Genomic DNA, 57,671 nt, shown 5'->3' on the forward strand with positions numbered 1-57,671 from the left:
CCCCCAGTAGGATGCCAACAACTGACGACTGGCATCAACTGCGGTAACGGGTAAATCCAGCCAAAGCTCACCCACTTTCACGAGAGTTTTGTCATAGCCCAGTTTTAAAGTAACTCCGTGCTTTAAAAAGTCAGCTGCCTGAGACTGGGTTTGCTGGTTAAAGGGCAACACGGTATCGGCAACATGTTTGTCATTACTTAAGCGTACGGCATATTGCACTGAAGCATCCAAGCCAACAGTGATGGGTTTATCTGCAATCTGTAGTGGAGTATCCCGCATTTTAGAATGATAGAATAACGAAGCCGCCTGAGACCAACTGCCAGAATCCTTGAAATTAGGGTTTTCATAGTCACGGCCAAAATAGGCATTTTTCAGTGTGAGAAGCCATTCGTCCTCTGTAGGCTGGATTGCTTGATTGGCAGCAAAAGTAGCCATAGGACTTGATGTAGCAATCACCAATAATGAAGAGATTGCTAATTCCTTTAATTGAAATGGGTAAAATAAACGCATACAGCTTCCTTGCTCTCTGTGAGTTCAAGCACAGAAAGTTCTTTTTGATTGTGAAAATTGTGTGAAATAAACTTGAGTATCTTTACTTCAAGATAATTCTGGAATGATCGACTGCTCTTGCTTCAAACCCTGAATCAACAGTAATGCTACAGCTGCCAAAATGGCGGGAATCGCCAGTAAACTCATGACTTCCAAACTGGATAGATCTAGAGACATTAGCCATCCTCCTAGGACTGAGCCAATAGCAGCCCCTAAACGTCCAACGGCATTCGACCAGCTTATGCCTGTTGCACGGCAATGCGTCGGATAAAAACCAGAAGTAAATGCATTGAGTCCCACTTGAGTTCCACAAATACCACCCACACAAAACATACTTAAGGTCAGTAGAATGATATTGGCTTGTTGAATTACCCACCCCAAACCAACAAGACACAATGCTCCTAGCAAATAGGCAGCACTCAGAATTTTGATCGCATCCCGTTTATCCATAAGTAACCCAAGAACAACTGCACTGATTGTTCCACCTATTTGGAAAACTGTAGTCAGCCAAGATGCTTTCGATAAATTGAAACTGCTATTGGTGAGTAATATCGGCATCCAGCTCGAAATCATATAAATGATGAGCAGGCTCATAAAACAAGCAATCCAAATTAAAAAAGTCCCAAGTGCATAACCCTTGCTAAATAGGTTTCTCCAGCTAGATTCTTCTGATTCATGAGCAAATGGAATAAGTGTTGGAATAGTGGTTTGTACTGGCGCAATTTTACGAGCAATTCTTTCCGTTTTTTCAACCGCTTGCTTTTTTACAATCAAGAAACGAATTGATTCAGGTAGAAAATACATCAAGACTGGGACTAAGAGTAATGCTGCGATTCCACCGATCAGCAACATTCCATGCCAACCGATATAAGGGAGTAATTGTGCAGAAAGAATACCGACTAAAGCAGAACCAATCGTAAATCCGCAAAACATCATGGTCACTAACTGAGAACGACGGGCTGTAGGTGCGTATTCAGCAGTTAATGCGATAGCATTTGGCATTACCCCACCTAACCCCAACCCAGTGATAAATCGCAAAACGGTCAGGGTAGGTAAATTTGGAGAAAAAGCTGCAAATACTGTGGCTAAACCAAAAATAATCACTGAACTAATCAGAATCGGCTTACGACCCAGTTTGTCAGCCAATGGCCCAAAAATCATTGCGCCAGCCATTAAACCAAATAAACCAGAACCAAATAATGGTGCAAGCTCCGTTGCTTTCAATCCCCATTCATCTTTTAGCGCTGGGGCGATAAAGCCAATCGCAACAGTGTCAAATCCATCTATTGCAACCATAACAAAACATAACCACATAATTTTTTTTTGTAGCAATGATAGGGGTTGAGCATCTATAAAACTCTGGATATCAACTTTCCTATTATTTTGAGACATAAAACATCCTCACACCCCATAATAAAAGGGTGTTTTGCAATCCTTAGCAAAAGAGCACTAACTATTTTTATTACGTCCAAGTACTCTACATTTAAATCAAACCTTTGATTTATTTAACTTAACAGTGATCCCTGTTAAACCTGCGAAGTCAGCGTGCATTAATCATCTTTGATCTATTGCACCCATTCTCTCAGGCGTTCCTTTGAAAATTAAATCTCCTGCTCTCGATACATATAAAGTTGATAAATTTGGATCATTTCAGATACAGACCAAATGAGATGATTAACATTAAACAGTGCCAGATGACTAATAAAAGTTTTATGAATCAAAGCATTCACACTATCTACATCAATCAGCACCAAACCTGTATAAATCTTACCTGAATAAAATTTGTCATTTTGATCATAAATGCGAACACTGTGTTCGTCTGTTCAGCTTTCTCAATGTGGTCATTGATTATCCATGTCCAGAACGTAATATTTTCGTTCGTCTAGCTAGTTATTTCGGTGCTGGTCTCGTAGTACAAGATACGGATGCGATTGCGCTATTAAAACTTTTGTCAGCTTTCATCTGATTCAGTTGTCTTTGTAATTTCAAATTTTAGCAACTTATAAATTGCTTTATTTAAAATAAGCAACTAATATGTTTCTTATTCAAAAGCAAAAGTCACGATTATGAATGAATCTTTGCGACAACAAATCAAAAATAGACGGACACAACTGGGCTTTAAACAGCTTGATATGCAGGCGCGTACAGGCATGTCACGTCAGCAATACCAAAAACTGGAAAGCCAAGGAAATCCACGTTTGGACACACTTGAAATTGTTGCTGCTGGGTTAAATGCCCAGTTAATGCTGATTCCCGATGATAAAGTTCATTTAATCAATCAGATATTAAAAGATGAAGTTCAAATCAGCATTGAAGATCAGGATGATTTGATGACTAATCCTTGGAAAAATATTCTCGGAGATACAGAATAATGAGCACTGTTGCAGTTCTGAAATTAACCCTACACGACACCTTGATTGGATATTTGGCAGGATTTCAGAATGGAAAAAACATTCTCATTTTTAGCGATGCATTTCGACGCGACCCACAGCGCCCTACGCTTAGTTTACTGACTTCACCTCTGTATCCTCAATCCAGTAAAATTTTAGAAAAAACCTTTGTCACACATCAGCGTTTACACCCTTTACTCTCTAATTTATTACCTGAAGGCGCATTGCGAGAGCTAATTGCCAACAGTCTCAAAGTCCATATCGACAATGAATTTCAACTCTTAGCTGCCTTGGGTCATGACTTGCCTGGCGCATTAGTTGCAGTGCCAATGACGCTTGAAGAAATTCCAGAGGATATAAAATATAAGCTACAGATCTCTGATATTGATCAGGTCACACATCAAGATATTCATCTTGCCAATAAATTTTCACTGGCAGGCGTCCAAATGAAATTCTCAATGAAAGCACAAGATGGACGCTTTACCTTGGCACAAGGGACAGATTCAACACTGGGTGACTGGATTATTAAAACACCTTCTACACGTCATGCCTTTGTTCCCCTCAACGAATATTCGATCATGACGCTGGCTAAAATGGTCGGGATTGATATTCCAGAAATTCAACTGGTCGATATGGCTGACTTGCATGACCTTCCACCGTTGAACCTACCACAAGAACAGTATGCTTTTGCGATTCAGCGATTTGACCGACATAACTACAATCACACAACTGAATTAATTCATATTGAAGACTTTGCTCAAATTTTTGGCGCATATCCACATCAAAAATACAACACCACCAATTATGAGCAGATTGGTCAAATCATTTACCAATATTCAAGCAATAAAATTATTGATATTCAGCAATTTGCAAGCCGTCTTTTAGTTAATATCTTGCTGGCAAATGGTGATGCACATTTAAAAAACTGGAGCATGATTTACACAGATCAACGAACACCACGCTTTGCACCTGCCTACGATATTTTAATGACCAGTGTTTACATTGAAAATGAACGACATTTTGCATTAAACCTTGCCAAAAATAAGGACTGGTATTTGGCAGAAATGAAACATTTCAAACAATGGGCGGAAAAAGTCGGTGTACCGTGGCGAGTGATCGACAAACAGTTACAGGACATTTTGAAGAGAGCGCGAGCTTTATGGCCAGCAGCACTTTTAGAATTGCCAATGGCTGAAACGCATAAAGCACAGCTTAAACAGCATTGGGGATTATTGCATTCCGATTTTAGGATTGTGTGATTCTAGGCATTATTTCCGAGTATTTCTCAAAATGGATGTCCCTTTGAAAAAATTAAAGGATTTTCAAATACAATGCGTTTGATCAGAGTTTAGTGAGCTAATACTCTGAGATGATTTACAGGCTTATTAAATCTTATATTCCAGATTCTTTTTCCTGACTTTTTAGCCAAATAAAGTGCTTTATCTGCCTTTAAAATATACGATCCATATAGATATCAAAGTCACGAAACTTCCTTTCATGGTTTGGTGAAAAAAGTCGTTTAGATAAAACAGTAGAATATTAAATTACTTAACATTCAATACAGTAAGCATTATGTTTAATATACAATCAAAATCTAAAGATGAACTACCCATCTTCTAGCTAGAGTCATTAATGTACTCTCAAAAAAAAAATTTTGATGAATTTTCTTAGAAGTTTTAAATAGCCCAAGAATTCTTAGGCTATTTAAATTCGATTGATTTTATTTTAACTCTTGCACCAATGCAGGATAAATCAAGCCATCGACATTCTGTTCAGTTTTATAAATGCCATTTTCCACGTTGAATTTATTGACATGATATGACGAACCGTAAATTGAGTCGAAGCCATCCCCTTTGGTAAAGACTTTTTTGTTATCGGCAATACTCAGCAAATGAGTACCGCTCACCATCTGCTCATATTGTTTCGGATCGACCCCTGAGCGATTCGCCATGATTTTCACGGCATCGGCATGGGTTGCAGGGTCATTGATATATTTCACCGTTTTATCCCACACTTGCAGAATTTTTTTCCATTCTTCTTTGTGTGCAGACAAATGGCTCATGTTGACCGCCAAAGTATCGTAGATCAGACCCGGTTTATCTTTAGAGGTATAGATAATTTTTGAGCCAGCAACCGCTTTCAATGCCTGACTGGCAACAGGTTGCCAAACGGCAATCGCTGACACTTCAGGGCTGGTAAAGACTTGTGGCAACTGGTTGGTTGCTGAGTTGACCAGTTTCACATCATTGGTCGACATTTTCTGGTCAGACAGTGCGGTTGCCAAAAGCAGATGATCCACCAAGCCTTTTTCCAGACCCACCGATTTTCCTTTTAAGTCCTGAATCGAGTTAATCCCTTCTTTGGCAATAATCACATCATTGCCCGCAGAATAATCTGTGGCCAAGATCATCATGCCTTGTGTACCACCTGAAGCGGTCAACAGGTCATCACCGTTGGTGACTAACACGGCATCGAGTTGATTGGCAGAAAATGCAGACAATGAAGCTGAATAATCGAACCATTTAAAATCAACATTGACGCCTGCGTCCTTTAACCAACCTTTTTCAATCGCGACTTGCCAAGCCACCCAACCTGGCCAGTCGCTATAGCCAATCGTAATGGGTTGACTGTTTGTGGTTGCCGCCGATGAACTTTCTTTGGCCTCTGGTACTTTAGCTTTATTGTCACAACCTGCAAGCAGGATCGCAGACAATACCGATACAGATAAAAATGCTTTATTGATCATACAGAAACTCCCCCGATTTCCTTCGCTTGAGATGTCGATGTGTTTTGTTGCAATGATTGGATATACGGTCTCCAGCCACCAAAATGACTGATGTCTGTTGCTTCACTGATGGCATAATTTTCACAAATAAAACCTTTGACCCACGTCCCATCATCCAGTTGCAGATTGCCAATGCCGAGTGGGGCAGGCACTTCTGCTACAATTTCACCAAATCTGGCCATTGGAATTTCCCAGACTTCGATATCAATGGCACGGCCTGTTGGGTCAAACTGCATGGCAGGCTTCGGTGGTGTGGTATTTTTTAATGCGAAAAGTTTATAGCTGGCTGCAGTTTTGGCTTTTTTAAACAGTGTTCCTTGACGTGTGGTGAGCTGAAAATTCAGTGGCATTCCTGAGAGATGCGCGCCCACAACCGCAAGTTTCACCGCATGTTGTGACTCAATTTCTATGGTTTTTGTATAGGTCTGAGTCGATTTACCCAAGGTCAGTGCTGTTTCGGCTTGCCAGATTTGAGCAAAGTTTGCCAACGCCTGATCGTGCCAAGCCGCTGCAATAAAAGTCACACCACTCGGTAAACCATCGGTACGGATTGCATTCGGCAAAGCCAACGCTGATAAATCTGCGAAATTGACGAAATTGGTGTACGCGCCCATGTGTGAATTTTTCACGATTGGATCGGCTTCAACCTCGGCAATGGTATAAATGGTTGGTGCTGTCGGCACCATCAAGGCATCATAAGGTTGTAAAGCAAGATTGATTTTTCGCGCCAGCACGGCACGGTTGTATTCGGCTTGCAGCGCATCGGTCGCTGTAAATTTGTCAGCCTGAGCAATAATTTGGGCAATTACAGGATGTGCCTGTTCACGACTTACGATCTTTTCAACTGCAACTGTGCGTTCAGCGACCCAAGCATCGTTATATAAAGCTTGAGCAAGCTCGTTAAAGATCGTGAAATCAATCGCTTCAACGCCATAACCCAGTTTTTTGACACGTTCAACCGCAGTAGCAAAGGCTTTTTCGGTTTCAGTATCGCCATAAAATTCAAGCTGAGCAGGAATCGCGATTTTCCCTTTAGAAAAACGGGTTTGGACATTGGCAGGATGTGCGCGCGAATATTCATCGCTTTCATCATAGCCCTGCATCACGCTCGCCACCGACCATGCATCATCCGCTGTTAAAGCAAAAATCGAAATCACATCAATGGTACGGCAAGCAGGAATCAACCCTGTAGTTGAAAACCAGCCTTTGGTCGGTTTCAATCCGACAATATTGTTATGCCCTGCGGGTACACGCCCCGAACCTGCGGTGTCAGTCCCCAAACTAAATGGCACCAGACCATTCGCCACCGCAACCGAAGATCCCGAACTTGAACCACCACTGATATATTCAGGGTTAAAACTATTTTTCACTGCACCAAACGGAGAACGCACACCGACCAGACCCGTTGCAAACTGATCAAGGTTGGTTTTGCCTACCACCACTGCCCCTGCACTTTTGAGTTTGGCAATCACGGTGGCATCGGTTGTTGCCAAGTAAGCAGCGTCTTGACACGCTGCCGTAGTATGAAATCCTGCAACATCAATATTGTCTTTGACCGCAAACGGCACGCCATATAAAGGCAAGTCAGTCGCATCTTTCTGTTTTAAAATCTCGATTTGGGCTTGGATTTGCTCAGCAGATGCAATTTCAATCCAAGCATGATTGTCATTGTTGAAAGTTTTGACATAGTCAATTAAACCTTCAAGATGCATGTGCTGATTGGCATAAGCCGTTTTCCAGTCCTGAATTGTCCATAAATCTTGCACAACTTTACTCCTGATTGGGTTTAATCGTTTTGTGGAATCGGTGGCATGACCGCATCCATCAGTTCGAGATGTCCTTTAATCACCCCTTTGAGGGCAGTGAATTGCTGGCTAATGTGTCTGAGTTCTGAGCTTGCCCCTTGCATCAGCATGACTTGCAGAATTTTTTGCTGATCGAGCTGAATGTGTAGTGAGCTAATCACCTGAGTCAAAAACTGTTGTTGTAAATCAATCAGTTGATTGCGAAGCGTCATTTGGCTCGCGTCATATAAAATGGTCAGCGTACCCACCATGACTTCATTGGCTTGTGCCTGTTCTGCAATCAGGTGTTTGTTGATCATGTCGACAATGGCTTGCGAGCGACTTTCATAATGTTGATCGACAATTTTCTGATCGAGTGCATTTAATGTTGTTTCGGGCACAGTAATGCTGATCCGTGCCAGTTTTGGTTTAGACACGCTGTGATCCTTTTAGGTTGCTGATGTTTTGGTTTTGTTTGAAATAGATGCCTGCGCGGGCGCAGAGTAAATCAAGCAAAAATGTTTTGAGTCGGTGTTGCTTTGGGGCTTGTGATTTTGCGTGGTTCATCTCGCAACTCCTGTTCAGTATTACCAAATCTATTTTTTGTATTACTGATATTAAGAATGCAGAAAATGTGCCAATTTTTGAGGTGGGTTTTATCGGTTTTAGGTCGGTTTTTCGGGTGTTTTTTGTGCAAAAAAAGAGGGCTTGCTCAAATTCAGGGCAAAGCTAAATTGTGATTCATTCATCTTGAAATTTAAGATCAGTTAGCGAGCAATTTTTTGGCTATCTCAATCAATTTCACCTTTAAATTGTTTTGTAATATCATTAGTTTAATTATTAAATCCTTATTTATACTCTGATATGAACAACAAATTATATTATTGGGCTGAAAATGTAGACAGCTATACCTCTGACAATGAAAAAGACTATGACAAAGTTATTGAAATAAAACGCTTAAATTTCTTTATTGGTAAAAATAATGCGGGGAAAAGTCGTTTTTTACGGTCACTATTTACTTCTGAGAAAAGTGTTAAAGATCATAATTTCTATGATGTAACATCACAAATAAATGAACTAAAAAAATTAGTAGAAAATTCTAGTCAACATATCATTTTTAATAATGCATTTAATTCACAGTATCGAAATCACTTAATGCAAAAAATTAATTCACTTATAGAGATACCAAAATTTCCAAGAAATCAATATAAAAATACATTTGTAGATATTTTCAATGAAATCAAGAAATATAAATTTAGAAACTCAGAAGAGCTATCTAAATTACTTATTGATATAGAAAATGATATTCTTAATTATTTATCGAAAACTCTAAATGCTTTAACTGAAACAAATAAAAAATATATTCCAGTCCTGCGAGGCATGCGACCTGTTTCTAATATCGAAAATGAACAACCCTATATAGAACGTACCAAAAAAGATTATTTTAAAGGTCAAAAACAATTTGATGCTTCTAACATTGTTACAGGCGAAAGTCTTTATAACGAATTAAAAATCCATTTACTTGGTGAGCCTGAACAACGGGACTTGATCAGAAACTATGAAGAAAAATTAAGTCAGTATTTCTTTGATAATGAAACAGTAACTTTAATTCCTAAATTTGGAAAAGATGCAAAGGGCGATGAAATCGACGTAGTTCATATCAAAATTGGCAGTGATGCTCAGTTTCCAATTTATAATCTTGGTGATGGCCTTCAACAGGCAATTATCTTAACCTATGAAGCCTTTATCAAAAGAAAAGATAAGGATGGGAAAAATCAAATCCTTGCATTTTTTATTGAAGAACCTGAACTGCATATGCATGCAGGTATGGTTCGTCAGCTTATGAATTTCTATTTAAATGAAACCACGCATTATTACTTCTTTACCACGCATTCAAACCACCTTTTAGACATGGCAGATGAATCAGACCAAGTAATCATCCAGAAATTTGTCAAAGAACCAAAAACAGATGATTCAAGTCAATTTGATTTTAAAATTTACCGTTGTGACCGAGATCGGGACTTACTTGCTTCGTTAGGTGTAAAACCTTCTTCTGTTTATTTAGCCAATTGCACTATTTGGGTAGAAGGGATTACTGACAGACTCTATATCACGAAGTATATGGAGAAATATTTGAGCGAATTAGAAAAAACCAACGTAGCGTTATATAAAAAATATCGCCGCTTTATGCCAAATTATCACTACACTTTTGTGGAGTATGCAGGAAGTAATTTAGTGCATTGGTCTTTTAGTGATGATTATGCAGATCATTTAGATGATAAAGGTTTAAGTGCAAAAGCTGTTGCAAGTGAAATGCTGTTAATTGCTGATGGAGATATTCAAGGTAAAGCTGATCGTGTCAAAGTCTTACAAGACGAATTAAAATCTGGAAACTATTTCATTCTAAAATGTAAAGAAACTGAAAATACACTGCCTAAAGATTCAATTATTCGTGTCGCAAAATCTAGATTTTCTCGCATGAAGCCTGAAACTAAAAAAAGCTATGACATTGTTCTCATCGACCAAATTACAGATGAAAATTATTTTGATCATGCAGATGATGGAATTGGAAAATTGCTTGATATTCAAATCAAAAAGCCAAAGTCTACATCTACTAAAACTGCTTTTGCTGATGGTACTGGTGTTGGGACAATTAAATACAAATTAGATTTTTGCCGTGAAATTATTAGAGATTTTGATGAAAACCAAGATTGGCAACTCACTCCTAAAGCGACTGAGCTTTGCAAACGAATTTTCAGCCATATCGAAAAATGTAATCTTTAAATAATTAAAAATTGCCCGAACTCCAATTTTAAAAAGAGTTCGGGCCAATCATTTAAGCCACAGGCGCTAACGTAAACAAAACCTGCCCCGTTTTCACGGTTTGCCCTTTTTCAATGGTAATCGCCTCAACCTTCATCCGTTCAGGCGCAACAATTGGAATCTCAATCTTCATAGCTTCAATCACGGCAAGGGTCGCGCCCTCCTCCACAATATCACCCAATGCACATTCAATTTTCCAGATTGACCCCGGCATATGCGACTCAACCGAACATCCCCCTTCAGGAATCGTCACGGCTTCACCATCATCCACCGCATCGAGACTTTCAGACACGTATTCTTGCAATCCTGCTTCATGCCAACGACGACGTTCAGCTTCGAAGTTGGCTTGCTGCATGTCTTTAAACGCATGAATCGTTTCAGCATTTTTTTCTAAGAAGTCATTGTATTCTTTCAGATTTAAAACACCATCTTCAATCCGAAGTTTTAAACGACCTGCCTTAAAGTCTTCGCGCATGTGCAACAGTTCAGCTTCAGACACTTCATAAAACTTCACTTGGTCAAAGAAGCGCAGTAACCACGGTCTACCGTCTTCAAAGTCAACATTTTTACGGTAGCGACTCCACATTTGTGTCGTCCGTCCCACAAACTGATAGCCCCCCGGCCCTTCCATGCCGTACACACACATATATGCGCCACCAATACCCACCGCATTTTCAGGAGTCCAAGTCCGTGCAGGGTTATATTTGGTGGTGACTAGACGCTGACGCGGATCGAGTGGTGTTGCAACAGGTGCGCCCAAATACACATCGCCCAAGCCCATCACCAGATAATTGGCGCTATACACCACATCTTTAACCGCCTGTTTCGATGCCAAACCGTTGATACGACGAATAAACTCGACATTGTCAGGGCACCAAGGCGCATCTGGACGCACAATTTGCGTATAACGCTCAGTCGCCAGTTTGGTTTGTGAATCTTCCCAAGCCAAAGGCAAATACACGGTGCGCGATGGCACTTGCATATTGTGAATATCAGGCAATTCATTTTCGGCTTGTTGCAGTTTATGCAGCAGTTCAATCTGATCAAGCGCAATCGAATCAAAATGAATCTGTAATGAACGAATGCCCGGTGTTAAATCAATAATCCCCTGAATATCTTGATCTTTTACCCACTGCATCAAGGCATGAATACGGAAACGTAAGTTCAGGTCGAGAACCAGTTCACCGTATTCCACCAACAAATAGCTGTTGCCCGCAGGTCGATACGTCACACTCGGCAAATCGTCCTGTCCTGCAAGCGTCGCTAAAACAGCATCGTTTAGAGTCTCCGTTTCTGCTTTAAACTCAGGGCTAAAATCAATTCCTGTGACATCATCACCCACTACACTTTGATGATACTGTTGATCGAGCGCTTTGGCTTGCGCATAGCTGACAGGAATAAATTTGACTTTATCGCCTGCTTTCAACTGGCCGATTTTCCAAAGTTCAGAGTGAATCACCACCGCAGGGCAAACGAAACCGCCCAGACTTGGCCCATCTGGCCCCAAGATAATCGGCATGTCGCCTGTAAAGTCGATTGCACCAATCGCATAGGCATTGTCATGAATGTTGGATGGATGCAGCCCTGCTTCACCACCATCCTGACGTGCCCATTCAGGTTTTGGCCCAATCAGGCGAATGCCTGTACGACTTGAGTTATAGTGAATTTCAAACGTGTTCGCAAAGAACGTGTCGATGTCTTGCTTTGTAAAGAAATCAGGTGCGCCATGTGGGCCATACATCACCGCAATTTCCCATGTATGAGAAAATGCAGGAATTTGTGCTTGAGGCAGTGTAGTGGTGTTTTGGGTCGAATATTCAGTGATCGGCAACATATCGCCAATCAGCAAATTACGTCCTGCATGTCCGCCAAATTGCCCCAGTGTAAAGGTTGCTTGCGAGCCTAAATATTCAGGCACATCCAGACCGCCTTTAATCCCGATATAACTACGGCAACCTGTGGTGATCGAACCACATTTAAGCACCTGACCTTTTTTGACATTGATGGTTTGCCACATCGCTACGGCTTCGCCATCAAGTTTGGATGGCATATCGCCACCTGTAATCACGATTTGGCTGTCACAGTGGAATTTTAAAGTCGGGCCTTGCAAGGTACATTCAAGCCCTGCGGTATTTTTTGGATTGCCTAAAAGTTGGTTGGCAACCGTTAAACTTAAAGGGTCAATCGCACCCGATGGTGGCACACCGACATCCCAATAACCCAAGCGCCCTGTGACATCCTGCACTGAAGTTTGGATACCTGCTTGCAGCACTTCAATTTTTTGGGTTTTCCATTCAAAGGTATTTAAAAAACGTGTGGTCTGTGTGCCTTCATGAAACACATCGCAGGCAATAATGTTTTGTAAATACTCAAGATTGGTTTCAACCCCTGCAACTTTGGTCTTTTCCAGACTTGAGCTCATGGCTTGAATGGCGTCATCACGCGTATGAGCCGTTACGATGATTTTGGCAATCATCGGGTCATAAAAAGACGAGACATTTGAGCCTGTTTCAACCCAAGTTTCGACCCGTGCCTGCTCGTCAAATTTGACATAAGTGAGTAAGCCTGCACTCGGTTGAAATTGCTTGATCGGGTCTTCTGCGTATAAACGGACTTGAATCGAGTGACCTTTCGGTGCTAATTCTTCAGTCGGAGCTGTCCAGTCACCACTCGCCAGTGTCACCATCCATTCAACCAAATCGACACCAAAGACTTGCTCAGTGACTCCATGTTCCACTTGCAGACGAGTGTTGACTTCCAAGAAATAAAATTCTTGGGTTTCGGTATCCATGACAAATTCAACTGTTCCCGCAGAACGATAATTCACCGATTGCATCAGTTGAATCGCCACTTTTTGAATGTAGGCACGTTGTTCATCATTCAAATGTGGTGCAGGGGTTTCCTCAATCACCTTTTGGTTACGACGCTGCACCGAACAATCACGCTCGCCCAATGCTAAAACCTGACCCTGACCATCGCCAAAAATCTGTACTTCAATATGGCGGGCATGCTGGACAAATTTTTCCAGATACAAGCCTGCATCTTTAAAGTTGGCTTGCGCCAAATAGGACACGGTTTGATAGGCATCTTTAAGTTCGGTTTCATTCCACACCAAACGCATCCCAATCCCGCCACCGCCCGCGGTACTTTTCAACATGACGGGATAACCAATTCGTGCTGCTTCGGTGAGTGCTTCGGCTTGATCGGCCAGTAATGAACTTCCCGGTAATAGCGGCACTTGGCTTTTGATTGCCAGTTCACGTGCAGTATGTTTTAAACCAAAGTCTTTCATTTGGCTGGAGTTTGGCCCAATAAAGGCAATGCCTTGGTTTTCACACAGGTCACAAAACTCGGCATTTTCCGACAAAAAACCATAGCCGGGGTGAATGGCTTCAGCGCCTGTTTGCTGTGCCACTTCCAATATTTTTTCAATATTTAAATAACTTTGCTGTGCAGGCGCAGCACCGATACAAAAAGCTTCATCTGCCAAAGTCACATGCAGCGAATCTCGGTCGGCTTCTGAGTAAACAGCGACGGAAGCAATGCCCAGTTTTTTCAAAGTGCGAATGACACGACAGGCAATCGCACCGCGGTTGGCAATCAGGACTTTTTTAAACATGCTTACACCTCATCCGCTTCATGCACAACCAGTTGAATTTTGGTTGGGTTATAGGCATTACAAGGATTATTTAACTGTGGGCAATTGGAAATCAGCACGATTAAATCCATTTCTGCCTGAATTTCAACGTATTTCCCCGGTGCAGAAATACCATCATCAAATTTAAGCTGACCATCAGCGGTGACAGGCACATTCATAAAGAAATTAATATTCGGGCCAATATGACGCACATTCAGCGCATATTTGTGTGCAATCGGATGTTTCGCCAACGCATACATAAAGTTATTACGGCAACTGTGCATCGGGTATTTATCGTGTGCATAACGAACCGTATTACTTTCACACGAACACGCCCCACCCAAGGTGTCATGGCGACCACAGTTATCATCGTGAATCACCGCCAACGGGCGACCTAAATTGCTGTATAACGTTGTACCTTTTTCAAGGTAAATATGCTGGTTGATGGCCAAAGTATCTGTTGCACTGTAGCGTTCGTTTGGATCTTCTGCGCTAATAAATAAGGTATCAACAGCTTGGTTGCCTTCGAGGTCAATAATTCGGAAATATTGCCCTTTTTTGACTTCACACATCCATGCTTCGCCAGCAGGGCAAACTTCATTGAGTACTGATTTTTCAAACGATTGTAAACTTGTCATTTCGGTATCCCCTGCCAATTTAGTATGTATTTTCAAGTGCGTAATAACGGGCATTATTCGCAAATGCACGTTGGTTTTGTGGGCATGAATCTCGGCAAATGTCGGTTTCATTTAAAGGCAACGCTTTAAACAATTTCATTTGCACATCGGCAGGTTGATAGCACTCTGCACCATCCAAAGCATGAGGTGCAGCAGAAAGGAAAACTAGACAATCCATGTCAAAACGGATTTCAATGATTTGATCAGTATTGTCAGACTCGACATAAGACAGTTTCCCCTCATCATTCGGGGTCACTTTTGAAAATAGGTTTAGCGTTGCACTTAAATCGGCTTGTCCAAGTGAATATTTGCTCATTTCGACCAGCAAGCTGTCCAAGCCATTTTGGTACATGTCATTGCGTGCATCTTGGAAAGTACGCGTTCCAAATTTTTGTGCAATCTGTTCAGGTCGGCTTGGGCCACAAATCACATCGTTCCAGCCATGATCATCGTGAACAATTGATGCCATCACGCGCCCTAAGTCTGAATACAAGACATGTGAATCTTTAAGAAATGCCGTATGTTGACCTTTTAAAGTGTCTGGCATATTAAATCGTTCAAGTTTATCGGCAGCATTGACACAGAATAAGGACACATTGGCATGTGCAGCAAGTGACTGAAACTGCAAGATCGTGCCTTTTTGAATACGGCCTGACCAGTGGTGTCCTCCTGGTAAAAGTTCAGACCAAATTGCTTGATTGTTATGATAATTTATCGTGTTCATAGCCACTCCTGTCGGATAGTTTTGACTTCCTCCCGGGCTTTTATCCCTCCGTGTAGTTCGCTAGGAACCGTGAACTCTCGGTCCAGTCATACACTGCTGTATCGGAACCCTAGATCACTTTTTCTTATTTGTGTAGATGCAAAGGACATGCCAATTTAGTATTACTATTTTCACTTTAAGTAATACTATTTTGCTCATTTCAGGTGCGCTTTATGAAAAATCGCTGTTTTTGTGCGCCAAATTGACGAGGCTCGGTCAGAGAAATGTCACTTAAAGAACACATCGGTTGAAAAATATGAATGCTGCTGTCAGCACAGCGATTTTTGATGATGTTATTTCTTAATCCAATCGACTTTGACATGTACTTTTGCTTTACCTGCTCCGAATCCTATCCATACGCAAGGCTCACTATCCTGCATTAAAATTCAATTTTTATTTATTCCACATCTCTAGTTTCTCTAAATGATGAATAGCCACAAAATGCAGCATGACAAAAATATGCCCAGCATTTCATGCTGATTTTAATTCATGCTAGAAGAAAGCTGATTTGATGATCTTTTTATCGCATGGCTTAAGTGTTAGTATATCGCGCTAAAAAATCATCTTATTTTTATAATTTTATATTCTTCAAATCTATTTTGATGAAAATTAAATCGACAGCACTTCATAAAAAATGATCTCAAATCTTAAATATAAATATCGAAAGCAAAATATTCTTCTGTGTATCCTATTGCTTATTCTCTTTATACCCCCTGTATTGTTATTTCCAGCATATCCTGAAACTGTATGGCAAGATACTATTTATCGCTATATCACTGAAAATTTGCATATTACCGTTGGTATAAATGGCCCACTCCCATTTTTCACCGTGCTTTCTAACCTCTACACAACTATTTTTATAATTTTTCTAGGTAGTTACTTGTTTTACTTATTGGTACAGAAATTTGGTCTAGAGAGGGAATTTCAACAGGAATTTTTTAAACTATCTTTTCAAAGTGTATTTCGACCTTCAGATCAGTATCCTTGGCGAAAAATTATCATCTTTAAGATCATCTTAATGGTCTGCGTTTTGACTATGCTCTGTTTTTTCATTTTCTTACATAATCAGGCTGAAAATATTTCTTTTAAATCTTATAAGAAAGAGACATTTTATCTTTTGTATCATTTTAAATTAGGCATCATTTTAGGTGAAATATTCATTAACTTATTTCTTATCCTTCCATTTTTCTATTTTTTAACTTTTATGATTTATCTGATCAATTATCTCAGAGGTCTAGGCACTGGTAAAATTATTTCTCCTATGCCACCAGCCAGAAAGAAAAGGAAGAATCGACAAAGGAAGAGGAAGTTATAAGTAGCGTTTAGAGTTGGCTAACAATACAAAAATCATCTTGCAGGCATCAGAGTTACAGTCCATACATATAAAACTATAAATAAAACACAAAAAAAACTTATAATCTTATTTTTTGGTTATTTTTTAACCAATTTTGTTTCATAACTTAACATCTATCCTTTCCTGTCATTTTTTCTGTAGGCTGATATAAAAACGCTAAGGAATAAGGGCTAGATGCTTAAATTTAAAAATGATGTCGTTTACGGTGCTATTTTTGATATGGATGGAACAATGTTTGATACTGAGCGTTTGCGGTTTCAAACACTGAAACAGGCATCACAAGAATTCATCGGTATAGAATTTTCTGATTCTTATTTGATGGCTTGTTTGGGGTTAAGTGCCAGTAGTGCTCATCGACTGGCACAACATGAATATGCAGAAGATATTCCCTACGCTGAAATTCGTAAACGTGCCGATGAACTTGAATTAGAAGCAGTCCGTCAGTTTGGTGTTCCCATCAAAAAAGGCTTATTACAGGTTTTAGAACGTCTACGCAAATCGGGACTGCGTATGGCGGTTGCGACCTCAAGCCGTCGAGCGATTGCCGAAGAATATTTGATCAACGCCAATATCTATAAGTTTTTTGATGTGCTGGTGTGTGGCGATGAAGTTGAACAAGGCAAACCACATCCCGAAATTTTTCTAAGTGCGGCAGAGAAAATTAATCTTGCACCACATCAATGTTTAATGTTCGAAGATTCTGAAAATGGCATTCGTTCTGCACATGATGCAGGTGGAATTTGCATTTTGTTCAAAGATATTAAAGAACCCAATCAAAGTATGCTTGCACATGCCGACCACTACTTTGAAAGCATGTATGACTATTTAGAGTATCTCAATCCATTTACAGCCGATTTAGACATGCCTGCTGTACAGGAAGCATTTCCCCAAACCCTCAATCAGTTAACTGTTGGTATTCATGGTTTTGGGGCAATTGGTGGTGGCTATATTGCACAGATTTTATCGCATTGGGACGGATATACACGCCCGAAACGTATTTATGCCTCAACTCGAAATCCACTTTATCGTCTAGCCGTGAATGCTTTCGGTACCTATTGCATTCGTTATGGGCAACTGTCTTATGACGAACGCATTGAAAATATTTCTATTATTGATGCAGAAAATATCCAGCACATCCAAGAGATGTATATCGAGTCTTCACTGGTCGCAATTTGTTTACCTGAAAATGCCATCGAAACCGAAAGTGAAGCAATCGCGCAAGGTTTATATGCCCGCTATATTGCTCAGGGCGAACAAGTCACTGAGCCTTTAACCCTGTTGATTATTTTAAATAATATCAATGCAAAAAAAGTCCTACTGACTCAAGTGCGTAAAGCCTTGCTACAACTGACCAATGCCAAAATTACCGATCAGATTTTAGCTCAGCATCATTTTTGCGATACCGTGGTGAATCGCATGGTCTCCAAGCTGACCGATCAAAATTTATATCGTCAACTTTCAATCAAATACAATATTTTCAAACAGGCTCAAGTTACTGATGACAGCAATCAAATCAATATTGAAGATGCAACCAGATTGAATCCAGCGCAGGAACAGCAAGCTACTGCATATATTGAAGAAATGCGACAAAACTTTCAGCCGAGTCATGTGCTACAAAACATGGATTTAATCTTGTTCAATGCTGAAATTGATATGCCAATTTATGTCGAAAATAACAGCCCTCTCCTCGGGAAAATGAGGCAAGTGGTCTTGGTCGATCAAATTTCAGATATTCAAACCATTAAAAACCGTTTGTGGAATGGCGTACATGCCATTGCAGCATGGTATGCCAGTTTATTGGGACACACCACCATTGGCGTGGCGATGGGAGATCCTCGCATTCGACAATATGTTGAACAATTGGTACTTGAGGTCAAACAGGGTTTGTCTCATCAGATGCCACAGCGTGCCAAAGAGCTAGATCGTTTGGCGCATAGTTTTTTAAATTCTTGTGAGTTTGCCTATAAAGATCCGTGTGAGCGTGTGGGACGAGATCCTTTACGTAAACTTCAGGCAAACGAGCGAGTTTTTGCATCGATTACCTATAATCTAAAACACCATTTGCCTTGTGATGCACTCATTCATGGTGCTGTCTTAGGCTATATTTACGCATTTAAATATGAGCAACAGAACTTAACTGAGTTAAAACAACATTTAAAACAGCAACTTCAGCTTATGAATGTCGATGCACAATCTCAAAAAGATCTGAATGAAATGATTCAAAATCATTTGCAGGAAATGATTTCAGGACAGTTCAGTATGGCCCATTTTATGCAAAGTAATGAACTGCATAACGAAGAAATATAAACATCATTAAGGTTTAGATTCAGCAGAATCTAAACCTTCGTAGATATTGCAATGATTGAGAAACAGCATCAAAACTCAAGAGTTCTGATGCTGTTGTGACTTAATCTAAACTGTCGTTGCTTGGCAAAAGGCTTTTATGGCTTCACAAGCTTGGATCAATGATGCATCATCCAGCGCATAGGCAATCCGAAAATATGGTGCCAATCCAAAAGCACTACCTTGAACCACAGCTACATTAGCTTCATCCAGCAAGGCAAGTGCGACATCTTCATCACTATTTAGTGGTTGGCCTTGCGCAGAGATTCGTCCAATCAATCCTGCACAATTCACAAATGCATAAAATGCGCCTTCAGGTTTTTGACAGTGCAAATACGGTGTGTCATTGAGTAATTTCACCATCAGGTCACGACGCTTTTCAAACACAGCATTGGTTTCATGAACAAAGTTTTGTGAACCGCTCAACGCAGCCCAAGCTGCATGTTGAGAAATTGAACTCGCCCCTGAGGTTTGCTGACCTTGCAATTTTTCCATTGCATTTAATAACCACTTCGGCCCTGTGGCAAAACCAATTCGCCAGCCCGTCATGGCATAGGCTTTGGATACACCATTCATGGTTAAGGTGCGTTCAACCAGACGGGGTTCAACTTGAGCGATGGTATAAAATGCTTGCTGATCAAAGGTCAGATGTTCATAAATATCATCAGATAAGATCAATACATGCGGGTATTTTAACAACACTTCAGCCAGCGCCTGTAACTCAGCCTTACTATATACTGCTCCTGTCGGATTCGATGGCGAATTGAGAATAATCCAGCGAGTTTTCGGAGTAATCGCTTGTTCAAGTTGCTCAGGTGTCAGTTTAAAACCGTATTCTTCGGTACAGGTCACAATCACTGAACGCGCACCCGTGAGTTGTACCATTTCAGGATAGCTCACCCAATACGGTGCAGGAATAATCACTTCATCGTCTGGGTTGAGCGTGGCTGCCAGTGCATTGTAAAGCACTTGCTTTCCGCCATTACAGACAATTGTGTCTTGCCATGTCACATGGCTCAACTGATTTTCATGACGGAATTTCTCCGCAATCGCTTCACGTAACTGACGTAAACCTGCCACTTGAGTATAACGGGTATGCCCTGTCTGAATGGCGTCAATCGCTGCTTGGCGTACATGCTCTGGAGTATCAAAATCAGGTTCACCCGCACTGAGTGAAATAATTTTTGCCCCTGTAGCCCGTTTTTCGGCTACACGATCAATCATTTTATAGGTCGCTGAAGGTTTAGCCTGTGCCAGAAACTGGTTTAATCGTTGTTCCTGACTCATGCCTGTTTTCTCCATTCAATAAGATTCATCAGTTCCAAGGTAGATTTGCCTGCTTCAAGCTGCTGCATCCATGCAGCTTCTTTTTCAAAACGCTGCTTGGCACTGTCCAAGGTTGCTTCAATGGCTGCTTGTGGAATAAACACTACCCCATCTTCATCGGCAACGACCAAATCCCCTGTTGAAACACGGATTCCGCCAAATGCCATCTCCTGACCCACTGAAAATACGCTGTCCTTAATCGTGCCTTTGACAGTAATGCCACGACTAAACACAGGAAACTGACGTCGGCGTAATGCTGCAATATCTCTCACACCTCCATCAATGATGAGCCCTGCCAGACCACGTGCTTGTGCCATACAGGTGAGTACTTCACCCCAGTAACCCGCGACATGATCATTGGTAGCCACCACCAAAACACTGCCTGCGGGTGCTTTTTCCATAGCAATATGAATCGCAAGGTTATCACCTGGTGCACAATGCACAGTGTAGGCTGGCCCTGCAACGGCTGCACCTTGCCATACAGCATGGATCGCACGATCCACGGCACTGTCTAAACCTGATGCTTCATAAATGGTCGATGAACCATATTCAATTGCAGCTTGATAAAGATCTTGACTCATGCTGTTTCATCCTTACGTTGTAACAGGTGATAACCCAGTTCTTCACGGGCTTGTCCCAAAGTTTTTCCAGCACTAATGGCAGTACGGATATGCGCTTCAACATCTTCAATCTGACGTGCCACTTGCGCGACCTGTTCAGCACGGGCGCGCGGAACAACTACCACACCACTGGCATCTGCAATCACGATATCTCGGTCACAAACACGAGCCTGACCAATCGAGACAGGTTGGTTAACCGCAGCCACTTGTACACGGTCTTTGCCTGTCCGCATAAAGCGTCCACGGCTAAACACGGGATACCCATCACCAAGTGCTTTAGACACATCACGGCAAACCCCATCAATCACCGTTGCTGCGATATGACGAATCCCTGCATATTGGGTCATGATGTCGCCCCAAACGGTACAATCGGTACGCCCTTGATTGTCAATCACAATCACATCGCCTTCTGCGACATCATCAATAAAATCCCCCACTGAGCCTGAAGGTTGTGCACTGGTCACATACTGCACGGTGAAGGCTGGCCCAATAATCGGTTCACGATAATTGTCTAAAGGCATAATGCCGAAACATTGTCCCGGAATACCCAGCTTGTCCATCGCATCACTAATACCTGGCGTGTCTAGACCTTTAAATAACGCCACCAGATTTTGATCACTCAGACTCATAGCGACTCCTCAACTTTAATGGCTTCAAATTGTTGATCATGCATGACTTCTTCAACCGAACGACCTGCTTTCACTGCTTCGACCATGCCATCTTGACGACGCTGAATGCGCTCTGCCAAATCCAGCACTTTACTGATCTGTTGCTGCGGTACAATCACTGTTCCACAGCGATCCGCGATGACATAGTCATCCTGATGTACCGTTACCCCTGCAAACTGAATCGGTTGTCCTGCATCGTATTGCACCACACGGTTACGGGCACTGATCATGGTGACACCACGACCATATACTGGGTATGCGAGCTGTTCATTGGCTTCGATATCTCGGCTATAACCATCAATTAACGTGGCGCGAACCTGTTTCTGCTTCGCTGCATTGGCTAAAATATCACCCCAGCAAGAAATACCCTCGATGCCACCTGCGATCATGAGTACACGATCATGGGTGGTTATTTCTGCAACCACAGGTGTGATTAAATGCACAGTTGGAGCGGCTTCCTTTTTCGGGCCAAGTTGTACAGTACTGGCACGCCCCACGACTTTGGGACAATTCCAGAGTGGTACAATCCCCACTGTTGCCCCTGCCAAATTCAGGAAATCCAGTGCATCGGAAACCGTCGTGGTATCTAGTGCGGCCAAACGTTCAAGCAAATCTTGATCTATCATGAGAGTCCTCATTTTCAATTTTTAATCAATTTATGCCGAGAAATGTTTACTGTCTATTCGGAAAACAATAAGCTTATAATAGGTTTAAGCTATGGATAGACCATGATTAATTTTCGATTGATGCGCCATCTCTGGCTATTTCTTGTTGTTGCCGAAGAACAACATTTTGGGCGGGCAGCCAAACGTCTGGGGATGACGCAACCACCACTGACCGAACACATTCAGATTCTTGAAAATGCATTAAAAGTCAAACTGTTTACCCGATCCAAACGGGGCGCACAGCTCACACCCATTGGACAAGCCATCTACCCTGCGGTAAAGAAATTTGCTGAGCAAATGCAACAACTTGAATTTGCAGTCACAGAGGCGATTCAGGGACAAAATGGGGTGTTAACCATTGGCGCAATTGCCACCGCCATGTTCGAAGTCCTTCCTCATTTGCTGGATCAATTGCGAGCTGCTCATCCTGATTTAACCATTTTGGTCAAGGAAATTGACAGTGCCGATGCCACGCCAATGCTGGAATCAGGGGAAATAGATTTGGCTTTTGCCCGTTTGCAAGGCGATGTCGGTAGCAATTTGAATGCCGTGAAACTGACCCAAGATCGACTCACGGTAATGTTACCGAAGCAGCATGTCTTGGCGAACCAAACCGAAATTCAGTTAAAGCAATTGGCCGAAGAAATTTTTGTGATGTTCTCACGAAAGTTTAGCCCGATTTATTTTGATAGCATTGTGTCCGTGTGCAATGCACAAGGTTTTTCGCCTCGTATTTTGCATGAAGTTCATTCGGTTTCCACCCAAGTGGCATTTGTCAGTTGCGGTCAAGGCATTGCCCTTGTCCCTGCATCCATGCAAAAAATCGCCCCTGAAAATGTGGTGTGTATTGCATTGCAAGAAGAAATCGAAGTGGTCACCGCAGCAGTAGCTTGGCATAAACGCAATACCAATCCTGCAATTTTCGCAGCGCTGGATTTGGTCAAAGCCCAGTTTGGGGTTGAACTATCAACATGATAGCTTTTGGCTATCTTATCTTTAGCTGATAAAAATTATACTTCAGACATGTTTATCAGTATGTTGTCTGGATTCTTGTATTTGGGCGTTATGATGACACAGTTTATTAATTTTCAGCAGCAAGCAATTGATTTAAATGTGAATGGTGTTGATCTCAAACTTTCCGTTATTCACCGACTTCGTCAAAAGAAAAATGTCATTTTGTTCTTGCATGGCTTTGGTTCAAGCAAGGAAGACTATGCCAATATCAGTTACTATGCTGCGCTCAATGACTATGACTTTATTGCCTACGATGCTCCAGGTTTTGCCCAGTCGTTTTGTGCATCCCCCGAACAACTCAGCATTGAGTTTCTGGTCAGTACCGCAAAATCAGTTTTGGCACATTATGAGATTGATCAATTTCATGTCGTTGGACACTCCATGGGCGGCTTGACAGCCTTGCAACTGGCACATGAGTTGCCAAAGCGCGTGCTGAGTTTTACCGATATTGAAGGTAATATTGCCCCAGAAGATTGTTTTTTAAGCCGCCAAATTGTGCAATTCCCAACCGATGATCCTCAGGTATTTCTGGAACAATTTATCGAACGGGTTCGCGTGTCTTATGACCCTGCTGCGGCACTCTATGCAGCCAATCTCAAGCTTAAGGTCAATCCGACATCCATCAAACCTGTGTTTAGTTCGATGGTGAGACTATCTGATTCTGGATTGCTAATGGATCAGTTTTTAAACCTTCCTTGCCCAAAAATGTTTATGTATGGTGTCACCAACCGCCATTTAAGTTATTTAGAATTTATTCAGGCACAAGGCGTACAACTTGCTGAAATTGAATATTGTGGGCATTTCCCAATGTATTCCAACCCGGTACAAATGTGGCAACAGATTGAGCTTAATCTGAGATGAGCATCAGCATTTTCCGCTAAATAATTGGGACGATATCTTAAAAAATGGAATCACCGTTTAGAGTTAGAAGCAACGCTTTAAATTTTTAATGTTTTTTATAGCACTTGGCGGTATGTCTAGCGCCAAGTGCTAAGCAAAGAATCGCTTCTGTGTAAATCTGAAATACATGAGAAACCACAGATATAAACCACCAGCTATAAAAATCGTCGCGAACAACCCAATCAGGATATTGTGTGCAATGTCCAAACGTTGGATATATTTTTGAACAAATACCTGATCATTTTTAATGACCACTTGATGACCAGCGGCTGTCGTCCCATAAAGTTCATAAATAATATTGATACAGGCCTGACGCGCATTCCAATACGCCTTCTCATCATTTCGCTGGCACAGAATCGTGCTGTATTTCATATAGCTCAAGCGAATCGGGAAGTTTTGAGTACAGACATCCGTTTGAAAGCTATTACATTTAAAAATTTGTACGGTTTTATTCTGGGTAAAAAATAGTTGGCGTTCCCGATAATTTTTGCCGTAGCGCAGATGGACATCATCTGAGAAATGTTGCTTGCTCACCTGCTGTGGGAAAAATTGTTGCTGATCGACAAAACAACCAATCAATGCAGCACAAAAGAAAATTAAACACACCATAAAGCCTTCCTGACGTGTTTCATACAGGAAAGCGGTGAGTTTTTTGGGAATAAAGTTCATGTTCAGTCAGAGAAAAGTCTCTAAAAATCGCTCGGATTAGCCTTTAAATTTTTTAATGCTTTTTGATAAATGCGCACGCATCATTTGACGGGCTAAAGCACCATCCTGTTCAATAATCGCTTTCAAGATATTTAAATGTTCGAGGTGCACATTTTCCAGATATTCCTGACGTGCATTCGGATTGAGTTCAATGGAACGGACACGTGCACGTGGAATAATTTTTTCACCTAAATATTTTAAGAAATCAACAAAATACTGGTTATTTGATGCTTCGGCAATCGCAATATGGAAACGGTAGTCTGCTTGTACAGTTCCATCAATCACATCGGAAGAAATATGTTTTTTAAAATCATCCAATGCTGCCTGCATTTTATCAATATGCACCTGTTGGCGACGCTCTGCTGCAAGAAAAACGGCTTCGGTTTCCAAGCTGATGCGCAGTTCAAGTAAGGCAATAATGTCATTAATGGTTTCTAGACTCGCATTTGAAAGCAAGAAGTTCTGCTCGCCTTCCTGCTCTTTCACAAATGTCCCAATACCGTGACGAGTTTCAACGAAACCTAAAGAGCGCAGTTCAGTAATCGCTTCTCGAATCACCGAGCGGCTGACTTCAAATTGTTCAATCAACTCAAGTTCGGTTGGAATTTTATCGCCAACCGCATAACTCCCACTTTGAATCTGCTGAATCAACTGTTCAACAATCGCATGACTTAACTTTTGATGGTTTTTCGTTTTATGCGTTTTCTGGATTGTTGAATCGATCATCTTTCTCACACGTTCAAAGCAGACAGGGAATGCCAATTATAACATGAACTCAATTCGACTGACCAAATCCTTTGTATGATCATAGAGCTAGCTTTCATGTTGTTGGTAGTTGTTTCTGCGATTTTATACGAAGTTGACAAAGCAACATCGAAATCAGAATCAGACTACAGCCATATAAGCTGATTCGGTCAGGCAGTTCATGCCAAAATACATAGCCCCAAATGCCTGCAAATATAATCGCAACATAATTCACAGGGCCAATTTGACTTGCAGGGGCAAGGCTATACGCTTTTGACATACACAACTGACTAATATTGGCGAGTAAACCTGCTGCAATCAGTAAACCCAATTCATGCCAATGAAGCCCTCGCCAGTGCCACAGTGCAGGAATGGCTGAAATTCCCGAACCAATCAGGCAAAAGTAAAACACAATTCGTTCGACAGGTTCAGTATCGGTCAGTGCTCTCACGGTGACAAATGCCATCGCTGAGCAGAAACTTGCCAGTAAACCCACCAATGACATGACGCTCAGCATGCCTGTATCGGGTTTGGCAACCAATAGAACACCAAATAAACCAATACAGGCAGCTAAAATTGCTGCTTTGGTAATTTTCTCTTTTAAAAATAACCATGCGATCAGCGGAATAAAAATGGGCGATGAATAACTAAATACCATCGCATTGGACAGTTTTAAATGCGCGAGCGCATAAAAAAAGGCATACATAGATGTGAGCCCAATCACACTACGCCAAGTATGCATCCACAATTTATCGGTCTTAAAAAATCCCAGCCCTTTTTGAAATAGCATCGGAATAAAGATCAGCATACCGACCACATTTCGGAAAAAAACCGTGGTGTAATAATCAACTGTTAAAGAGGCATAGCGCACACAAATGCCCATAATTGAAAAGAGCAAGGCAGCGCTGAGTAAATAAAAAATTGCGCGTGCAGTCTGACTCTGACTCGGTGCTGTAGTGTGCATTGCCCATTTTTCCTTATTCAACGAGGAGATTTTGCTGCGTGCTTATCACGCAGCAAAAGCCGATTAAACTGCGGTAATGACTTGGTTCTCAGTAAAATATTTCACCAGATTTGCACAGGCCAGATCGCCCATGGCTTTGCGTGTTTCACGTGTGCCACTGGCATAATGCGGTGTCAGCACCACGTTTTCTAAAGCAAATAACGGACTTTCACTACACGGCTCATGTGCGTAAACATCCAGACCTGCCCCTGCAATCACACCCTGTTCTAAAGCTGCAATTAAGGCATCTTCATCCACCACAGAACCACGGGCAATATTGATTAGAAAACCTGTTTTACCCAAGCGCTGCAAAATATCCGTGGTAATGATGTGCTGGGTTGCTGCCGTGCTTGGCAAGGCAAGCACCAGAAAATCTGATTTCTCTGCGAGCTCTTCGACACTGGCAACATATTCATAGCGAGAACCAGCTTTAGGCTTACGGTTATGGTAGATAATCTGCATTCCACAGGCTTCGGCACGCTTGGCAACCTCTTTACCGATGTTACCCATCCCCAAAATACCGCAAACTTTATTGCCTAAACTGGTGGTCAGTGGGTAGGCACCTTTTGCCCATTGACCCTCACGCACAAAACGATCTGCACGAATCAACTGACGCGCCACCGCATACATCAGCATCATGCCTGTATCAGCAACACAATCATTGAGGACATCTGGCGTATTGGTCACGATAATATTTTTACTTTTGGCATAATCCACAGCAATCGAATCATAGCCCACACCTGAACTGGCAATAATTTTCAGATTCGGTAAAGCATCAATCAGGTCTTGCTTTGCCCCAACTCCACCACTGGTGGCCAGTGCCGTAAATTTATGCCCATGTTGTTGTAAAAATTCACTTGGATTTTCCATTTTCCAAAGTTTATGCACCGTCGTGAAATGTTGTTCGACTTCTTGTACATACATATCGATTTGTGGGCCAAGCATTAGAATTTCTACATCAATTTTTTCGCTCATGTCTTATGTTCCTGTTTTAATTTGAATCCGTTGAATTGGGCCAACAATCACTAAATAACTAAACATGGCCAACAGAGAATGTGCGGCAACAAAGTATAAAGCACCTGAAAAAGACCCAGTGGCATCGACAATATAACCAATCACAAGCGGAGTAATAATACCTGCGATATTGCCTAAACCGTTAAACACACCACCTGTTAAACCAATCGCTTCTTTCGGTGCGGTATCTGCAATGACTGCCCAGCCAATCGCAGCCAAACCTTTGCCAAAGAAAGCAAATGCCATCAGCATAATCACAACCCACTTGGCATCGACAAAATTACAAAATACCAGTGTGGTTGCAAAGAACATGCCCAAGGTAAATGGAATCTTACGGGCAACGGTATTGGAAAAGCCTCTACGAATCAGAATATCCGAAACAATGCCACCCAACATACCGCCTGAAAATCCACAGATGGCAGGAATTGCAGCGACCATGCCCGCTTCCATGATCGACATACCACGACCTTTGATCAGGTAAATCGGGAACCATGTAATAAAGAAGTAACTGAGTGCGGTAATACAGTATTGTCCAATATACACGCCAAGCAACATGCGATTGGTCAGTAAAACTTTAAGAATTTCCCACTGCGAGGCTTTATTTTTTGGCTGTTCTACGACAGGTTTTTTCTGATCTAAATCAATCAATGCCCCGCCTGCACGCATATGTTCTAGCTCTGTGGCACTGACACGTTTATTTTTCAGTGGATTTAGCTCTACAGCAGCCCAAATCATCACCAAAATAAAGCCGAGTCCCCCCATGAAAAAATAGACGTAGTGCCAAGAATATTTCGTGACCAACCAACCCATAATCGGTGCAAAAATAATCGTGCCAAAATACTGCGCCGAGTTAAACGCTGAAGATGCCAAGCCACGCTCTTTGGTGGGAAACCATGTCGCAACCACACGGCTATTGGCAGGAAAGGCAGGTGACTCGACCAAACCTAACATGAAGCGGAAAAAGAAAAAGGTAAAAATCAGCGAGACAAAATGGAAAGTATTCCCAATTAAACCTTGGCAAAAGGTACACAACGACCATAAAAATAGACTGCTACCATAGACAATTTTTGAACCGAAGCGATCGAGAAACCAGCCTCCTGGAATTTGCCCAATCGCATACGCCCAGCCAAAGGCTGAAAAAATAACGCCTAATTCTTTCGGGCTGAGTCCGAACTCATGCGAAATGGTGGTTCCCGTAAGCGAAAGGGTGGAACGGTCTGCATAATTAATCACGGTGATGACAAAAATCATCAATAAAATCAGGTAACGAACCTTACTTGAACCTTGAGGCTTCGCCATTGTTGTCGACATAATCATACTCCTTATGATTATTTGAGCAGCACTTCACCTCACACAGGCATGTGTGAAACAAAGTGCTTTGCTACAAAATTATGAGCGCACAAGGCACGGTTTTTTATTGTTAAATGTCCAGTTTGGAATGAGGAATTGCATCGCCTCGGCATCATTACGTGCCCCGAGACCTTTCTTGTTATAGAGTTCATGGGCTTTATAGAGATTATCCCAATCTAACTCCACACCGAGGCCTGCTTTGCTCGGAACTTGAATTTTACCATCACGAATTTCTAACGGCTCTTTGGTCAAATGATCAATGCCTTCCTGCCAAATCCAGTGCGTATCAATCGCTGTGACTTTACCCACTGCTGCGGCTGCGACATGGGTAAACATCGCCAGTGAAATATCAAAATGGTTATTTGAATGTGAACCCCATGTCAAATTGTACATTTGGCAAAGTTGAGACACGCGAACCGAACCATCCATAGTCCAGAAATGTGGATCAGCCAAAGGAATATCAACCGATTGCAATTGAATGCTGTGTGACATCTCACGCCAGTCTGTGGCAATCATATTGGTTGCAGTTGGCAAACCTGTCGCACGTTTAAATTCGGCCATAATCTCACGGCTAGAAAACCCTTTTTCCGCACCACATGGGTCTTCTGCATACGCCAGCACACCTTTTAGATGTTTCGCCAGTGAAATCGCCTCATCGAGTTCCCAAGCTCCGTTCGGATCTAACGTCACACGCGCATCTGGAAAGCGACGAGCAATCGCGGTCACGGCTTCGGCTTCTTGTTCCCCGTGTAGCACACCACCTTTCAGTTTGAAATCTTTAAAGCCATAGCGTTCATAGCTGGCTTCAGCCAAGGCCTGAATTTTAGCAGGGGTCATTGCAGCTTCATGACGAACTTGATACCAGTCATGTTTAGCATGTTCAGCAGGTAGATAATCCAAATTGGTCTGACGACGATCCCCAATAAAGAACAGATATCCCAACACCTCGACTTCACTACGTTGCTGCCCTTCACCCAATAGGCTTGCCACATTAACATCCAAATGTTGACCAAGTAAGTCTAGCAGTGCTGCTTCATAAGCGGTGACGACATGAATCGTGGTACGTAAATCAAAAGTTTGTAGTCCTCGCCCTTCCTGATCTCGGTCAGAAAAACGTTGCTGAATATTTTTCAGAATATTTTTGTACTGCCCAATCGGCTGCCCAACAACCAAAGGGATTGCATCACGCATGGTACTGAGGATTTTTTCACCGCCTGGCACCTCGCCCACGCCAATATTGCCCGCATTATCTTCAATCACAATAATATTACGGGTAAAATATGGGCCATGCGCACCACTCAGATTCAATAACATACTGTCATGCCCTGCAACAGGGATCGCTTTGACCGATTTCACAATAGGCGTATCACGCATATACCACTCCTTAGTACACATTTCTGTCTTTGTTCTACGGTTAAACTTATAAGACATCATACAACATGTCAAGCCAATATTGCGTTTTTATCCTTGTTTTTAATTTTTACATAAATTTTGCTTGTGCTTCACTTAATTTAAGCTATAAGATGTCATACATCATATAACAACCGTATGCTTATCCAAGATGGATGGAGAAGCATACCCGATCGACATGATGTCGCCTTAGATCTTAACCGCTAAGGGCTCAATGACAGAGTATTTATTATGGAAAATACACAGCAACCTTCGGGTAGTACCCTTGCTGCGACAAGCAGAAAAGTCAAAGTGGCAACCCATACCAAGACACGCTATTACATTTTAGCGATGATCTTTATTATCACTGCACTCAACTATGGAGATCGAGCCACACTGTCCATGGCGGCAGCACCAATGACTCAAGAGCTGGGCATTAGCTCAATCACGATGGGCTATATTTTCTCTGCATTTGCTTGGGCTTATGTAATTGGACAATTACCGGGTGGCTGGTTACTCGATAAATTTGGCGCTAGACGCGTTTACTTCTGGAGTATCTTCCTCTGGTCAATCTTCACCATCTCCATTGGTTTTGTCCATTTCCTTGGTAATACAGGCATGGTCATTAGCGCCTTATTTCTATTGCGCTTTTTAGTGGGCTTAGCCGAATCACCTGCTTTTCCAGGTAACAGTAGCGTGACTGCGGCATGGTTCCCAACCAAAGAACGCGGTACAGCTGCGGCAATTTTTAATGCATCGTCTTACTTTTCCACTGTCATTTTTGCTCCTCTCATGGGGTGGTTAGTCGGCACAATGAGTTGGCAATCCATCTTCTGGGTGATGGGAAGTTTAGGCATTATCTTGTCTTTGGTTTGGCTCAAAGTCATTTATAGTCCGAAGCAGCACCCGACTGTAAACCCTGAAGAACTTGCCTATCTGGAAGCCGAAGGCGCGTTAACAGATATGGGAGAAAATAATACTCAGCGTAAAAAGACCACTTGGGCTGAAGTTAAACAGATTTTGAGCTCACGGATGATGCTTGGGATTTTCTTCGGACAATATTGTGTCAACTGCTTAACTTATTTCTTCTTAACTTGGTTCCCTGTATATCTGGTCAAAGAACGCCACTTAAGTATTTTAAAAGCAGGTTTTGCTGCGGTTGCGCCTGCCTTGTGTGGATTCATCGGCGGTATTTTAGGGGGAATTATTTCGGATCGCCTGATTCGTATGGGTTATTCACTCACTTTGGCACGTAAACTTCCGATTGTTCTTGGCTTCTTACTATCTACTTCAATTGTGGTGTGTAACTACGTCGACTCACAAACTGCAATTATCTTCTTTATGTCATTGTCGTTCTTTGGCAAAGGGGTTGGTTCTTTGGGATGGGCAGTCATGTCGGATGTTGCACCCAAACAAATGGTGGGTTTATCAGGTGGGATGATGAATGCTTTTGGAAATACCGCAGGTATCGTTACACCAATCGTCATTGGTTATATCTTGGCAACCACCAATTCATTTAACCTTGCATTGGTTTATGTGGGCATCCATGCCATTGTTGCGATTATTTGCTATACCTTAATTGTGGGTAAAATTCAGCGTTTTGAATTGCGCAGTGTAAGCAAATAATCAACTTTGCTTGATCATAAAAGCCATCTTAATGATGGCTTTTTTTAATTTAATTTTTTGTGCATTTCTTCATTACCTAACTTTTCGCACGATCTAAATTATTTTTAAGCCCATTGCTATGCTGTATTTTTATTTAATTTACTCATTGCTAGGTCTGCCGAATGAAATTATCAACGAATTACTTAGAGCACTGAGTATATTAAACCACACTTTCAATCCTTGTTTATTCAATAGAAATCAACAATAAAACCATATAATACAAAAATTCAATATATTCCTAAGAGTTCTAAAAGAAAGTATTTACTATGTGATTCTTGATCACTAATATCCAAAAAAGTATCGACTACCGTTCGTTTACATGACTAATTTTTTTAATTTGAAAGGATAAACAAAAAGTAAACAAGCCATCTCTTATAAAAGTTACCGAGCACAGCTCTGTCATGACTTCAATGGCACTGGTCGCCAGTCGGTTTGGTTTATGTATTACCACCGAATCTACATCAAATTTACGTTTATCAGATATTGACCATTGCAATCGCTTGAATTACAGGACATTGAACTAAGCTGTTTGTACTTAAAAAATCATGACTCAGTGATTTTAACTGCTTTTCTCAATCTCATCAGTGAGATGTGCCGCAGCTTTTAGCGCATAAAAAGCTGCTTTTCACCTTTACATGCGAATACAATTTCGGCCTTCATTCTTGGCACGATACAAATTTTCATCGGCAATTTTAAAGACTGCTTCAACTTCTTTTGCACTTAAAGGCCAATACGCTATCCCAATAGACACGGTAATTGAACCGATTGCCTCCATTTGTTTGCTTTCTAAATTTTTTCGGAGATCTTCTGCTAAAGAATAACTAAAATCAGTGTCAAAGATTGGGCAAAGCACAACAAACTCCTCCCCTCCAATCCTGCAACAGACATCATCACTGCGAAAACTCGACTTAATAAATGCTGCAAGTTCTTTAAGCACAATATCGCCTTGGTCGTGTCCAAAGCTATCATTAATCTTTTTAAAGTGGTCAATATCAATAAAAATAACCGAGAATTCAGTATTGGTTTTCATCAAATCATCAATAAATAAATCCATACCACGACGATTATACAATCCAGTCAATGGGTCAGTATTGACGTCATAATTCAGCTTGCTAATCGTTTCTTTAAAATATTGAGAACTGAGCAACAGCGATATCTTAAATTTCAGAACTTCAACAAACCATGGTTCAACTTGCTTAATTTTTTCATCTATTTCTGGATTATTAAGATTACTCGCCATTTTTGCCAAATCGGAAAGCGGATTAGAAATCAAATATGCAATTCGTCCAATAATCAAAAAAATAATGATATAAAATAAAGACATGCCAAATATTAATTTATAAATAATTTTGTTTGCCTGAGCGAGAAGCTCATGGGTTGGCTGCTCAGATACCACAATCCATTGCGTGGCTGGAATTCGGGCGAAGCCTGCCAAATTATCGATGCCTAAACTATTGACTAAACGAATTTTTCCTGTTTCATTGTGAATAATGGTATTTAAGCCTGTATTATTTTTCACAATCTTACCTATCCGTGCTGCATTTGGATGAAAAATAATGCGTTTTGAACTATCCATTACATACATATAACTATTTTTATAATCATATTTATTAGCAAACATCTGGTTAAGAATATTATCTTGCTTTAAATAGATAGACGCCCCCACAAACCCTAAATATTTTTTCTGATCATCAAAGATAGGGCAAGACATAAAAATTACCAGATGCCCAGTGACAGAATAATAAGGTGAAGTAATAACAGGTACCTTTCTTTGTAAAGATAAATTTACACCTAAAGTCCGATTTACCGTATTTTTATTAATCTTTAAATTTTTTGGTGCATAAGAAATAAAATGGCCTTGTGTATCACCAATTAACACGTTATTAAAATAATTTGATTGATATTTCAAACGATGAACTTCGTCCTGTAATACATCAGGATGATTAAAATTTTCTCCCAGAATTTTTGCACTATATGCCAACTCACGTTGCATAATCATGAAATGGCTATTTGTACCATCGGCTATTTTTTCTGCATATTCTAAATTGACTGCTAAGGAATTTTGTATCAGTTTTTTCTTCTGAACGTAATAACTGACAACTAAAGAAACCACAAATAAGCTAAAAACACTGAATGCAGCCAAACCAAGAATTAGCTTCTTTAAATCTAAATTAAATGAATCAATAAATTTTCTTGGTCGCATTACACATCGATTAATTGAAATCTAACAGTAAAAAGTATAAAACTAAATAACATACATTATCAAAAAAAAATATAGAACAACTATACAAATTAAAAATGAAAAGAGAAATAAATCACATCGAATACATATTTTATATAAAAGCATAATGTTAAGCATTCACATTAATTCCAATATTTCATTTATAACATCAAAATTTACCATCTTTCTTTAGAAAACATATATGCTATTTCATATATATGAAAAAACAAATAAATATTTTATCAAAAATAAATATTCGTTTTAAGTTTTTAAATCAAAGTATTACCTTATAATAAAATAAGAAATATTATCATTTGCATTATTTTTAATCCTAATCTCCCAAAAAACCCAGATTAATGTGACATAAATCACACTTATTGTTTTTTTTAATAAGCAAGACCTTTCAATTGATAAAACCATTTATAAAAAACTTCGAAATCTAAAGAAATTTATAAAAATCAGCAAATACACTTTAACGTTAATTTATGTAAACTTATTAGCAATTCTGAAAATAAAACAACTTGTAATTAAATAATTATTGATTATATATCATAGAAATATATAGACAACTGATTACGTTTTACTGTGAAAATTCACAAAAAATATAGATAATTAAAACAGTTAAATTGAATAAATTACATTCAAAATTATTTAAAAATAATCATGATTTATGGAAATCACATATAAAAATCATGGGTTTATCTTTAATGGTGGATACAAATATTTAATTGCTTTCTTTATTTTTATATAAATAATACTAATTAACAAACTTCCTAAAATTCATAAACGGTATTCATTATATGGCAAAAGTTTCTTTATCTTCTCTTACTGAAATTGATGGTTTTGTTGCATCTGCATTGGTTGATTGTGATAGTGGCCTAGCATTAGCAACACAGGGGTCTGGCATTGATTTGGAGCTTGCAGCAGCAGGAAATACCGAAGTTTTAAAATCAAAACGTAAAGTGGCTAAATCATTAGGTTTAAACGATCACATTGAAGATATTTTGATTACTCTGGGTAAACAATATCATTTAATTCGTCCATTAGATTCAAATCAAAGTCTGTTTTTATATTTAGTTTTAGAACGTGGTAAATCTAATTTAGCAATGGCACGACACGAACTAAAAACTTTTGAGAAAGAATTAGATTTTTCATAACTGCTTCAAGACTGATGGTCTGGATGCAGACAATCGGTCAATTTTGATTGTTTGCTTCAGGCCTCCTATCACACTATTAATATTTGATGGGTATAGATATGCATTTTGCACAACAATCTCTCAATATCGCTATTTTTGGACTAAGTTTAAAAGTACTTAGTGAAATTAAATTGGTTATTGAAAACCTGCTCCCAAAAGATACGCTGATTAACTGGACAAATATTGCCGATCCAAAACTTCAGGTATTAATGGTCAATGATATGTTTTTCGATGCTCCGAGCATTCAGAAGCTAATTAAGAACCAAAATATAAGATTATTACGCCTCATTACCCATGCAACCAAACATGGGAAAATTGAAGATAATATTTTGTATTTACCTCTTTCAGATACAAATTCACTCAAAAATTGGTTGTCTGAAGAACCTATTACTACCGAAGTTCAGTCATCGAATTCAGCTCATATTCAAACTGAAATCAGCAGTCAAGATTTATATATGATTGTCCAAGAGGTTTTGAACCCTGAGAATGGCAACATACAAGTATTCGACCAACATGGAATTCTTGCTATGGTTGACCCACGTAATCAATGGGTATGGGTTTCTCGTGACAAAATCACCCATAAAACTGATGACAGTCTAAATACAGTGTATGCAACGATGAATGATCGCCACGCATTCAATGATATTCAGCGTCAGGATTTAAAAAACTGGCTATGGAATTTATTATGGCGTTCTCCTACATTTCATCACTTTGTGAAAGCTCAGGACTGCTTTTATCTCAAGCAATGGCCACAACCTGAAAGCAAACAGGATCGCTACGATATCATGCGAATGTCTGCATGTTTTGCTCAAGGTGCAAATATTATTACTGTAGCTGAGCGCTTAGGTCTTTCCGTTGATCGCGTAATTCAATTTGTATCGTCAGCACGCGCTGTGGGTATGGGAACCATTATTCATAAAAATCAGGTGAAATATCCTGCCCAGCAAGCATCCTCTGAAGATTCGGGGTTAATGAAAAAATTCTTTGGGAAACTGCGTCGCCGCTTAGGCTTATAGTGAGTTCTTATATGATATTACAGCAATACAAAATCGTTTTTGGCGGTACAATGGGTTCAGGTAAGTCGACAGCAATTCGCGCTTTATCTGAGATTGAAGTTGTGGGAAGTGAAGCAGTCAATACCGACGCCCAAGCTCATGTGAAATCACATACAACTGTTGGCATTGAATATGGTGAAATTACATTAAGCGATGGCATTAAAGTTGGCTTATACGGAACACCAGGACAAGATCGCTTTGATTTTATCTGGTCTGTAATTTGCCAAGGCGCTATTGGCAGTATAGTACTGATCGATCACCAAGTAGAAAATCCTCTTGAAGACTTAGCACATTATCTTTCGGCATTTCGTAATACCAACCAAAATATTGTGATTGGTATTACCCATGTTGACAAAAAAATCGAACGCCCAACTCTTATTTATCGTGAATGGCTAGAACAACAGAACATTAACTACCCATTATTTTTTATTGATGCTCGTCTACAAGATGATGTCCTGCTTCTTGTGGAAGCAATGGTTGCAAACACCGAAGTGAATTTTACTTAATTTATTTTTCAGAGGCTTTTTTTATGCTCAATAGTGATTTTACTACACCTCTCTCCCGTAAAGTATCGAGTGAATTCGTTCAAAATGCCAACGATCAGCTTCAACAACTTTTAAGTTCAGTTTCTGGCGTGCAATATGTGATGCTCTGCTCAAGTGATGGTTTTGAAATCACTAGTGTGTACAAACGAAATATGGCTAACGGCAGTAAAATTGCAGCTGTAAGTAGTTCAATTTTAGCCATGATCGCCGCATTTTTAAAAGAGATTCAACTCACTGGCTGTCAATCTGTGACGCTTGATGCTGAAAACGGCAAAGCTTTTTTAACTGCAATTCCTAGTCAACATTCGATGGTGCTCGTTACATTAACGGGTAAAGATTGTCTGCTTGGACAATTACTCTACGAATTGCGTCAGACATCTCAGGCTTTGATTGATCTTGATCAAAAATATGCTGCTTAGGCTCATAACCTAAGTTTATTATTTTTAATCCACAGAAAACGATCGCAATGAAATGCGCTTAAAATCACACTGGCTTGCTATTCTGTAAAATCACAGAATTAAGATATATTCTTCCCCATTTTAGCTTATGGGTTCTATAACCAGAAGCTAAAACCGAGTGCAATTTCGTCCGTCTGCTTTGGCGTTATATAAGCACTCATCTGCACGTTTAAAAACAGTTTTCATATTTTGTGATGTCGTTGGCCAGTGTGAAACTCCTATTGAAATTGTTATGTTTCCAACCAATGAAATTGGTGTAATTTCGATTTTTTTCCGTAAGCGTTCTGCTAATTCCACGGCTGTTTCTAATTTCAACATGGCGGCAAGTACAATAAACTCCTCCCCCCCACTACGACAGCAAATATCTTCATCACGAAAATTAGCACTGATATTTTCTGCTATTTCTTTTAATACCACATCACCTTGATCATGCCCAAAGCTATCATTAATTTTCTTAAAATAATCAATATCGATGCAAATCACAGCAAATGGAATGCTGTTTTCCATGAAATGTTTTACAGATAAATCCAGACCACGTCGATTATACAAGTGGGTTAGTGGATCCGTATTTACATGAAAATTGAGTTCCGAAATAGTTTCCTTAAAATATTTTGAACTCATCAACAAAGACATTTTAAATTTAAGTACTTCAACAAACCAAGGTTTGATGCTTTCAATTTTTTCATCAATTTCTGGCCGATGCAGATTACTGGCCATATTGGCCAGTAAAGACAAAGGACTAGAAATCAGATAAGAAATTCGCCAAATAATGAAGAAAATTAATAGATAGAATAAAAATATTCCGATGAGCAATTCAAAAACCGTTTCACTCGCTTCTTTAAGTAATTCACTAGTTGGCTGCTGTGAAATAATGATCCAGCCTGTTGCAGGTATACGAGAAAAGCCTACTAGCTGTTCATGTCCTTGATCATCTTTAACCCGCATTTTTCCATAATTTTGAGCTATAAGGTGCTGCTGTACATAAGTATTGGCTAATTTACCAATTTGATTTGTATCAGGATGAAATAAGATATATTGGTTTTGATCAACCACATACATATAGTTATGTTTATAGCCATAATGGCTAGACAACATTTGACTGAGAATATTGTCTTTCTTTAAATAAATCGTTGCACCAATAAAACCTAAATAACGATGCTGCGTGTCAAAAATAGGCTGTGAGATAAACACCAATAAATTCTTACTTGCACCATAGTAAGGAGAAGAAATAAAAGGTGCTTTGTGCTCAAGAGAAAGCTTAAACCCTAAAGTGTGATTGACTTTATCTTTTGGTAAATTCAAGGAAAGTGGTGCAAAACTGAGGAAATACCCTTTTGTATCTGAGATAACCACACTATTAAAATAACTGGATTGATATTTTAAACGATCAACTTCTGACTGTAAGCGTTGTGGTTCATGAAAATGTTGTCCTATCTGCTGTGCACTATAAGCCAGTTCCTTTTGCATAATTCTGAAATGGCTGTCTGAGCTATTCGCAATTTTGGATGCATATTCAAGATTGACAGACAAGGCATTTTCAATCAGCTCATGTTTTTGTGTGTAGTAACTAACAATTAAAGAAATAATAAATAAACTCACTACGCTAAAAATTGCTAAATACAAAATTAGCTTGCGTAAATTCAGGTTGAGTGAGTAAATCAATTTCTTCAAGATCATATCTTAACAATTATAGCTTCATCATTTTTTAGTTATTATAGAGTGATATTTCAAAAATATTAACTTAAAATTCCCTTATTTATTATCAAGTTATCATTTTAATACATTCTATAAATATGTGATTATGATCAATAATTTTTTAATAAATTTGCAACACTTCACCTTTTAGTATTAAGAATAATAATTATTTTTATACTCGATTAACAAAATTCAACACAATCCTTTTTAGACCGTACTAACTTTACTCAACTTTTGCGAATGCCATTTACCGTTAACAAAGCGATCATTTAAAAACAATACTCAATAAAAGGAACTTATGAGAATTTCCAACTCTTTATCATAATGCTATGCGCATTTTGGCTCAGTGCATGTAGCCAAAAAAAGTTGCTGAATCTACCAAATTACCCCAGAACAATAGCAATGAACATGTCAGTCAAAATAAACAACTGGGCACTCGTTAGAAGAAATGACATCAGCTCCCATGTCGACACAATTACTATAGAACGTGTTTCAGATACACCTGTATCAGAAATACAGGTTCGTTATGCACAAAAAACCATTTACAGGGCGAGCAATTAACAGCGTTTCAATCACGGCTGGACGTGTCAGTTTCTCCGTGGAAAGTGATCAAGGGCAAAAATTCGATTTTATTCGTGATGGGCAAAACTATTATTTACAGGCTCAAGATGGTCAAAACTATCAACTTCGTTATGAGAATCATAGTGATCAAACTTTTTAAATTATAGCGAGTGTTGATGGCCCAGATGTCTGGATGGACAACCCACTTCACGCAATGCAATTCATGGCTATATTTTGTTTCCACCTGACTATCTAATTATTGAAGGTTTTCGAAAGAGTGATGATGCTGTGGCCACATTTACCTTGAGCAAACCTGAACAAAGTTATACTGCCAATACAACTCAAGGGGACATTAACAATACTGGAATTATTGGCACAGTTTATATGAACTGAAAACACCGAAATCTACCACACGGCAGAAATCGAGCCAAGATGAGCCAGCTCCAAATTTTTCCCCTCAGATTCAGCATCTTAAGCCACTCAATCCCCTAATGGATTGAATCAGGGGATTGTCCATTTTAGATTATGAGTTATACCATCCCCAAGGCTGATCGCTGTCATAACTGGTGATTTGCTTGATTTCTAAATAGTTCTCTAATCCCCAGATTCCTAATTCACGTCCAATACCACTTTGCTTATAACCACCCCAAGGTGCTTCGGTAAAAGTCGGTTGTGAACAGTTAATCCAAATGATCCCAGCACGTAATTTACGTGCAACACGCTGACAACGAGCGATGTCTTTTGACATGACTGCACCAGCCAAACCAAAAATAGATTGATTCGCCAGTTGAATTGCCTCTTGTTCAGTTTCAAAAGCACGAATCGCAACGACAGGGCCAAAAATTTCATCAGTCCATAAGGGATGCTCTACTGGGACATCCACAAAAATCGTAGGTTCAACATAATAACCTTGTGCAAGATGGGCAGGACGTTTTCCTCCACTAATGAGCGTTACTCCATCTTCTTTTCCTTGTTGAATGGCATTCATGACCTGTTGATATTGTTTGGCATTGACCAAAGGTCCAAGTTTTACATCTGCTTCCAAACCTTGACCAATTTTGATTTTCTGTGCAGCTTTAGCCAGTCGTATGAGAAGCTCTGGATAGATTGCTTGCTCGACCAAGACTCTAGACGTTGCTGAACAGACCTGCCCTTGGTTCCAGAAAATGCCAAACATAATCCATTCCACCGCAGCATCAAGATCACTGTCAGCGAAAATAATAAATGCAGATTTACCACCGAGTTCAAGACTCAAGTTTTTGACATTATGTGCAGCCGACTGCATGATCTGTTTACCGACAGGTACACTGCCTGTAAAAGCCACTTTGTCGATTTCTGGATGTGCCGTCAAATATGGCCCAATTTCACTACCAATACCTGTGACGATATTCAACACCCCTGCTGGCAAACCGACTTTTTCCGCAATTCGGCCTAATTCAATGGCAGTCAGTGATGTGGCTTCAGCAGGTTTTAAAATGAGAGTACAGCCTGCGGCCAATGCAGGTGCAACTTTCCAAGCTGCCATCAGCAGTGGATAGTTCCACGGAATAATCGCACATGCTACGCCTACTGCTTCTTTACACACCACACTACTAAAGCGCTCATCGGAAAGTGTAATCTGTTCGTCTTGGGTATCAGCAAGTTGTTCAGCCAGATCCGCATAAAAATCGAAGCAACCTGCAGCGTCCTGAATATCCCAAACTGCTTCAGGTAAAGGTTTACCATTGTCCTGAACTTCAATTTCAGCTAACTGATCTAATTGCTGACGAATTTCCTGCGCAATCGCACGTAAATACGCTGCACGTTGTTTTGGCTGCTGTGACCAGTCAGTCTGGTCAAATGCCTGTCGCGCTGCTTGTACAGCCAGTTCAGCATCTTCAACGGAAGCTGCCGCCACTTGGGCTATTTCTTTTTCATTACTCGGATCGATACTACTAAACGTTTGCCCATATTTTGGAGCAAGCCACTGACCATTGATATATAACTGATTGTATGACATCACTATCCTGTAACTTTAACTTAAATAAATTGAATTCTTTAGAGTGTAACAGGATTCTCAATGCAATTTTTAGTCCAAACAAGACATTCAGTGACCCACAATAAAAAACTGCCTGAGAGATCACCTCAGACAGTTTTTAAATACAACCATCTAAACTTTCAGTTTAGAAATTAACAGTCCATGATAATTGTGCTGTACGTGGCGCACCAAGGAACAAATAGTCATCTCCATAGAAACTACCTGCATCTCGCCAGTATTTTTTATTGAACAAGTTGTCGATGTTGAAGCGAAGTGTGTTGTCATAACCATAAGCACGGAAGTTATAAGCTGTACCTGCATCAAATACAGTAAAGCCAGGTACTTTGACTGTGCCAGACTTATTCGCATATTTACTGCTGCTGTACTGCATGCCTGCCAGTAAGCGAAGCCCTTCTACTTGTGGGACCTGATAAGACAAATGACTCGCAAAACGTAAGGTTGGCACGTTCTGGGTTTGATGACCCTGATATTCAGCCGTTTGTGTACCTGTTAAACGTGAACGGGTTAAAGCCAAAGTTGATGTCATATCGAGGTTTTGAGTCAGTCTACCTTGTAAACCAAGCTCCAAACCGAGATTGTGCTGTTCACCTTCAGTGACATAATCGCCTGCAGTGTCGGTATATTGATTGTCTTGCTTTAAGTCAAATAATGCCGCTGTAAAAAGAAGTGATTGCCACTGCTGCTTAATCCCCAATTCATATTGAGTCGAATGCACAGGTGCTAAAGTGGTATAAGCATTATTTGCATACCAAGGTGCTTGACCACCATCACTTAACCCTTTTGCATAAGATGCATAGAGATGGGTATGTTCCCAAGGCTGATACATCAAGGCAAGTTGCGGCAAGAAACGATTAAAATTGGTATCTCGGATATTATTACCATCGGCATCATACGCATTTTCATTCAGATGCAATAACTTACCACCGATTAAAACCGACCATGCATCATTAAAATCAATTTGGTCGAGTAAGTTTAATGCGGTTTGCTGACTATTTAGTGACTTATAATGATTACCCAAAGTATCTGTAGTTGGATTATAAGTCACACTATTCGTATAAATGTTCCCTGTTCCAACCCACTCATTAATCGCATCGTATTGTGCATGACGCTTATAAGTTTGCGATAGTTCTAAACTTAAAGTGTGTTGCCATGAACCTGTATTGAACTGACCATTCAAACCTGCTTTAAATTGATTGGTTATATAAGTGTCATTCGGACTGCGGTAGTCATAAATGTCATAGTTCCCGTTTTGGTCAAAAGTATTTGCTAATGATGTTGAATAATCACAAACACTACTATAGTAACAACCATACGGGAATGATGAATAATCGTCGACCACTGCCCGACTTTGTGAAGCGGTCAGATTGGCTTTCCAGTTGTCATTGATTTTATAGCTATATTTGAGACTGGTATTTAAACTTTCATCGGTCACTGGTTTACTCCAGCTTTGATAACCGAGTAAACGACTTGAACTCACATCGCTTGGTACAGTTGTGCCATCAAGTAACTGATAACCAGGTACAGAACGCTGGCGTTGGCGTTGTGATTCAATATCAAATTCAAGTTTTGAACGATCTGAAATTTTCCAGTCCAAAGCCAAAGATCCAAACAAACGCTGACCATTGGCATGTTCAACATAAGGATGCATTTCTTCTTTGGCAATATTTACCCGATAACCAAACTGCTGATCTTCACCCAGAAAACCACCAAAGTCAGTTGCTACACGATTGCCACCATGACTGTCAGCTTCAACTGTAATAGAGTGAATGTCTTTCGGGCGTTTGGTGACATAGTTCACCACACCACCTGGTGTCGACATGCCACTTTGAATCGCACTAATGCCTTTTAAAATTTCGACTTGTTCTTTATTTTCGAGTGCAACATTTTGCTGACCACGAATCAAATTACCATTCAGTAAATAGCTTGATCCAAGGTTTAAAGCAAAACCACGCATTACAAAGTTGGGATAGTAACCAATCGCTGCATAGCCATCGCCAACTGCGGCATCATTTTTCACCACATCAGTTAAAGTTTTAGCATGCTGATCTGCAATACGCTCTGCCGTCACCGTACTGATTGACGCTGGAATTGCAGCAATATTTTTCTGTGTAAAACCAGATAAGTTAACTTTAGGCTGATAATAAGGCGTTTGTTCGGTTTGAGCAGTCACCGTAATCGTGGCCAGTTGTTGAGCATCATCTTCCGCTTCAGCATGTGCCAATACGGAGCTCAGTCCTAGACATGAAAATGAACTCACTGCCAGTAATGCTTTTTGTAAACGAGAAAATGAAAATGGATACGTATTCACAGTAATTGCCTAACCCCAAAAGATAATCTTACAGTCTGAATTTTGCGGGCATGAGTATTCACAATTTTTTCTGTGGGAACAAGACATTCCATACCATATCTGATGTTTTTTATATATTATCCCGATAAAAGGTATTTTTCTGTTCAAACTCAAATCATCGAAACCGTCGACCATTTGAGTTTGATTGGCTGATTTCTTTTATTTAGTTGAATCACCAGGTAGAGAACAGCTTTGCAATTGAGTCACATCTTTGGTCAATGCAACCTGCTGTTTTTCTGAAATTGGCTGTAATTCATCAACCTCAATTGTACAGCGACCATTTCGTTCAACATAGTTGGCCTCATAATCTTTGCCTACCTGTGGAATAAAACTCATGGCAATCCGACAAGAATGGCTGAAATTGTCTAAATTCACACTGATGCTGGCATCCAGAACAAGCGGTTTATTGGCATCGACCACATACTCTTTAAACGAACCGCGTGTCATAATGCCTTTATCATTCATTGTTCTCACACTCTGTTCTGTCATCGGGATACCCGCCGAAATATTTTTTATTCGTCTTGGTGTACCATTATTAAAGCGATGATGTAACCGAGTTGCAGAAGTTGCACGCCACTCATTACAAGTCCGATCTATATAATGCTTAATCACGGTATCCCCATAATTCCCATATAAGCGAATGCGAGCTTGAGAACTCGGATCATAAAATTGTTTGCTTTGTACCAAAGCTGATTTTTGTGCCATAAAACAGCCTGATAAAGGCAAAACCAATGCAGCTAAACAGAGATAGTGAAGTTTCATTTTTTTCCAAGTGCTTTTAAATATTTATTAAAATCGAATTTTCGATGATCTAAAGTGATTCAATAAAATCAACCACTTAAATATTACAATAAAATATTCTATATTATCAATAATTTAATATATTTATTAGTCCTTCTATTGCTCTACTTTACCCCCACTGACAAGCAACCTTTTGAAAATACATCTGGAGAGACTTTCACCGTATTTACTTAAATGATGTAAATAGACCCATTCACCAATACTTGAATCTTCACATAAACCATGAAGAATCAATATGATATAAATTTTAGAATAATAGTAGACATTCTCATTATCTTCATAATTAGCAATTAATATACACGCCTTATAAATTTCTAATACATGGACTTACTTAAGCATGACAAAGCAAATGAATTTTTATAGGAAAGTTTCTCCTGTCAGTTTTTTAGTTTTATCGTTATGTTCAGTACAAAGTTGGGCGGAAGAAACGGCTCAAAACACATCTCAGGAAGATACAACAACACTCAAAACGATTCAGGTCAGCGCATCTGCCAAAAAACCAATCGATAAAGATTTAAGTGCGATTCCGAAAACCATTATTACCCGCGAAGAAATGCTCAAATATGGCGACCAGTCTGTCAAAGATGCGCTGAGACGAGCGGCAGGTTTTCAAATTCCGAGTTCAGGGCAAGGTCCACGTGGCAATGGTGCTGCATCGGGTATGCGTTTTCGTGGTGGTGGCACACCTGTATTTTTGATCAATGGCGAACCTGTGCAAGGTGGGCCACGTGGTGGCATGTCAATTGTCGATACCATTACGACTGACATGATTGAACGCATTGAAGTGGTAAAACAACCGAGCGTGGCTCAGGCATCTGTTGCTTCTTCTGCCGTGATCAATATCATTTTGAAAGAGCCGTTGGATACCTTACTGAATGGTAATCTCCGTGTAGGATATGGTGATATTGCAGCCAGTGATCAGCAAGAAAGTCGTCGTCAAGTCAGTCTGCAAGCCGATGGTAAAGATCAGGCATGGACATATAGTTTATCTGCCAATCAGATGTGGATTGATACTACATCAACCAGTACCACGACCAATAGTCAGGGCACACGCGAACAAACGGTGGATACTGACCGTACCATGCGCATGTTTGCACCACGTGTAGAATACAGTTTGGACGATGAACAAAAATTGGTGGCTGAAGTTTTTTATCGTGACACCAAAAGCAAGAATGTCAGCAGCAGCCAATATCAAAATGATGACAATGACAGCGTCCGCCTAAACACACGTTATGAACGTAAAACCGACAATGGTTCAGATAAACTGCGCCTTTCTGCTGAACATCAAAATGAAACTCAACTCACCACATCGAGTAGTCGTGAAACCTATACGGATGAAACAATTAATGAGTACGGTTTCGCTTATGATGGTGTCCGAAAATTTGATGATCACAAACAGTTAAAATTCGGTTTTGATACACGCACCAGCAGCCTTGAAAGTAATCTGACCGATACGCTCGATGAAGATCGTTATGCATTATATGCTGAAGGCAGTTTACGTATGACGGAGCGTCAAACCATCTCTTTGGGTGCACGCCAAGAATGGATTCAGCGTAGTGGCTTGGTGGATTATCAAGACCATAATCTCAGCCCAGTTTTAGCACACCGTTTTGAATTTGATGATCATTGGTCATTGCAAACCAACCTCAGCAAGTCGGTACGTAACCCGCGTGCAGAAAGCCTTGTACCAACCGTCACCATGTCCAATGACAGCGATGCAGGTTCTCTCAACAACCCTGACAAAGGGGGGAATCCTGACTTACGCCCAGAAAAAATCTCGGCGTTCGAATCAACACTGGAATATAACTCCCCTGACGGTGGCGTGTCTTTGACGGGTTATTACCGCAATATTAAAGACTATATTGAAAATGTGATCGCTCTCGAAGGTTCTCGTTACGTGCAACGCCCAGAGAACCAAGATAAGGCTGTCACTTATGGTGTTGAGTTGACTGGACGATATGCCCTAAAAGAAACAGGATCTGGACATTCATTTATGCTGAATGCCCAACTTTCTACCGTACATGCAACGGTAGATGATGGTACACAGGAACGCCTAGCCAGTGATGTTGCACCTTATACAGCCAGCTCGGGTATTTCATATAACTACAAACCAATGCATGTTTCGACCAGTTTCAACTTAAGTTATACCCCGAAATTCACCCGTGGGCTTGCTAGCCAACCATATGACCGCACCACCAATGCCCGTGTTGGGCTAGATTTTAGTACCACCAAAACCTTTAATCATGGTTGGGGCTTAACCTTTAGCGCGCGCAACTTATTGGGTACACGCTATAAAGAATATTTAACCAATCAATCCGATGGCAGTTTATACGAAACACGGATGACCAAATCCATTCCAAGTTACTTGTTAACTTTAGAGAAAAAGTTCTAAGTCGCGAGCCCCATCTTTGATGGTTAGACTATAAAACATATCAAATAGACTTCTCATCCTAGAAATAGAAGCTATTTGATATGACTCTACTGCTCTGCTATGACTTATCGAGCTGTTGCTAAACGTAGTTTACAATAGAGTATGTGATCGCTTAAATTTTTGAAAAATCTAAAATAAAATAACTGACAAATTTTAAACCTGCCTTTTGTTTATAATAGGACATACCTAAAAAAACCTGATCTTCAACTTTCACCAATTCATCATGATAACGACGAACCCAACTTGGATTTTTCGGGGAATTATGGTCAATGACAATGACTTGTTTATCAAAGAATAAAGACTTTGCGATATGACCTTCAAAAGAGTATTTCAGTATTTCAAAATAAGGCATTCCTATTCGATTTAAACCTGTTAAACCATGCTGTTCTGAAAAATGAAAAACTTTGCCTTTCCACAAATTTAATTTTTTGAACCAAATAGGAAATAATACTTTCCCACTCGCTGCCCCGTGCATTTCTTTTAAATCACTACATTCTGAGTGTATAAATAGCTTTTTCAGTTCAGCGTTGGACATACGCTCATATTTATTAAGATTGCTCATCTTTCCAGACCTAAAATTTTATTTTAAATATTACATGATTTACTCGGACGAGCTTACAACGAAATGTCTCACAGATATAGAACCAAACAACAAGAATATATTTGCGTTCATGAGGCATGGGCATTACACAGCATTTCAACATAAGTCCTAAGCAATGGACTCGCCTGTCGATGCAGTGCAATCACCACTTGTGCCTGAGCAGTTGCATCACTAAGTGGCACATAATGTATATGCTCCAAAGCAGGGGCAATCATTGACTCAGCCACAATGGAAACCCCAACACCTTGCTGCACCAAAGCCAGTTGCATGCGTTTACGCGAACGTAGTGCAGCAGGTTTAGGGTTAAACCCTGCTGTCACACATAAACTACGCAAAACATAACTCATACCGCCACGTTCAGGATGTGGCACAGACACAAATTGTTCATGTTTCAAATCTGCAACCTGTAAGGTCTGCTGCTGTGCCAGTGGATGAGTTTTAGGCAATGCCACATATAAGTGTTCTTGTTGATATTCAAACAATTCAAGTTCGGCATATTCATGAGAGAGTACGGGCAAACGCAAAATGCCGACATCAAGCTGCCGATTCTTTAATAATTCAATCTGTTGTTCAGAAGAATGTTGGGTAAATTCGATACTCAGCTGATGACTCGAAGCAAACTGCTGACTTGCTGCAATAAAGCGCTCAGATAAACCGATACTACTGGAATGTGCCACACGAAAAAATGCATGCTTACCCTGACTCAGTTCCTGTGCCTGCTGTGTGGTTTGCTGTAAACTTTGTAGAAGCTGACTGCTCTTTTTATAAAAATATGCCCCTGCAACCGTGAGCTGAATCTGGCGTTGTTCCCGATTAAAAATCTTAAATCCTAGCTCTTCTTCTAAGAGTATTATCTGCCGACTCAAAGCCGATTGGGCAATAAACAACTGCTCTGCGGCTAAATGATAACTTCCCGTTTCCACAATTTTTTTTAGATATTGCAGTTGCTTCATACTTGGCATACTGATCTCATTTTTAGATTGATAAGAATAAATCTTGAATTAGATTCGATCATTGTAGTGGCTTATGCTGTTTTTAAACAGATCGGATGTTGAATATGGAACTTGTTCTGGCAGATTGGCATTGGGTATATCTTCCCATTATTTTCTTTGCCTATATTATTTTTGGGCTTTCTGGTTTTGGTACGACACTCATTGCTGCACCTTGGCTGAGTCTATATCTGCCACTGAATCACATTATTCCCATGATTGTAATTTTAGATGCCATTGCATCTTTTAAAAATTGGTATCAATCGCAACAACATGTGCAATACCTCCAAGTAAAGCGCTTATTTCCATTTATGTTGGTTGGCGCAACGATTGGCATTTGTTTACTGACGTATGGTCAACCCAAATTTTTACTCTTGTGCATGGCGATCTTCTGTATCACATATAGCGTATATCAACTTCTTAAAAAAACTGCACCAATTCAAAATAATTCGCCTTATCTTGCGACAGTCACTGGCTTTTTTGGTGGGTTATTTGGTGCGCTGTTTGGCAGCGGAGGTTTCTTATACGCGCTGTTTTTACAACGAAATCTTGATCAAAAAATTCAGATCCAATCCACGCAAAGTGTTCTGATTTCACTGAGTACCAGCGTTCGTTTGATCTTGTGTTTAATTTTAGGTTTATATTCCTTCAGTTTATTGCTTTTAGTAATATTGCTCATACCAAGTATGCTACTTGGTACATACATTGGTCAAAAAATGATGAATAAGATGGGCCTGACTCATTTCAACCAACTGATCTATATTTTAGTTTTGTGCTCTGGCATCAGTTTATTATTCCGCTTTGCAACGAGTGCAGGTTAATTTCATGAAATCACGATCCCTCTCCCCTGCCCAACACTATCAACAACTTTTAAATAACCAGAAAGTCCGTGCAGATGCTCAGCAGCAGCAAGTGGTTTTAGCACTTGATCAACTTTGGCAGCAATTACAACAACCCACTCAACCCACAGGTTTTTGGCGCTTCTTTCAAAAAGCAGGAACACCACCACAAGGGCTGTATATTTGGGGAGGTGTCGGGCGTGGTAAAACATGGCTGATGGATTTATTTTTCGATAATCTTCCGATTCAGCACAAGCAACGTATGCATTTTCATCATTTTATGAAAATGGTTCATCAACTATTAATCGAGCGTCAGGGGCAAAGCAATCCACTACAGGATGTTGCCAAGAAAATTGCCAAACAAACCCGAATTTTATGCTTCGATGAGTTTTTTGTGATTAATCTCACCGATGCCATGATCATGACTGAGCTATTCCAGTTATTGTTCGCTGAAGGCATCATTTTGGTAGCAACTTCAAATATTCCACCTGAGCAACTCTATCAACATGGCTTGAACAACCAGCGCTTTCAGCCTGTGATTGATTTAATTTTGCAACGCTGCCATGTGATTCATTTAGATTCAGGAATCGACTATCGCGATAATAATCTGCAAGGTCAGCATTTCCGATATCCACTCACCCCTCAAACTGAGCACTGGATGCAGCAACGTTTCCAACAACTCAGTATGACGGAAACCATCTACCATGATGCTTTGCTCATCCAACATCGGTTAATGCAACCACATGCCTATTCAGATCAGGTTCTATGGATTAGCTTTAATGAACTATGCCGCAAACCACGCAGCCCTGCAGATTATATTAAGCTGGCACAACGTTTTCAGTATGTTCTTATTTCTGATATACCTGTTTTAAATGATCAAATTTATGATGTTGTTCGGCGGTTCATTTATTTGGTCGATGAATTATACGATCAGGACATCCAGCTCTTTATGAGTTCAGAAACTAATATTTTTGAAATTTATCAAGGACAACGTCTTGCTTTTGAAATTCAGCGGACATATTCTCGTTTAACTGAAATGCAAGCATGGAGCTGCTTATAATTTTATTATTACAACATATCTAATTGATTTTTTAATACTTATGTAATCTACATCTATGAATTTAAAGCCCTTCTCTTTTAAAGGTGGAAACCTTGTCACCATAAAAGTGGAAGACTTGTCACTACCTAGCTCTTTCCTGCAATTGAAGCAGTAAACTTTGCATAAAAGCATGACAAATATGTTCAAAATTCGGACTATTGGTTCTTTTTTGTCTAAAATAGAATAAGTTAGACGAAAAATTAAGCACTATAAATATTATTTCAATCACTTAAAAGTGGAAACCCTGTCACCATAAGGTGAAATTTATTATAACTTTCCACTTTTATAATTTTAAGATGATAATCTTTCCACTTTAACGTTCTCTAATACCAAACACATTTTTACTCAGTTTAATACCGTTCTGTTTTCATACTTCCTCGGTTTTATTTACACAGTACATATTTTGTGTTCCTAGCTTAATTTCATTCTAAAAATTTAAAAAACAACTGACTATAGCCTGTTGAAATCAGACTAAATACTCATAAATACCATTCCGTTTATTTATCAATGAACTAAAAAAATCTACTACGGATTCTTTTGTACAACACCTGTATGTTCGTGTTGATCAGTTGGAGTGGGTTCTTGCACAAAACTAAAAATAACAGCATCCGTCTTTGCTCGAACCTTAAACCAATTTTCTATTCGTGTTTGGTTTTCAATTGAAATTGGTTGCGATGATCGAACACTTAATTGAATTAATGTGCGTTTGTTATTGCCAGAAGCTAAATCGACCCCCTGCCCCACAAATATCGACGTGACAATAGGATACTGTGCGCGTAGCTCTGCAAAGATATCATCAGCTTTTGCGAATAATGCATTTTTAGTAGATATCTCTTGTTGTAATTGCTTAACTTGTTCATTTTTTTTACGTAAAGCTTCTTCTCCATTTAAGTATAAATCACTTAACAATCCTGCTTTCAGTGCAGTAACATCAACTTTATTACTCCCTGTTTGATGAACAATAATTTTTGTTCCAGCCAGTTGCGCAACAGCGAGCCTGCCTTCTATATTCTTCAACGTCGATTGACTTAATGGGAGTCCAATTAAAGCCAGTTCAATTGTCCGTGTTTTTGGATCAATCTTTGAATTGGCAACTTGTGTATCTTTTAAGGTAAATTCTTGTGTAATAAAATTATTGGCATTCGATTTATAGACTTCATCATTGACTAACTCTACTGCCAGATATGCACTTGGAATAGCTGTTCCTAATGCAATCACGAGTAATGACATTTTTACACGTCTTTCAACTCTCGGATCTGTAAAACCGTGCCGTTTAAGCCTAAGTATTCGACTTCCCATCACGGTTGCCAAGCCAATAAAAACGCAGTTAATTGTATATAAATAAAGCGCACCACCTACAAAGCTCCATTTTCCTGTCGCAATACCAAATCCTGCTGTACAAACGGGCGGCATCAATGCTGTAGCAATCGCAACGCCAGGAATGACATTTGATTTTTCTGTTCGTGTGATCCCGATGAGTCCTGCCCACCCCCCAAAAAATGCAATCAATACATCCCAAATCGTGGGTGAAACACGTGACAATAGTTCAGATTGTGCATTTTGAAGTGGTGAAACTGAGAAATATAATGTTGATACAATCAGGCTAATGAGCGTTGCCATTCCCAGATTAAACAGTGCTCTTTTGACTAAGTCAAAATCATAAACTGCGACCCCTAGCCCTGCTCCCATAATCGGCCCCATGAGTGGTGAAATCAGCATTGCACCAATAATTACAGCTGTCGAGTTCACATTCAGACCAACAGAAGCAATAAAAATAGCAAATATCAATATCCAAGGTGTTGCACCAGTCAAGTTCACACCATCGCGGATTCGGCGTTGAATTTCTGCATCTTCAGCTTTATCAGAAAACAAACTGAAACGATCACGTGCACCCTTAAGTCGGCTCTTAGTCGTAGATGTTGAATTGTGATTATGGGATGTAACCATTTTGGCTCCTTCCTTATTATTTATTTCTACATTATTCTATAGCACACAATCCTTTATATGCTTTAGTTTAAGTATACGTCTTATTTTCTGATTCGTTATATCATCAATGGAATTCTCTCATTTTTTGTTCTTTAACTTCTCTAGCATCCCTCTGATTTCATCTCTCTACAATTATATTTAAGTCGTCGGCACGTCCTCATTTGCTCATCTCTTTTAATATTAATTTAATTTTTTACATTCTCCTTGTTCATTTTATCCAAGATTGCATTTGCTCAAAATTTTATGTTTCGCAGCGAAACGTTAAAAATTCGTTTTTAACAAAATACTTTAAACAATAATTTTTCTATATTTCGCTGCGAAATTTAAAAAGAATTGATTTTATTTATAAAAAATTTTAAAGTTATTTTATTCAAAATATTAAGGTCCGTGAACATGGCAAATGGTCAAGCGTTGAAAACAGCAGTTGCTCAAAATAAAGGTGGTGTTGGTAAAACAACAATTACAGTGAATGTAGCTGCTGCATTAGGTGCAAAAGGATATAAAGTTTTAGTTGTAGATCTCGATGCTCAATGTAATGCGACCAATCATATTAGTTTAAAATCTGCTGTAGAATTACCCTATTCCATTGCAGATTTTTTTGACCAATATAAAACTTTAGATGCCAGCTTAGTGATTGTTCCAGAGGAACATACGCGTTTTACTAATGTCAGCCTACTTCCAAGTTCTAAACGTATTGGTGACTCTGCACGTTCATTACAAAGAAATAGTCCGATTCCCAATGAAATCTTGTCGAGAATTTTAGATCGAGTTCAATCTAACTATGATTTTATTTTGATTGACTGCCCACCTGAAATTGAAACCTTAACCTTTAATGCGCTGGTTGCAGCAAATAGCTTTATTTTACCTGCACAGGGTCAATACTCGATCGAAGGCTTTGAGAAGATCTTGGATGCAATGGATAGTCTAGATCGGATTAATCCTAATCTTAAAATTCTTTGTCCAGTTCTGAATTTTTTCAAAAAGAATCAATTGGCAGATAAAAATATGAAAGAGCAACTAGAACAGGAATTTTCAAGCGAAATTTTAAGAGATCGTATTGTAAGCAATGAAATGGTCTTAATTCCTCAATCTACAATCTTTGAGCAAGCGGCAATTACCAAACTTTCAATTTTTGAATTGGCAGCTGAATCTGCGCCAGCAGTGCAAGCATTAAATCAAATCGTCGACGTATTAATTTCAGAGTATCAGCGCAACTAAGGAAGATGCATATGTCAAAATTTAATAAAATTCTGAATAAACAGCGCCAAGAAAAAAACAACAATAACGAGGTACAAACCAGTTCAGAAGAAACCATAATTGATACTGTTCAAGAAGTCGTTTCCCCAGTTCAGCGTCGAGTACTATCAGGTAGCCAGCACGGAACAGCGTTAACAAGAATTAGTGTCGAGCTAATTGATCATTCTCCTTATCAACCACGCTTGATGCCATCTGTCAATTATGATGAATTGCAAGAGCTAGCAGATAATATTCGAAATAATGGACAAATCAATCCAGTTTTAGTCCGACCAAAGAATGGACGCTATGAACTTGTAGGTGGTGAACGTCGCTTATATGCAATTAAAGAAATCCTCAAATTAAAAGATATTGATTGCTTAGTAAAAGATATTAGCGATGAAAAAGCTGCAATTACGGCACTGGTTGATAATATTAATCGTGCTGATTTGACTGACTTTGAAATTGCGCGATCTTTGCAGAAAAATTGTCAGATGTTTGGCTATCCAATTGACAATGCCGATTTCATTACCGAGAAATTTAACATTTCTCGAAATAAATATTATCGCTTGATTAGCTTATTTGATTTACCAGACTTTATTCAAACCGCTTTGGAAAAAGAACCTAATTTACTCAGTGGCTCAGGTGCAAGTTTACTCAAAACCGCACTCAATAAATCAGTGGAGTGCGTTGGTTTAAATTTAGCTTTAGAACTTTTGAAAAAAGAATGGCAACAATATATCGATGATGAATTTTCGGTTAAGCAAAAAAGAAATACCAATTTTATTAAACAATTTGAACAGCATGCTCAAGCACTATTTTTACAAAATCAGATTGGTAATGCAGAAAAGGTTAAAGATGAACCCATCGTTGCTTCTCAAGATACTCAAGGTAAATCTTTAACTGAGGACGAACAGGATGATGGTGCCACTCAATATAGTTTGCTAAATCAAAAAGGGAAGAAATTTGGTTCATTAAAACTTTCAGAAAGTCTAAAAGGTAAAAAAGTTGTTACCATTCGAATGACAATGAAACAATTGGATGAGAGAAAACTCGAAAAACTTAAAGAGTTCTTAAAAACTTTAGAGTAAATTTTTCACGTTCCGCAGCGAAACAGAAAAAATTATACCCGTATAGCAGTACTTAATTTAAAAGTATTTTTGTGCGGGTAGTAAATATTCAAATGAATAGTAAGTATCAAAATACGCATAGATTAGAAAATCGCTATAGAATCTTGATGAAATAAAATAGAAAAACTGGATTTTAAAAAATAATCATATCCTGTAAAAAAAAATTGAGAATAATGGCCCTGTTAAATTTGTACATTTAGTCTAAAAAACAGACAAATATGCAACAAATCATATAATATAGCTGGAAAGCTTCAAGAATTAAATTTGGATCAAATCAGCGAATTAAAGCACATTTCATATTATTAAAGTGCTTGGTTAACAGGACTTCTGTTATGAAAAAAAGATTCATTATTGCCATTTTATTGATTGTTCTTGCATCGGCAGGCTACTTTTTTTACTTAAATAAAAGCCAAGATACTCAACAAGAGCTAACACTGTATGGAAATGTAGATATCAGGCAAATATCCCTAGCATTTGAAAATTCGGGACGTATTCAATCAATGAACGTTGAGGAAGGGGATAGGGTACAAAAAGGGCAAGTCTTAGCACAGCTCAATACAGATGCACTGCAAATTCAGGAAAAACAAGCTCAGGCACAACTGATGATTCAAAAGCAAGCCATCCTTCAGCAGGAGAGGGGGGCACGTCCAGAAGAGATAGTTCAAGCTCAAGCTCAAGTCTCTGCTACTCAAGCTCAATTGCAAAAAGCAAATCAGGACTTGAAACGTTTTAGTGAATTAAGTCGAACAACAGCAGGGCAAGCCATCAGTCAGCAAGAACTCGATGCTGCAAAAAACGCACAGGTGGCTGCTGAAGCACAAGTCAAAGAAAGCCAAGCAAACTTACAACTGTTAATCCAAGGTGCACGACAGGAAGTTCGTGCAGCGACAAAAGCGCAATATCAGGCTACACAGGCTAGCCTACAGCTGATTCAATATCAAATATCTCAAAGCAAATTAATTTCACCTTCAAATGCTATAGTTCGTGCAAAATTACAAGAATCAGGAGATATGACCACAGCACAAAAAGCTGTGTATACCTTGGCATTAACCAACCCGAAATGGGTCCGTGTATATCTGAATGAAAAAGAGTTAAGTGCGATTAAACTCGGTGAAAAAGCCCTAGTTTCTCAAGATACCAACCCTAATCAGCCAATTACAGGTCAAGTAGGGTATATCTCCTCAGTCGCCGAATTTACTCCAAAAACTGTACAGACCAATGATATTCGTACGACGTTGGTTTATGAAATGCGAATTTATTTTCAAGACCCTAGTGACCAGCTAAAAATGGGGCAACCTGTCACTGTCATCCTTAAACGATTCAAATAATAGGGGGTCTAGACATAATGCAAAGTTCAAATGTAGTTATTGCACAAGATTTGAACCATATTTTTAAGGCCAAAAATAAAAAGCAAACAGATATTGATGCTATTCAAGATTTAAACTTGAACATACCAGCAGGGCAGTTAACCGCACTGGTTGGACCCGATGGTGCAGGCAAAACAACATTGTTACGTTTAATTGCGGGATTATATCAACCCACATCTGGCAGCTTGGACGTTCTAGGAATTAATGTCATACAAAATCCACAGGAAGTACAAGATCGTATTAGCTATATGCCACAACATTTTGGCTTATATGAAGATTTAAGCATCCTAGAAAATCTAAACTTGTATGCTGATTTACATGGTGTATCACAAGATATTCGCCAAAAACGCTTTGCACGATTATTAGACATTACTGATCTAGCTGCATTTACACAGCGTCCAGCAGGCAAGCTGTCAGGAGGCATGAAGCAGAAACTTGGGTTGGCCTGTACCTTGGTACGTTCACCCGAACTTTTGTTGTTAGATGAACCGAGTGTGGGCGTTGATCCACTCTCAAGACGAGATTTATGGATCATCATTGAACAATTAGTCAAAGAAGAAAATCTAAGTGTGATTATCAGTACAGCCTACATGGATGAAGCTGAACGATGTTCTAAAGTGTATATCATGTATGAAGGACAAATCTTACAGCAAGGAACGCCTCAAAATTTGAGTGAACAAGTTAAAGGACTCACGTGGCAGGCTTATCCACCTGAAAATATGAAAGCAAGAGCTTTACAGGCATATTTGCTTGATCAAAAGCCATCGATTATCGATGCGGTTCCCAAAGGGGATATTGTTCGTTTTATGACGCAACAGGAATGTTCTGAATTACCAAGTGAGCTAGTACCTCTAGGAACCCATGTAGAAGCGAGAGCCCCTGAACTTGAAGATGCTTTCATGCTGTTC

Annotated in this window: 46 protein-coding genes and 1 riboswitch (1 of these 47 running past the window's edge); of the genes, 19 read left to right on the top strand and 27 right to left on the bottom strand. The window is 39.7% G+C overall.

What is annotated here, in order from left to right; genetic code table 11:
* Positions 1-435: OprD family outer membrane porin (locus tag C1A47_RS13300; protein ID WP_413772967.1), on the bottom strand; the 435-nt coding region annotated here is incomplete at its 3' end.
* Between the two features lie 162 nt (positions 436-597).
* Positions 598-1,941 carry an MFS transporter gene (locus C1A47_RS13305; RefSeq protein ID WP_111895510.1) on the bottom strand — a complete coding sequence of 448 codons (1,344 nt, stop codon included), beginning with the start codon at positions 1,939-1,941 and terminating at the stop codon, positions 598-600.
* 674 nt (positions 1,942-2,615) lie between these two features.
* On the opposite strand from C1A47_RS13305, the gene C1A47_RS13310 reads away from it, so the two are divergent.
* Complete coding sequence (locus tag C1A47_RS13310) at positions 2,616-2,921, top strand: helix-turn-helix domain-containing protein (RefSeq protein WP_111895511.1); 306 nt, start codon at positions 2,616-2,618, stop codon at positions 2,919-2,921.
* Positions 2,921-4,198, top strand: coding sequence for a type II toxin-antitoxin system HipA family toxin (locus C1A47_RS13315; RefSeq protein WP_111895512.1), 1,278 nt, complete (start codon positions 2,921-2,923; stop codon positions 4,196-4,198). The genes C1A47_RS13310 and C1A47_RS13315 overlap by 1 nt, the downstream gene beginning before the upstream one ends.
* Positions 4,199-4,659: 461 nt before the next feature.
* Here C1A47_RS13315 and C1A47_RS13320 read toward each other — a convergent pair whose 3' ends face one another.
* The 4 genes from C1A47_RS13320 to C1A47_RS17745 are packed head-to-tail and all read right to left on the bottom strand — an operon-like array spanning position 4,660 to position 8,075.
* Entirely contained in the window at positions 4,660-5,685 is a 1,026-nt protein-coding gene (locus C1A47_RS13320) for an ABC transporter substrate-binding protein (protein WP_111895513.1), read from the bottom strand.
* Entirely contained in the window at positions 5,682-7,505 is a 1,824-nt protein-coding gene (gene atzF, locus C1A47_RS13325; protein ID WP_264756271.1) for an allophanate hydrolase, read from the bottom strand. Before atzF ends, C1A47_RS13320 begins: the two co-directional genes overlap by 4 nt.
* 5 nt (positions 7,506-7,510) lie before the next feature.
* Entirely contained in the window at positions 7,511-7,945 is a 435-nt protein-coding gene (locus C1A47_RS13330; RefSeq protein ID WP_111895515.1) for a CopG family ribbon-helix-helix protein, read from the bottom strand.
* Positions 7,938-8,075 (bottom strand): hypothetical protein, encoded by a 138-nt coding sequence (locus C1A47_RS17745; RefSeq protein ID WP_171294391.1) that lies wholly within the window; start codon positions 8,073-8,075, stop codon positions 7,938-7,940. Before C1A47_RS17745 ends, C1A47_RS13330 begins: the two co-directional genes overlap by 8 nt.
* A 297-nt stretch (positions 8,076-8,372) precedes the next feature.
* Here C1A47_RS17745 and C1A47_RS13335 point away from each other — a divergent pair, with 297 nt between their 5' ends.
* Positions 8,373-10,292, top strand: a complete 1,920-nt coding sequence (locus C1A47_RS13335) for an AAA family ATPase (RefSeq protein WP_111895516.1) — start codon at positions 8,373-8,375, stop codon at positions 10,290-10,292.
* A 52-nt stretch (positions 10,293-10,344) separates the two neighbouring features.
* Here the strand turns inward: C1A47_RS13335 and uca are convergent, their stop codons facing one another.
* Genes uca through C1A47_RS13350 form a run of 3 tightly spaced genes read right to left on the bottom strand, consistent with a single transcriptional unit; the run spans position 10,345 to position 15,369 of the window.
* Complete coding sequence (gene uca, locus C1A47_RS13340) at positions 10,345-13,950, bottom strand: urea carboxylase (protein WP_111895517.1); 3,606 nt, start codon at positions 13,948-13,950, stop codon at positions 10,345-10,347.
* 2 nt (positions 13,951-13,952) lie between these two features.
* Positions 13,953-14,606, bottom strand: coding sequence for an urea amidolyase associated protein UAAP2 (locus tag C1A47_RS13345; RefSeq protein WP_111895518.1), 654 nt, complete (start codon positions 14,604-14,606; stop codon positions 13,953-13,955).
* A gap of 19 nt (positions 14,607-14,625) precedes the next feature.
* The gene (locus tag C1A47_RS13350) at positions 14,626-15,369 is read right to left on the bottom strand and encodes an urea amidolyase associated protein UAAP1 (protein WP_111895519.1); all 744 of its coding nucleotides are present in this window, start codon (positions 15,367-15,369) and stop codon (positions 14,626-14,628) included.
* Positions 15,370-15,396: 27 nt separating this feature from the next.
* Positions 15,397-15,493, bottom strand: a riboswitch (guanidine-I (ykkC/yxkD leader).
* A gap of 1,443 nt (positions 15,494-16,936) precedes the next feature.
* Between C1A47_RS13350 and mtlD the strand changes: the two genes are divergently transcribed.
* Positions 16,937-19,069: a bifunctional mannitol-1-phosphate dehydrogenase/phosphatase gene (gene mtlD / locus C1A47_RS13360; RefSeq protein WP_111895521.1), complete on the top strand. Its 2,133-nt coding sequence runs from the start codon at positions 16,937-16,939 to the stop codon at positions 19,067-19,069.
* A 105-nt stretch (positions 19,070-19,174) separates the two neighbouring features.
* Here the strand turns inward: mtlD and C1A47_RS13365 are convergent, their stop codons facing one another.
* The 4 genes from C1A47_RS13365 to C1A47_RS13380 are packed head-to-tail and all read right to left on the bottom strand — an operon-like array spanning position 19,175 to position 22,345.
* A complete protein-coding gene (locus C1A47_RS13365) occupies positions 19,175-20,392 on the bottom strand; it encodes a pyridoxal phosphate-dependent aminotransferase (protein WP_111895522.1) in 1,218 nt (405 codons plus the stop codon).
* Entirely contained in the window at positions 20,389-21,012 is a 624-nt protein-coding gene (locus C1A47_RS13370; protein ID WP_111895523.1) for an RraA family protein, read from the bottom strand. Before C1A47_RS13370 ends, C1A47_RS13365 begins: the two co-directional genes overlap by 4 nt.
* Positions 21,009-21,680, bottom strand: a complete 672-nt coding sequence (locus tag C1A47_RS13375; RefSeq protein WP_111895524.1) for an RraA family protein — start codon at positions 21,678-21,680, stop codon at positions 21,009-21,011. The genes C1A47_RS13370 and C1A47_RS13375 overlap by 4 nt, the downstream gene beginning before the upstream one ends.
* Positions 21,677-22,345, bottom strand: coding sequence for an RraA family protein (locus C1A47_RS13380; protein WP_111895525.1), 669 nt, complete (start codon positions 22,343-22,345; stop codon positions 21,677-21,679). The genes C1A47_RS13375 and C1A47_RS13380 overlap by 4 nt, the downstream gene beginning before the upstream one ends.
* A 102-nt stretch (positions 22,346-22,447) precedes the next feature.
* On the opposite strand from C1A47_RS13380, the gene C1A47_RS13385 reads away from it, so the two are divergent.
* A complete protein-coding gene (locus tag C1A47_RS13385; RefSeq protein ID WP_111895526.1) occupies positions 22,448-23,359 on the top strand; it encodes a LysR family transcriptional regulator in 912 nt (303 codons plus the stop codon).
* Positions 23,360-23,365: 6 nt separating this feature from the next.
* Positions 23,366-24,259, top strand: a complete 894-nt coding sequence (locus C1A47_RS13390; RefSeq protein WP_264756269.1) for an alpha/beta fold hydrolase — start codon at positions 23,366-23,368, stop codon at positions 24,257-24,259.
* A 129-nt stretch (positions 24,260-24,388) separates the two neighbouring features.
* Here the strand turns inward: C1A47_RS13390 and C1A47_RS13395 are convergent, their stop codons facing one another.
* From C1A47_RS13395 to gudD, 6 genes are all read right to left on the bottom strand, one after another.
* Positions 24,389-24,967, bottom strand: coding sequence for a hypothetical protein (locus C1A47_RS13395; RefSeq protein ID WP_111895527.1), 579 nt, complete (start codon positions 24,965-24,967; stop codon positions 24,389-24,391).
* A gap of 36 nt (positions 24,968-25,003) precedes the next feature.
* Positions 25,004-25,732 (bottom strand): FadR/GntR family transcriptional regulator, encoded by a 729-nt coding sequence (locus tag C1A47_RS13400; RefSeq protein ID WP_111895528.1) that lies wholly within the window; start codon positions 25,730-25,732, stop codon positions 25,004-25,006.
* A gap of 94 nt (positions 25,733-25,826) precedes the next feature.
* Complete coding sequence (locus C1A47_RS13405) at positions 25,827-26,714, bottom strand: DMT family transporter (protein ID WP_111895529.1); 888 nt, start codon at positions 26,712-26,714, stop codon at positions 25,827-25,829.
* A gap of 63 nt (positions 26,715-26,777) precedes the next feature.
* Positions 26,778-27,728: a 2-hydroxyacid dehydrogenase gene (locus C1A47_RS13410; RefSeq protein ID WP_111895530.1), complete on the bottom strand. Its 951-nt coding sequence runs from the start codon at positions 27,726-27,728 to the stop codon at positions 26,778-26,780.
* 3 nt (positions 27,729-27,731) lie between these two features.
* Positions 27,732-29,078 carry an MFS transporter gene (locus C1A47_RS13415; RefSeq protein WP_319921967.1) on the bottom strand — a complete coding sequence of 449 codons (1,347 nt, stop codon included), beginning with the start codon at positions 29,076-29,078 and terminating at the stop codon, positions 27,732-27,734.
* Positions 29,079-29,156: 78 nt separating this feature from the next.
* On the bottom strand, positions 29,157-30,491 hold the full coding sequence (gene gudD / locus C1A47_RS13420) for a glucarate dehydratase (RefSeq protein ID WP_111895532.1): 1,335 nt from the start codon (positions 30,489-30,491) through the stop codon (positions 29,157-29,159).
* Between the two features lie 366 nt (positions 30,492-30,857).
* On the opposite strand from gudD, the gene C1A47_RS13425 reads away from it, so the two are divergent.
* Positions 30,858-32,132: an MFS transporter gene (locus C1A47_RS13425; protein WP_319921968.1), complete on the top strand. Its 1,275-nt coding sequence runs from the start codon at positions 30,858-30,860 to the stop codon at positions 32,130-32,132.
* A gap of 670 nt (positions 32,133-32,802) precedes the next feature.
* Here C1A47_RS13425 and C1A47_RS13430 read toward each other — a convergent pair.
* On the bottom strand, positions 32,803-34,374 hold the full coding sequence (locus C1A47_RS13430; protein WP_111895534.1) for a sensor domain-containing diguanylate cyclase: 1,572 nt from the start codon (positions 34,372-34,374) through the stop codon (positions 32,803-32,805).
* Between the two features lie 818 nt (positions 34,375-35,192).
* Here C1A47_RS13430 and C1A47_RS13435 point away from each other — a divergent pair.
* The 4 genes from C1A47_RS13435 to C1A47_RS13450 all read left to right on the top strand — a co-directional run bounded on the left by C1A47_RS13435 (position 35,193) and on the right by C1A47_RS13450 (position 37,607).
* Positions 35,193-35,549, top strand: a complete 357-nt coding sequence (locus C1A47_RS13435) for a roadblock/LC7 domain-containing protein (RefSeq protein ID WP_111895535.1) — start codon at positions 35,193-35,195, stop codon at positions 35,547-35,549.
* A gap of 98 nt (positions 35,550-35,647) precedes the next feature.
* Positions 35,648-36,604, top strand: a complete 957-nt coding sequence (locus C1A47_RS13440) for a hypothetical protein (RefSeq protein ID WP_111895536.1) — start codon at positions 35,648-35,650, stop codon at positions 36,602-36,604.
* Positions 36,605-36,615: 11 nt separating this feature from the next.
* The gene (locus C1A47_RS13445; RefSeq protein ID WP_111895537.1) at positions 36,616-37,149 is read left to right on the top strand and encodes a GTP-binding protein; all 534 of its coding nucleotides are present in this window, start codon (positions 36,616-36,618) and stop codon (positions 37,147-37,149) included.
* A 23-nt stretch (positions 37,150-37,172) separates the two neighbouring features.
* A complete protein-coding gene (locus C1A47_RS13450) occupies positions 37,173-37,607 on the top strand; it encodes a roadblock/LC7 domain-containing protein (protein ID WP_111895538.1) in 435 nt (144 codons plus the stop codon).
* 147 nt (positions 37,608-37,754) lie between these two features.
* On the opposite strand, the gene C1A47_RS13455 is transcribed toward C1A47_RS13450, so the two are convergent.
* Positions 37,755-39,323 (bottom strand): sensor domain-containing diguanylate cyclase, encoded by a 1,569-nt coding sequence (locus tag C1A47_RS13455; RefSeq protein ID WP_111895539.1) that lies wholly within the window; start codon positions 39,321-39,323, stop codon positions 37,755-37,757.
* A gap of 544 nt (positions 39,324-39,867) precedes the next feature.
* Here C1A47_RS13455 and C1A47_RS13460 point away from each other — a divergent pair.
* Positions 39,868-40,062 carry a hypothetical protein gene (locus C1A47_RS13460; protein WP_111895540.1) on the top strand — a complete coding sequence of 65 codons (195 nt, stop codon included), beginning with the start codon at positions 39,868-39,870 and terminating at the stop codon, positions 40,060-40,062.
* A 363-nt stretch (positions 40,063-40,425) separates the two neighbouring features.
* On the opposite strand, the gene C1A47_RS13465 is transcribed toward C1A47_RS13460, so the two are convergent.
* The 3 genes from C1A47_RS13465 to C1A47_RS13475 all read right to left on the bottom strand — a co-directional run bounded on the left by C1A47_RS13465 (position 40,426) and on the right by C1A47_RS13475 (position 45,049).
* Positions 40,426-41,901: an aldehyde dehydrogenase family protein gene (locus tag C1A47_RS13465; RefSeq protein WP_111895541.1), complete on the bottom strand. Its 1,476-nt coding sequence runs from the start codon at positions 41,899-41,901 to the stop codon at positions 40,426-40,428.
* A gap of 163 nt (positions 41,902-42,064) precedes the next feature.
* Positions 42,065-44,248, bottom strand: a complete 2,184-nt coding sequence (locus tag C1A47_RS13470; RefSeq protein ID WP_111895542.1) for a TonB-dependent siderophore receptor — start codon at positions 44,246-44,248, stop codon at positions 42,065-42,067.
* Between the two features lie 198 nt (positions 44,249-44,446).
* On the bottom strand, positions 44,447-45,049 hold the full coding sequence (locus C1A47_RS13475; RefSeq protein ID WP_227539786.1) for a hypothetical protein: 603 nt from the start codon (positions 45,047-45,049) through the stop codon (positions 44,447-44,449).
* A gap of 388 nt (positions 45,050-45,437) precedes the next feature.
* Between C1A47_RS13475 and C1A47_RS13480 the strand changes: the two genes are divergently transcribed.
* A complete protein-coding gene (locus tag C1A47_RS13480) occupies positions 45,438-47,480 on the top strand; it encodes a TonB-dependent receptor plug domain-containing protein (protein WP_227539787.1) in 2,043 nt (680 codons plus the stop codon).
* Positions 47,481-47,631: 151 nt separating this feature from the next.
* On the opposite strand, the gene C1A47_RS13485 is transcribed toward C1A47_RS13480, so the two are convergent.
* Together C1A47_RS13485 and C1A47_RS13490 are read right to left on the bottom strand one after the other, a co-directional pair.
* Positions 47,632-48,081, bottom strand: a complete 450-nt coding sequence (locus C1A47_RS13485) for a hypothetical protein (protein WP_111895544.1) — start codon at positions 48,079-48,081, stop codon at positions 47,632-47,634.
* A 107-nt stretch (positions 48,082-48,188) separates the two neighbouring features.
* Positions 48,189-49,082 carry a LysR family transcriptional regulator gene (locus tag C1A47_RS13490; RefSeq protein ID WP_111895545.1) on the bottom strand — a complete coding sequence of 298 codons (894 nt, stop codon included), beginning with the start codon at positions 49,080-49,082 and terminating at the stop codon, positions 48,189-48,191.
* A gap of 95 nt (positions 49,083-49,177) precedes the next feature.
* Between C1A47_RS13490 and C1A47_RS13495 the strand changes: the two genes are divergently transcribed.
* A complete protein-coding gene (locus C1A47_RS13495; protein ID WP_111895546.1) occupies positions 49,178-49,930 on the top strand; it encodes a sulfite exporter TauE/SafE family protein in 753 nt (250 codons plus the stop codon).
* A 4-nt stretch (positions 49,931-49,934) separates the two neighbouring features.
* Complete coding sequence (gene zapE / locus C1A47_RS13500; protein WP_111895547.1) at positions 49,935-51,008, top strand: cell division protein ZapE; 1,074 nt, start codon at positions 49,935-49,937, stop codon at positions 51,006-51,008.
* Between the two features lie 564 nt (positions 51,009-51,572).
* On the opposite strand, the gene C1A47_RS13505 is transcribed toward zapE, so the two are convergent.
* Positions 51,573-52,994 carry a DUF389 domain-containing protein gene (locus tag C1A47_RS13505; protein ID WP_111895548.1) on the bottom strand — a complete coding sequence of 474 codons (1,422 nt, stop codon included), beginning with the start codon at positions 52,992-52,994 and terminating at the stop codon, positions 51,573-51,575.
* A 432-nt stretch (positions 52,995-53,426) separates the two neighbouring features.
* Between C1A47_RS13505 and C1A47_RS13510 the strand changes: the two genes are divergently transcribed.
* The 4 genes from C1A47_RS13510 to C1A47_RS13525 form a co-directional block, all read left to right on the top strand.
* A complete protein-coding gene (locus C1A47_RS13510; RefSeq protein WP_111895549.1) occupies positions 53,427-54,251 on the top strand; it encodes a ParA family protein in 825 nt (274 codons plus the stop codon).
* An 11-nt stretch (positions 54,252-54,262) separates the two neighbouring features.
* Positions 54,263-55,357 carry a ParB/RepB/Spo0J family partition protein gene (locus C1A47_RS13515; protein WP_162625951.1) on the top strand — a complete coding sequence of 365 codons (1,095 nt, stop codon included), beginning with the start codon at positions 54,263-54,265 and terminating at the stop codon, positions 55,355-55,357.
* A 371-nt stretch (positions 55,358-55,728) separates the two neighbouring features.
* Positions 55,729-56,724 (top strand): biotin/lipoyl-binding protein, encoded by a 996-nt coding sequence (locus tag C1A47_RS13520; protein WP_111895551.1) that lies wholly within the window; start codon positions 55,729-55,731, stop codon positions 56,722-56,724.
* 17 nt (positions 56,725-56,741) lie between these two features.
* Positions 56,742-57,671: the 5' portion of an ATP-binding cassette domain-containing protein gene (locus C1A47_RS13525; protein ID WP_111895552.1), read on the top strand. 825 nt of this gene lie beyond the right edge of the window; the window shows 930 of its 1,755 coding nt (coding positions 1-930); it begins with the start codon at positions 56,742-56,744; its stop codon lies beyond the right edge, outside the window.

Origin of the sequence: Acinetobacter sp. MB5 (assembly GCF_003261585.1) — a bacterium.
GTDB lineage: Bacteria > Pseudomonadota > Gammaproteobacteria > Pseudomonadales > Moraxellaceae > Acinetobacter.

Excerpts from the sequence above, each read along its gene's own strand:
- C1A47_RS13460 (WP_111895540.1), top strand. The coding sequence starts at position 39,868 with ATGCACAAAAAACCATTTACAGGGCGAGCAATTAACAGCGTTTCAATC.
- C1A47_RS13490 (WP_111895545.1), bottom strand. The coding sequence starts at position 49,082 with ATGCCAAGTATGAAGCAACTGCAATATCTAAAAAAAATTGTGGAAACG.
- C1A47_RS17745 (WP_171294391.1), bottom strand. The coding sequence starts at position 8,075 with ATGAACCACGCAAAATCACAAGCCCCAAAGCAACACCGACTCAAAACA.
- mtlD (WP_111895521.1), top strand. The coding sequence starts at position 16,937 with ATGCTTAAATTTAAAAATGATGTCGTTTACGGTGCTATTTTTGATATG.
- C1A47_RS13435 (WP_111895535.1), top strand. The coding sequence starts at position 35,193 with ATGGCAAAAGTTTCTTTATCTTCTCTTACTGAAATTGATGGTTTTGTT.
- C1A47_RS13415 (WP_319921967.1), bottom strand. The coding sequence starts at position 29,078 with ATGTCGACAACAATGGCGAAGCCTCAAGGTTCAAGTAAGGTTCGTTAC.
- C1A47_RS13320 (WP_111895513.1), bottom strand. The coding sequence starts at position 5,685 with ATGATCAATAAAGCATTTTTATCTGTATCGGTATTGTCTGCGATCCTG.
- zapE (WP_111895547.1), top strand. The coding sequence starts at position 49,935 with ATGAAATCACGATCCCTCTCCCCTGCCCAACACTATCAACAACTTTTA.
- C1A47_RS13450 (WP_111895538.1), top strand. The coding sequence starts at position 37,173 with ATGCTCAATAGTGATTTTACTACACCTCTCTCCCGTAAAGTATCGAGT.
- C1A47_RS13455 (WP_111895539.1), bottom strand. The coding sequence starts at position 39,323 with ATGATCTTGAAGAAATTGATTTACTCACTCAACCTGAATTTACGCAAG.
- uca (WP_111895517.1), bottom strand. The coding sequence starts at position 13,950 with ATGTTTAAAAAAGTCCTGATTGCCAACCGCGGTGCGATTGCCTGTCGT.
- C1A47_RS13310 (WP_111895511.1), top strand. The coding sequence starts at position 2,616 with ATGAATGAATCTTTGCGACAACAAATCAAAAATAGACGGACACAACTG.
- C1A47_RS13510 (WP_111895549.1), top strand. The coding sequence starts at position 53,427 with ATGGCAAATGGTCAAGCGTTGAAAACAGCAGTTGCTCAAAATAAAGGT.
- C1A47_RS13445 (WP_111895537.1), top strand. The coding sequence starts at position 36,616 with ATGATATTACAGCAATACAAAATCGTTTTTGGCGGTACAATGGGTTCA.
- C1A47_RS13305 (WP_111895510.1), bottom strand. The coding sequence starts at position 1,941 with ATGTCTCAAAATAATAGGAAAGTTGATATCCAGAGTTTTATAGATGCT.
- C1A47_RS13475 (WP_227539786.1), bottom strand. The coding sequence starts at position 45,049 with ATGAAACTTCACTATCTCTGTTTAGCTGCATTGGTTTTGCCTTTATCA.
- C1A47_RS13335 (WP_111895516.1), top strand. The coding sequence starts at position 8,373 with ATGAACAACAAATTATATTATTGGGCTGAAAATGTAGACAGCTATACC.
- C1A47_RS13405 (WP_111895529.1), bottom strand. The coding sequence starts at position 26,714 with ATGCACACTACAGCACCGAGTCAGAGTCAGACTGCACGCGCAATTTTT.
- C1A47_RS13495 (WP_111895546.1), top strand. The coding sequence starts at position 49,178 with ATGGAACTTGTTCTGGCAGATTGGCATTGGGTATATCTTCCCATTATT.
- C1A47_RS13350 (WP_111895519.1), bottom strand. The coding sequence starts at position 15,369 with ATGAACACGATAAATTATCATAACAATCAAGCAATTTGGTCTGAACTT.
- C1A47_RS13395 (WP_111895527.1), bottom strand. The coding sequence starts at position 24,967 with ATGAACTTTATTCCCAAAAAACTCACCGCTTTCCTGTATGAAACACGT.
- C1A47_RS13480 (WP_227539787.1), top strand. The coding sequence starts at position 45,438 with ATGAATTTTTATAGGAAAGTTTCTCCTGTCAGTTTTTTAGTTTTATCG.
- C1A47_RS13370 (WP_111895523.1), bottom strand. The coding sequence starts at position 21,012 with ATGAGTCAAGATCTTTATCAAGCTGCAATTGAATATGGTTCATCGACC.
- C1A47_RS13425 (WP_319921968.1), top strand. The coding sequence starts at position 30,858 with ATGATCTTTATTATCACTGCACTCAACTATGGAGATCGAGCCACACTG.
- C1A47_RS13505 (WP_111895548.1), bottom strand. The coding sequence starts at position 52,994 with ATGGTTACATCCCATAATCACAATTCAACATCTACGACTAAGAGCCGA.
- C1A47_RS13515 (WP_162625951.1), top strand. The coding sequence starts at position 54,263 with ATGTCAAAATTTAATAAAATTCTGAATAAACAGCGCCAAGAAAAAAAC.
- C1A47_RS13400 (WP_111895528.1), bottom strand. The coding sequence starts at position 25,732 with ATGATCGATTCAACAATCCAGAAAACGCATAAAACGAAAAACCATCAA.
- C1A47_RS13410 (WP_111895530.1), bottom strand. The coding sequence starts at position 27,728 with ATGAGCGAAAAAATTGATGTAGAAATTCTAATGCTTGGCCCACAAATC.
- C1A47_RS13520 (WP_111895551.1), top strand. The coding sequence starts at position 55,729 with ATGAAAAAAAGATTCATTATTGCCATTTTATTGATTGTTCTTGCATCG.
- C1A47_RS13380 (WP_111895525.1), bottom strand. The coding sequence starts at position 22,345 with ATGATAGATCAAGATTTGCTTGAACGTTTGGCCGCACTAGATACCACG.
- C1A47_RS13485 (WP_111895544.1), bottom strand. The coding sequence starts at position 48,081 with ATGAGCAATCTTAATAAATATGAGCGTATGTCCAACGCTGAACTGAAA.
- C1A47_RS13315 (WP_111895512.1), top strand. The coding sequence starts at position 2,921 with ATGAGCACTGTTGCAGTTCTGAAATTAACCCTACACGACACCTTGATT.
- C1A47_RS13440 (WP_111895536.1), top strand. The coding sequence starts at position 35,648 with ATGCATTTTGCACAACAATCTCTCAATATCGCTATTTTTGGACTAAGT.
- C1A47_RS13465 (WP_111895541.1), bottom strand. The coding sequence starts at position 41,901 with ATGTCATACAATCAGTTATATATCAATGGTCAGTGGCTTGCTCCAAAA.
- C1A47_RS13375 (WP_111895524.1), bottom strand. The coding sequence starts at position 21,680 with ATGAGTCTGAGTGATCAAAATCTGGTGGCGTTATTTAAAGGTCTAGAC.
- C1A47_RS13365 (WP_111895522.1), bottom strand. The coding sequence starts at position 20,392 with ATGAGTCAGGAACAACGATTAAACCAGTTTCTGGCACAGGCTAAACCT.
- C1A47_RS13385 (WP_111895526.1), top strand. The coding sequence starts at position 22,448 with ATGATTAATTTTCGATTGATGCGCCATCTCTGGCTATTTCTTGTTGTT.
- C1A47_RS13430 (WP_111895534.1), bottom strand. The coding sequence starts at position 34,374 with ATGCGACCAAGAAAATTTATTGATTCATTTAATTTAGATTTAAAGAAG.
- C1A47_RS13345 (WP_111895518.1), bottom strand. The coding sequence starts at position 14,606 with ATGACAAGTTTACAATCGTTTGAAAAATCAGTACTCAATGAAGTTTGC.
- gudD (WP_111895532.1), bottom strand. The coding sequence starts at position 30,491 with ATGCGTGATACGCCTATTGTGAAATCGGTCAAAGCGATCCCTGTTGCA.